Raw genomic sequence first — 57,671 nt, forward strand, 5'->3', positions numbered from 1 at the left:
CCCGTCGCTGAAGCAGAACGTGGCGGTCGAGGACCCCACCTCCAACAGCCTCGGCATGGAGAAGTTCTACAGCTACACCGGCAAGAACACCGGCGCCGGGTCGACGGTCATGAACAACCTGGCCTCCGGCAACAGCGTCTGGCAGTACAACGCCTTCACCAACCCGGGCCGCGGACTGAGCACCTTCGCCCGGTTCGCCTACAACTCGCAGGACACCTCCGACACGGTCGCCGGTCACGGCTGGTCGATGCAGGCCGCGGGCCCGATCCGGCTCGGCGCGCCGCTGGACTTCCACCCCAACCCGAACCCGACGGAGATCCGGCTCCCGGACGGTGACGGCACCACGCACGTCTTCCGCAAGCAGGCGGACAGCACGTGGAAGGCCCCGGCGGGCGTCCACTACAAGGTCACCATGAAGGCGGGCCTGGACTGCAAGCCCACCAAGGACCCGGTCCCCGACGCCTGGACGTTCACGCGCCCGGACGGCACCCGGTTCCTGTTCGGCTGCGACGGTTACATGACCTCGACGGTGGACAAGAACGGCAACACGCAGACGTTCACCTACGAGGAGCGCAAGTCCAACAACAAGCCGACCAAGTTCCTGACCTACATCACGGACCCGGCCGGCCGACAGACGCTCACCGTCGATTACTACAAGAAGGGTGACGCGTCCTACGAGTACATCAACGACCTGGGCGCGAAGGTCACGGGCTCGAATCTGACCAACACCAAGATCTACGACCACGTGAAGTCCATGACGGACATCTCCGGCCGCAAGATCTCCTTCTACTACACCGACAAGGGCCTGCTCGGCCAGATCACCGACGGCATCGGCTCCAGCCAGCCGAAGGACTTCAGGTTCACCTACGACGCCACGCAGGGCAACAAGAACGTCAAGCTGGTCAAGGCGACCGATCCGCGCGGCAACGCCACCCAGCTTGCGTACTACGCGCCGCAGGTGGGCGACGACCCGAGGTACCACTGGTGGACCAAGACGATCACCGACCGTCTCCAGGGCGCCACGAGCTTCACCTACGCGGCGAACGCCACGAACACCAAGTTCACCGACACCAAGGTCACCGACGCCGAGGCGCACACCACTGACTACGTGAGCGACGACTTCGGCCGTCCGGTTCAGACGACCAACGCGAAGTCGCAGACCACGAAGATGTCGTGGGACGCCGACAACAACGTCACGTACCTGGAGGAGGCCAACGGGGCCAAGACCGCGTATTGCTATGACCAGAAGACCGGCTACCCGCTCTGGTCACGCGACGCCGAGAACAACAAGGCCGGCGTGCCCGCGCCCGCCGAATGCGCACCCGGCACCTATCCGGCGAGCTCGCAGCGGTACAGCTACCAGACCCGTCTGGACGGCTACTCCGCTGATCTGTCCACCAAGACCTCGCCCGAGGGCCGTCAGTGGCAGTTCTCCTACGACGCCTACGGCAACCTCAAGACGGTCACCGACCCCAAGGGCGTCGCCACCACATCCGTGGCCGGTGACTACACGACCACGTACGAGTACGACGCGTACGGGCAGCAGACGAAGGCCACGGACGCCAACGGCAACCCGACGACGTTCGGCGGCTTCGGCCCGACCGGATACCCGGCGACGATCACGGACGCCCTGAACAAGTCCACGTCGTTCGTCTACGACGCCCGTGGCCAGGTATCCGAGGTCACCGACGCGCTGGGGAAGAGGACCACGCAGACGTACGACACGTTCGGTCGTCCGCTGGTCCGGTCCGTGCCGAAGGATCAGAGCGCGGGTGTTCTGATCACGACGCCGGCGCCAGCGTATGACGCCAACGACAACGTCGTCACCTCCACCGCGCCCAACGGCGCTGTGTCCACGGCTGTCTACGACGCTGCGGACCAGGTCAAGGAAGCCACCGCGCCCAAGGACTCGGCGACGTCGGAGGAACGGAGGACCGGCTTCGCTTATGACAAGGTCGGCAATCTCGTCGCTTCGACTGAGGCGAAGGGTTCGCTGACCACGGCCGACCCGAACGATTACCGGACCACGAGCTTCTACGACGAGATCTACCAGCTCACGTCGGTGGTCAACTCCGCTGGCGACAGAATCTCCTATCAGTACGACAACGTCGGCAACGTCACCACGGTCGTCGACCCCAAGAAGAACGAGACTTCAGACACCACCGACTACACCTCGAAGACCGCCTACGACCTGAACCACCGGGTCACCACTGTCACCGACGCGGCAGGCAAGACGACCGGCCGGTCCTACGACAAGGACTCGCTGGTCGTCTCCACCACAGACGCTGAGAACAACACCACGGAGGTCACCTACGACGAGCGCGGCAACAAGACGCAGATCAAGGTCCCGTATACGGGCAGCAGCCCCAGCATCACGTACCGGACGACGAAGTACGAGTACGACCAGGTCGGCAACCCCACTAAGGTGATCACCCCGCGTGGTGTGGACACTGTGGCCGCGGACGACTTCACCGCCCGTACCGAATACGACGCACTGAACCGCCCGGTCAAGCAGTTCCAGCCGTTCGACCCGGCGGACACCCGCTACAACAAGGCGGATGTGTACACGGAGACTGCCTACGATGCTGTGGGCCGAGTGGCGAAGACCTCGCTGCCGCCGTCGGAAGGCGAGACGGTCCGCAACGACACGACCTACAGTTACTTCGACAACGGCTGGCCCCGGTCGTCCACGGATCCGTGGGACATCACCACGACCTACGAGTACAACGAACTCGGCAAGCAGACCGTCCGGACACTGACCTCGGCCGGCGGTTCGTCGAACCGGACCATGAGCTGGTCCTACTTCCCCGACGGCAAGCTGAGGTCCAAGTCGGACGACGGCGTGCCTGTGGGCAGCGCGGTCGTGCTGGTCGACAACTCGGACACCCAGAACACTTCCGCTACTGGGACGTGGACCAGTGCCGACCTGACTGGGCAACAGGGCTATGACCACAAGGTTCACGCTGCCGGCACCGGTACGGACACCTTCGACTGGACGCTCAACATCCCTAAGGAAGGCTCTTACACCGCCTATGTCAAGTACCCCAGGGTCGCTGGGGCGACGACGACGGCGAAATACAAGGTGACGCACTCCGGCGGCACCACTGAAAAGACCGTCGACCAAGCCGTCGGCTCCGGTACTTGGGTGAGCCTCGGTTCGTACACCTTCGCTCAGGGCAACAGCGCCCGACTCCGGCTGTCCGAGAACAGTGCGGGGGCGGTCGTCGCCGATGGTGTCAAGCTCGTTCGCGATGTCACAGGAGAGGCTGACAACGAGAAGAAGACCTTCACCTACGCCTACGACGCCAACAGCAACCTGACCTCGATCGACGACACCTCGTCCGGTGCCAAGATTGATGCGTACACCATCAGTTACACCGGACTGAACCAGGTTCAGCGGGTGACTGAGGCACTCGCCGGCCAGGAGAAGAAGTCCACCTCTTACAGCTACGACGCCAACGGTCAGGTGGAGACGGTCACGCATCCTGATCAGTTCTCCGAGTACACCTACGATCTGCGGGAGCTGGTCAAGTCGGTTTCCGTCGGCAAGTCGTCGACCGACGCCAACCCGAAGGTCACCGGATACACCTACACCGATCGCGGTCAGAAGCTGCGGGAGACAAAGGCTAACGGCAACACGGTCGACTACACCTACTACCTCAGCGCGGCCCTCAGGACCCAGACCGAGAAGAAGGCCAACGGCACCCTGGTCTCCACACACACCTACGCCTACGACGCCAACGGCAACAAGACGCAGGACGTGGCGAAGAAGATGAACGCCGACAACCACGCGGCGTACCTCGACTCCACCACCGACTACACCTACGACCCCGCCAACCGCCTCGCCAAGTCGGTCAAGACGGGCAACGGCGCGGGCACGGAGGTCTACATCCACGACGACAATGCCAACGTCATCAGCCAGACGGTCAAGGGGACGTCCACGACGTTCGCCTACGATCGGAACCGGCTGCTGAGCGCGACCACGTCGGGCGTGTCCGCGAGCTACACCTACGATCCGTTCGGCCGCCTGGAGTCCGTAGCCAGCGGTGGGCAGGTCATCGAGCGGACCGTGTACGACGGCTTCGACCATGTCGTCGAGAGCGGCAGGTTCGACGGCAGCTCCATGAAGACCACGAAGTACGCCTTCGACCCGCTCGACCGCACCGTCTCAAAGACGGCCGACGGCAAGACCACCGACTTCACCTACCTCGGTCTGTCCAACGAGGTACTCAACGAAGAGGTTGCCGGCGTCCTGACCAAGTCGTACCAGTACAGCCCGTGGGGTGAGCGGCTTTCCCAGGTCAAGCACAACTCGGACGGCACCACCGAGGACGGCTACTACGGGTACAACAGCCACACCGATGTGGAGACCCTGACCACGAAGGACGGCGACACCAAGGCGACGTACGGCTACACCGCTTACGGCAGCGATGACACGCCTGAGTTCACTGGAATCGACACTCCAGTAGCCGCCGATCCCACCAAGGAGGTCTATAACCCCTATCGCTTCAACTCCAAGCGGTGGGACGCTCAGTCGGGCACCTACGACATGGGTTTCCGCGACTACTCCCCGGGGCTCAATCGCTTCACCACCCGAGACATGTACAACGGGGCTCTGGCCGACATGGACCTCGGTGCGGACCCGTACACCGGTAATCGATACGCTTTCACAGGTGGAAACCCCATCAGTGGCGTAGAGATCGATGGTCACGTCGCCTGTGAAACGGGCATCGGCCCGGGTTGCATGGACCAGACGAGCGACCGGATACGCACGGGTTCGACCGGAGGGGGCCTCGGCTTCGCGTTCCTCCTAGGCAAGGTGCTCGACCTGCTCACCGTGTGGTCCAGCAGCCCTTCGGGGGGTGGCGGAGGCGGTACTACGACGTCGCAGAACGCTTCTTGTCACCAGCAGAACGGTGGAAGGGCAGAGGACTACGGTCAGCTGGATTCGCTGGGCCGCCCTTCTGGAATCAGCATGTGCGTCGACAAGGCATTTCTGGCTTCGCATGTCGGGTCCAAGGCGAACGTGAAGAAGACGAAGGGGTACTTCTGGGCCAAGGGGTTCGCCGATCACTGGGGGTACGATTCCAGCAAGAAGATCAACGCCTGTCACCTGTTTGCCGACATCCTGGGTGGTGATGGAGAGCGGCCGGAGAATCTGTCCGCTTGCTCCAGGTCTGCGAACACCTACACGCGAGGCCGGGACCGTCAGGTGCCCAACATGCGCTACTTCGAACGACAGGTGAAGCAGTACGCCAGTGATGGGTACACGGTTCTCTACAAGGTGACCCCTATGTACAGCGGCACTCGCACTGTCCCGTTCCGGTACGACTTGAGCGCGGAATTGTGGAACCAGGACGGGAAGCCCGCTGGCACTCTCTTCAATGATCTGGTCATGAATGACCTGGACATTTCTGCGGGAGGGGGATTCAATCTGGGGACCCAGTGGGACTTCGGCACCCAGATGCCAGTCCCGACAGGGAGCATGCCATGATGATCGGCGACAAGGAAGGGAGCCCCTCGATGGATGCGCTCAGGCGGCTGATGCCGCCTCATGAAGGCGCGGGTGAAGTGGTTGACTGGCCGCGCGTAGAGCGGGCGTGGGGTCTACGGTTCCCCACGGACTTCAAGGAGTTTGCCGCGGTTTACGGGGCAGGCTCGATGGATAGTCACCTCAGCCTGATGGTGCCGGAAATCTCCGCCGAGGGTCGCCCGTACGGGGAGATGGAAGAGGAAACCCTGCTCGCCCAGGACGAGTGGGACGACGACGCCGTGGCGAAGCCCGAGGGAGTGACAGCAGGCGCGGAATCTCTCCTTACTTGGGGAGTGAGTGCAGGCGCGGATCTGCTGTGCTGGCTTGCCCAGGACGAAAATCCGGATCTGTGGCCGGTGGTGGTACGTATCCACTCAAAGGACGAGTGGGTTCTCTACCCCTGCGGAATGGCCGAATTCCTGCGCAGGCTCATCGTGGATGACTTCGACGACTATCCACTCTCCCTGGAGCTTAATTCCGGCCATGCCTCTCCCAGGTTCCTGACGCATGCGGAACAGCGACGAATCAGGGAGTCCGGCAGGAATCCATGGGAAGGGATTATCGATTAGAAGCCTGCTGAATCGAGCCGCAGGAATTTCTCTCGTATCCTTCATCGGCGACTTCACTGAATTCGGAGTCGCCGACCCTGGACCCTGATCCCATTAACCGGGTGACTGATTGTCAACACAGTGGCGCCCTTCTGACTGACCTCGGTGACCATGCGGTGAGGGACTGGATCCGAAGCGGGCCCGGGTAGGCGAAGACGCTTACCCGGGCCCGTGCTCCGTCAGGAGTCCGTCACCGGCGGTGGCCAGGTCGTCGAACGCTCGGTCTACGACGGCTTCGACCATGTCGTCGAGTCCCAGAAGAGGGACGACGCGGGCTCGCTGAAGTCCACCACGTACACCTTCGACCCGCTCGACCGCACGGCGTCCAAGACGGCCGACGGCAAGACCACCGACTTCACCTACCTCGGCCTGTCGTCCGAGGTGCTCAACGAAGAAGTCGTCGGCGAGCTGACGAAGTCGTACCAGTACAGCCCGTGGGGCGAGCGTCTCTCCCAGGTCAAGCACAACACCGACGGCACCAGCGAGGACGGCTACTACGGCTACAACTCGCACACCGACGTCGAGACGCTGACCGACAAGGACGGCAACTCCAAGGCCACCTACGGCTACACCGCCTACGGGTCCGACGACGCGTCCGAGTTCACCGGTATCGACAAGCCCGACGCCGGCGACCCGGCCAAGGAGGCCTACAACCCCTACCGCTACAACTCGAAGCGGTGGGACTCCCATGCCGGTACCTACGACATGGGCTTCCGGGACTACAACCCCGGTCTCAACCGGTTCACCAGCCGGGACATGTACAACGGTGCCCTCGCGGACATGGAGCTCGGTTCCGATCCGTACACCGGAAACCGTTACGCCTTCACCGGCGGAAACCCCACGAGTTTCGTCGAGCTGGACGGTCACATATTCGGCTGCGACTGGTGCGGTGACGTCCTCGACACGATCGGAGATGTCGCCACCGGCACCGTGAAGAAGGCGGGGGGCGGCTGGAAGACCGTCGCCGACACCTTCCTCACGGGAATCGGCTGGTACAACGAGACGGCCCCCAACGGGTACGAGTCCGAGTACACGGGCAACCCCGGCAAGGGACGGCTCGTCGAGCCCGACGGGCAGTGGGACTGGGTTGGGGGAACCACGCTTTTCCCGTTCCAGCAGGAATACTGCGAAGACGACGAAAGCGTGGTCTTCTATCAGGCTCTCGACAAGTACGACCGGGCACAGGGGGCGCGGGCCTGCCTCAACTCCGGCGACTTCAGCTGGGAGAGTGGAGAGAACAAGGTCGTCAAGGGAAATCCCGACTCCATGATCAAGGGAACTCAGGTCCCGCGGCCCATGCGGAACTTCCCCGAGACCGTGACCCCTGGTTTCAAGTCCGGTCAGGACATGAACCGCGGTCACCTTTTGGGAAACCAGCTGGGTGGTAGCGGTACCGAGATGCGGAACCTCGTCAGCTTGTACGCCACGCCCAATCAGAGGGTGATGGCGCCGTACGAGAACCAGGTTGCCGACATGGTGGCCAAGGGGCAGACGGTCTACTACGAGGTGACCGCCAACTATACGGGGATGAACGCCGTCCCCGACAGCCTGACCATCAGGTGGTTGAACCTGGACACGGGAGAAATGCCGCACGATCCCATCACGATCTGGAACACACCGACGGGGCTCAAGCCGTAGGTCGGTAAGCTGGATCATCGGAGGTGCAGGCGGACATCGATCCTGATGTCCGTCTGCACCCTCCCTCCCGTGAAAGGTCTTTACATGTGGGTGCAGCGTATATTCGAATTCACCGACTGGGAGCCATCGGCGCACTCCGTCGACTGGATGGCGGTCGAAGAGGAGCTTCGTGTTCCTCTGCCGGCAGACTTCAAGCAGCTGTGTGAAGGTTTCGGCGGAGGGACCTTCTGTGACTCCGTAGCTTTTTACGGCAATATGGAAGGGCCTCATTTCGATTTCCTCCTGCCATGGCGAGTGCCCTTTCCCCTTCCTGTGGGAAGCGGTCGGTATCAGGAGTACACGCCGGGCGGAAAGGGGTACATCAAATGGGCCTCGACGGAATGGGGGGCTGAATATTGCTGGCTTGTCGACGCGCAGCAGCCCGGTATCTCTCCCGTCCTTGCGCGGGGCGAAGCCGGCGAGTGGTGCGAGTACGACATGTCGACGTCGGAATTTCTCTACAGGGTCCTGGCAGACAAGGACTTCCAACCGTTCGGAATCGCCCGGTACGGCCTCGACCCGACGTTCCAGCCGGGCCCCGGGGCTCACGGCGGCTGACGGGGGCAAGGAAGGTGTCGGCGCAGCAGCAAAGCACGGGCCGCGGACTGAGAATCGTCGCATGGGTGCTGGTTCCTCTGGGGCTGGTCCTGGTGCTGGGCGCCGTGGGAGGGATCGTGCGCGGCGGTGGCCTGGAAGGCGAGCGGATCACTGTCGGGGGCGACGCGATGCGACCCACGTACAGTCCTGGCGAGCGGCTGACCGTCATGCGGGTCGGTGAAGGGGAGATACGCCGGGGCGACGTCGTCCTCGTCAGCGTGCCCGGTAGGTACGGGAACGCGCCGGCCCTGCAGCGGGTGATCGGCCTGGGCGGGGACCACGTGGAGTCCCGTGACGGTGTGCGGGTCGCGGTGAACGGCAAACGGATCGACGAGCCGTACGTGATGCGCGACCCGCTCGGTTCGACAGGCTCACCGTATGACGTGACCGTGCCGGAGGGGCGCTTGTTCCTGCTGGGCGACAACCGGCCCGTCGCGAACGACTCGCGCTACTTCCTCGACGAGCAGTCGGGCAGCGTCGCGGCCTCCGACGTGCGCGGCCGTATCCGAGCCGAAGGGGCCGTGCCGCTGGCGCTGTGGGCAACAGTGGCCTTCGGAGCCCTGCTCGCACTGGTCGGGATCGGATCGGGAGTCCGGGGGTACGTGACCAGGCAGCGCCCCTGACGCGGCGTGACGACATGGTCCGTGGCTTGCTCCGGATCTTGCGGGAGGGTCCGCCGACGGAGTCGGCGGACTCTTTCGGCTTTCGGGGCAGGCAGTGGGCCGGACGCAAGGATCCTGCGACAGCGTTGTGCGGTCTTCCAGCGTCCTCGGCGGTCTCGCCGTGGAGATCATCGGGCGGGTGAGCGGTGGTGAGCCCCCCGGCGCCGGCCTCCGATCACCGGGGGACCCTGATCCCCAGCCGTTGATGCGCGTTCCGCTGTCGCCCGCCGACTGCGTTCGGTACCGCCTGTGGGCCTGTGTCCCGGTGCTGCACGGCAGGCCTGATCCATGTGGATGTGGCGGTGATCACAGTGCGAAGCCGTGATGATCCCTGTGCCCGTTCCGCTGGATTCCGCGAGGACCACGGAGGACCGGTGACCGTGCCGGTTCGCGTACGAGGGGTGGGGAAACGATGGACCGCGTCAGTCGGACGCTGCGAGCTTCCGAGATGAGTGGGTACGCCGCCGAGTTCGTCTCCCGCGCGACGGCGAGGACGCGCTTGCCGCTGGACTACTCGGTGGCCAGCCTGCGCATCGTGGACCGGGTGGTGGACGGGCTGCGACGGACGACCGACGACCCTTCCGTCGTCTGGCAGTCACTGCAGGGTCTTGGCGCGTACGCCGGTGAGGTGTTCGTTCGCGGATTCGGGGCGCGCTGGGTCGACTTCGACGAGGAGACCTACCGGCTCTTCCAGCAGCCGGTCGGCGTGCGCGGCACGGACGGGCGGGCGTGGAACCCGTTGGGCAAGGTCGTGAACCGCTTCGAGCTGGGCGCCGCGGAGTCCGTGCACGAACTCTCCTTCCTCTTCCCGAGGCGAGTCCGGACCTCCCCGCTCATGGGGTGTGCCGGCGGACGCGTAAGGTAGCGGGCCGGGAAGGGGCCGACGGCGCCATCAGTTGCCGCGTTCCCGGACGACATCACTCAGGAAGACCGACTGGCACCGATGAAGGCTCACGACGTTGCGCTGGGGCGTGCTGTCGAGCGAGCCCAAGCCGGCGAAGAGGCGGCCTTCGCGGAGGCTTATCGGATCGTGCATCCCGGGCTGCTGGGATACTTGCGGGGGATGGTCGGCCAGGACGCCGAGGACGTCGCCTCCGACGCCTGGCTCGAAATAGCAAGGGACCTCGGGCGGTTCCGTGGCGACGGCGCGGGCTTTCGCGGCTGGACCGCGACCATCGCCCGTCACCGGGCGCTCGACCATCTCCGGCGCGTGCGTTCCCGTCCGCGCCACGACCTGTTCGACCAGGACGTGCTGGAACTGCCCGCGCAGCGGGACACGGCGGGCGAGGCCATGGAGACACTCTCCACCGGACGGGTCTTAGGGCTGGTTGCCGGCCTCCCCCGGGAGCAGGCGGAGGCCGTGCTGCTGCGGGTGGTGGTCGGACTGGACGGGCCGACCGCGGCACGGGTACTGGGCAAGCGGCCCGGTGCGGTACGGTCCGCTGCGCATCGCGGACTGAAGCGACTTGCGAACCAGCTACGGGGAGGTGACAGATGAGGCGGGGCCGTGCACGGGACGACGACCACGAAAGCGATGCTGCGGCGGAGGCGTTGCGAGCAGCCCTGCGTCCGAACCAGTCCGTGAGCGAGAACGAGGCTCAACATGCGGTCGCCGCGTTCCGCGCCGCTCGCGACGCGGGCCTGCACGCGGGGTCGGGCGCGCCGCGGACACGTCGCCGTGACGACTGGCGGCCGGCCACCGGCCGACGTATCGGCCTTTGGCCGAAGGCGGCGCTGATCGCGCTGGTCTCCGGCATGACACTGGGCAGCGTGGCGATCGCCACGGGCAAACTGCCGAATCCCCTCCCTGATCTGCCCGAACGCCGTCCCGAGCCGGGTGTCAGCACGCCCGTGTCGACGTCGCCCGAGGACGTTACTGCGTTCCCGTCCTCCGAGGAGGACAACGCGTCTGCGTCGCCCTCGCAGTCGGCTCCGTCCACGGCACCCGTACGGGAGACCTCTGTGCCGGGTCCGACGGAATCGGAGCAGGTGCCTCCCGGGGCCGCGAAGAGTCACGAGGCGTTGTGCCGCGCGTACGAGCAGAGGACTGGGCACGCGGGCGGGGCCTCGGATGCGACCGCTCTGCGACGCCTGGTCGAGGCGGCAGGCGGGAAAGAGGCCGTGCCGGGTTACTGCGAGAAGCTCACAGGCGGGTCCAAGGCTCCCGACAAGACTGTCCCTGAAGCGAGAGCCGGCGGACAGGACCACCGCCGGAACCCTTCCGAGGGCAAGGAAGCCCCCGCCGACCGTCGCTAGGCGTGGGTCTCAGGGACGAGCCCGTGCACGGTTGCCTTGTGAGGTGGGGAGTGCGTCTGGCCGAGGGTAGGTGTGACGTTCGGCGCCCTCATCCTCGTAGACCCGGTCGAGCCGGTACAGACCGCCGATACGCAGCATCCTGGGTGGCCGTCGACCCGTTCGACCGGCAGGAGGTCCTCGGCTCCGGCGCATTCGACGTCATCGAGGGCCCCCTCCCACGCTGGGGTGCGCGGCTCCGCACAGCCTGTCTGCGTCGAGGACCCGGACGGCACCGTCGATCTCCGCTGGTACCCGCAGGGCGCCTGGACTCCTCGCTGACGCGCGTGGCGACCGTATTCTGGGAGGCGACGGGAAGGAGCCGCTGATGAGCGTCGAGGCGATCATGCACACCGAGTTCCCCGAGGGATACACGGTCTTCTTCGGTGCCGACGGGAAGGTGATCATGACCCCGCAGAGCCTGGAGCACTCCAGCACGATCCGCTCCCTGCAGATCGACACGCTCGCTCTGGGACGTCACGCGAAGGTGATCTCCGACGTATACATCGACTTCCCGGCCGACGAGAACTCCGCCCCCGATCTCGCGATCCTGCGCGAGGACGCGGAGAAGCAGGGCAAGCGCTACAGCTTCGAGGACGTCCTGCTGATCGCGGAGGTGGTGTCCGTCTCCTCGGCCCGCAAGGACTACGACGACTGCACCGCCAAGTACGGCCGCTACGGCATCCCCGTCTACCTGGTGGTGGACCCGTACGCGGCGGAGGTCGTCGTCCACACCCAGCCCACCGGAACGGGCTACACCGCGGCGCACACGTACAAGTACGGCACCGGCAAACTCCCCATCGAGCTGGCCGACGGGCGCACCTTCACCCTCGACCTGGACGAGCTGCCCCGGCCCGAACCGGAGAACGGCGCGCGCTGACTACACCTGCGGGTGCACGGACGGCGAGTCGGATTTCTCCACCCTCGCCGACATCCTCGGCCAGGTGGTCGAACGCTTGTCGGTGAGAGCTCCGGGGCTCGCGTTTCCCCTCTCCACCCGTCGAAGCCTTCACCGGCCACGGCGTCCTCTGCTGTCCGGACACCCAGTCTGCTGAATGAACTCACTCCTTGGAGCAAGTCCCAGCATCCGGACCACGCGGGAGTGGGGGTGGGCCGCCGAGCTGCGGGCTCGGGCCGAGGGGCTTGCGAGCGGCACACGCGCCGTCGAGAGCGGATGGCTCGTCGTTCGGAAGGCGGGCGCCGTTCCGGACATGCCAGGGCAGCCGACCGCCCCGGCCCTCGGCCACCGCACCGCCGGACCCGCTGTTGTGGTCGTCGTCACGAGCACGTCGGCAAGGCCGTGGGCGTCTCGCTCATCACGGCCGAACTGTCCACCGGACGCCGCCGCGCGACTCATCGCCCGTGCCCCGAAGGCGGCGGCACAGACACCGAGGCCGGCGGGTGGTGGCCGGCCGCCTGAGCCGCACCTTCGCACCGGGACCGGTGGGCCGGGAGACGGGCAGGAGGTGCGGAGGCACAGTCGGCGCCGGGCCGGTCAGTACGCCGTCAGGTAGACCCGGACACGGTCCCCCGGGACCTCGCCGACGTGGATCTCGATGCCCTGGACGTGGCGCCGCCTGGAGTCGCCCGTACAGGGCGGACACGCACTCGTCGTCCGTACGCTCTTGAGCTCCTGCGGCGGTGTGAGGCCCAGGTGTCTGTACCCGTCCCCGCTCAGCGACGAGGAGGACGGCCCCTCCACGGCCAGGGGGTGGTCGGGGTGCAGGTCCTCGGTGATCGTCTTCGCGGTCCGCTCGCTTGTGACGAAGGACAGCAGGTAGACCTTCTCCTGCGGCTGGACCCGTACGGCTCCCTCCACCTCTGTCGCCCCCTCGGGGATCCGGACTTTCATGAACGCCGCCGCTTCGGGGGCGCCGGCGCCCTTCTCCCAGCTGGAGGAGGGCGTCGTGCGCGGGGTGCGTTCCGAGGGCGCGGACGTGCAGCCGCCGAGTGCCAGCGCTACGGCGAGAGCGGCGGCCGGGACCAGAGGGAGGGCTCGCGCGGTGAGGCGGAGCTTCATCGGTTCTTTTCCTCTCCTCGGGACACGTCGCCCCGGGTGCCTTCGCGTCCCTGGTCCTCCGGGGTGGTGGTCGGGGGGATGGGGCTGCCGAGATCGTGCCGGTGGGTGGAACTGCTGCCCTTCATGTCGAATTCCTGGGCGAACCCCACCTTGTGCAGCCGGCCCATGTCGTCGTCCGAGATGCTGATGAGGCCGTCGGCGAAGGGGGTGGACTTGCCGGGGTCCCAGTTGTAGCGGTCCCAGACGTTGACCTGGTAGTCGAGCGAGACCTGGGGAGCGCCGCCGTGGGCGTCCGGCGTGACGGTGACGAATCCGGAGACGTTCTGCGCGTGGGCCCCCACCGCGCGGAACCACTCGTCGCTCTCCAGGTTCGTGTGCCTCGTCCTGCTCTCGACCGGGACGACCACGGTCCTGTCGCCTCCGGCCTCGTGGAATTCGGCCAGAGCCTGCCGCCGCCAGGCGTCCTGGTTCACGGCGACGTGATTGTTGTCGATCTTCGACCGGAAGTCGGAGTCGTCGGCCAGCATCCGGTCCACGTCGAGGTCGAGGGTGTCGCCTGTACCCCGCAGGTAATGCAGCATGTTGCGGGAGGCTCCGGTCTGGCCGATGACGTCGCCGGTCGTCGCGATGCCCAGGGCTTGGGCGTGGAGCCACAGATCCCGCGGTGTGGGGTCCTCCACGTCGAAGGGGCCCGAGCCGGAGTCCGGAGACTTCCATCGGTACAGCGGGTCCAGGATGCCGGCCGCGCGGAGTTCGTCACCGCGCTCACGGAGCAGGACGCCGCGGGTGACGGGATCCAGGTCACGCCACCACTGAGCGACGGCGCCGCGGTCCTCGGGCATGTTGGCGGCCTTGCCGGCCTCTTCCAGCGACGGGTAGGGGTTTTCCCGGGGATTCCGGTTGAAGCCGTTGAAAGTGCCGTCCGTGGGATCGGAGTCGAGGACGGCGGCATCGAGGGCGAGGCGGGTGCCGTGGTCGGCGTCGGTGAGCGCCTTGAGCGCCTGGACGAGCTTGTCGGCCCACTCGTTCGCCCGGGTGCGCGCGGTTTGCTGGAAGTCGGGGTCGTGGACGTAGGCCGTGCGTTCGTCCTGAGTGAGCCGTCCGGTGTCGAAGGCGACCGCGCCCCGGTCGGAGACGCGCATGCCCGCCTTGACGGCGTCGTCACGGATCGCCTCGAGCCGGTTGCGCAGGTCGATGAGCTGTGCGTGCGCGTCGCGCAGGACGCGTGCGACCGCCTTCGCCTCCTTCTGCGCCCCCCGGAGCTCCTTGAGCGTGACGGTGAACCTGGCGTGGGCGGCGTTCGCGCTCAGGCCGATCCAGGACTCGCCGAGCGAGATGCCGTGGACGCCCTTCTCGTACCGTTCCTCGAGTGTGTTGAACCTGGCCGCCATCTCCTCCCACTTGCCTGCGGCGGCGGTGAGCGTGGACAGGTCGGTGCTCATGGCTTCGTGATAGGTCGGCATGATTCCCTCTGAGACCTGGCCGTCGGCCGGTCAGATGCCGTGGATCCGCGACTGGCGGGCAAGCCGGGTGGCGATGTCGAGATCGTTGTTCCGCAGACCGATGCCGGTCTCGCCGAGGGCCTGCTTCTCCGAGGACAGGCGTCCGAGCAGCATCTTGACCTGCTTCTCCCACGTTTCGTGGGCCCTCTTCAACGCGTCGGCGGTGTCCCAGCCGTAGCCGTCCTTCGCGCCGAACGCCCTGACGGCGGCCTTCGTGGTCTCGGCCGCGTGCTTGCCGTCCCTCGCGACACCCGGCTCCAGGTCGTCTTCGATCGCCTTCGCCGCCGCTTTCTTGGCCGCCGGGCTGGAAGCCATGTCCGGCCTGCCGCCCCCGCCGGGGCGACCTGGTTCAGCCGTGGCGACGTGGACTGCCGGGCTGCCGCGTCCGCCTTGCTCTGTTCCCACTCTTCCCAGGCCATGCATCTCCCCCACTGGTAGTCCCTCAAGTAACTAACGGAACGGGGCCGCGCACATAAAGTCAGATCTGGTCAGTGAACGAGAGAGTGGCTGGATCGTGCCCCGACGGGCGGCGTTCCCTACGGCTTGCGGGCGACGCCCGCGTACATCGCGACGGGCGGGGCCGGGGTCTCCGGGCGCCAGGCGGAGCAGGACACCACGCCGGGGTCGAGCAGGTCCAGGCCGTCGAAGTAGCGGGCGACGGCGGCGGGGGTGCGCTGGGTGAGCTTCGGGGTGCCGTGCTCGTTCCAGAAGGCCACCGCCGCGTCGACGTCCGGCATGTCGGGGTGCGTGACCGTGTGGGACAGGACGAGGTGGCTGCCGGGCGCGAGCGCGTCCATGAGCCGGCGGACGACCGCGTACGACTCCTCGTCGTCCTCGACGAAGATGACCACCCCGAGCAGCATCAGCGCGACCGGCTCCGACAGGTCGAGGGTCTTCGCCGCGGCGGCCAGGATCGCGTCGACGTCCCGCAGATCGGCGTCCAGGTAGTCGGTGCGGCCCTCGGGCGTCCCGACCAGCAGGGCGCGGGCGTGCGCGAGCACGAGCGGGTCGTTGTCCACGTACACGACCCGCGCGTCGGGGGCGACGCGCTGGGCGACCTCGTGCGTGTTGTCGGCGCTCGGCAGCCCCGTTCCGATGTCGAGGAACTGCCGGATGCCCTCCCGTTCGGCCAGGTGCCGCACCGCCCGGCCCAGGAACAGCCGGTCCGCCTTCGCGTAGTCGCCGATCCCGGGGTGCAGCTCCCGGATCCGGTCGCCGGCCTCCCGGTCGACGGGGTAGTTGTCCTTCCCGCCGGTCCAGTAGTTCCAGATCCGGGCGGTGTGCGGGCGGGAGGTGTCGATGCGCGATTCGATGTCGGTCACACCGCCAACGTAGCGCAGGCCTCGACAACTCCCTTTCCGGGCCGTCTCGTTGTCGCTCGCTGTTCATGTGCCGCGGCCCCTCCGCCGGAACCCGGGGTGGGCCCTGAGCGCGGCCCGGGCGGCGTTGGCGCCGGGGGCGCCGTGGACGCCGCCGCCGGGGTGGGCGGTGGCGGAGGCGAGGTAGAGCCCGCGGACCGGGGTGCGGGGGCGGCCCGTGCCGGGCAGCGGGCGGAAGACGAGCTGCTGGTGGAGGTTGGTCGTGCCCTGGTTGACCGCGCCGCCGGTCAGCGCCGGGTTGCGCCGCTCCAGGTCCGGCGGGGCGAGTACCCGCCGGGCGAGGATCGAGGACCGGAAGCCGGGGGCGAGCCGTTCGATGCCCGCCTCGACGCGCTCGGCGACCGCTTCCTTCTCGCCCTCGTCCCAGCGGCCTTCGATGCCGTCGGGTCCCGCGTCGCCCCGGACGCGCTGGGGCACGTGGGTGTATCCCCAGGCGGATTCGGTGCCGGCGGGGGAGCGGCTCGGGTCCGCGGTCGTCATCTGGCCGAGCACGGTGAACGGCACGTCCGGGACCCGGTCCATGGCCAGCTGGCCCGCGAAGCGGGTGAGCGCGTCGACGCCCTCGGCGACGTGGACCGTGCCCGCGCCCCGCGCGCCCTCGCAGGCCCAGGGGACGGGGCGGGCGAGGGCCCAGTCCACCTTGACCGTGGCGTAGTCCCACTGGAACCGGGCCAGGTCCGCCCGGACCCGTTCCGGAAGGTGCTCCTCGCCGACCAGCCGCCGGTAGAGGAGGGGGGCGGGGACGTCGGCGAGGACCGCGTGCCGGGCCGGGACCTCCGTGCCGTCGTCGGTGCGCACGGCGACGGCGCGTCCCGACCGCACCACCACCCGGGTCACGGCGTGGCCGCAGCGCAGTTCGCCGCCGCGCTCGCGCAGCCGGTCGACGAGGGCGCGGGTGAGCATCCCGGCGCCTCCCACCGGCACGGGGAAGCCGTGCGCCTGCCCGAGCATGCTCATCAGCCAGCCGAAGCCGCCGCCCAGGGCGGATTCGGGGCCGAGGTCGGCGTGCAGGGCGTTGCCGGCGATCAGGAGCCTGCCGCCCTGCCCCGCGAAGTGCTCGTCGCCGAGGCGGCGGGCGGGCAGCAGCATGGTCCGGGCCAGGCGCAGCAGGTCGGGGCCCGTGCGGCCGGCGAGCCGCAGCCCGGCCCGTACGGGCGGGAAGGGGGTGAACAGGCAGTCGATCAGGTCGTCGCCGATGTGCTCCCACAGGCGGTGGAGCCGCTCCCAGGCCGCTCCGTCCTCCGGCGCGAACGCCTCCAGCGAGGCGGCGGTCCGCCGCACGTCCCGGTTCAGGACCGCGCAGCGCCCGTCGGCGAGCGGGTGGGCGACGACGTCGGGGGCGTGGCTCCAGCGCAGGCCGTGGCGTTCCAGGCGCAGGGCGCCGAGCACGGGCGAGGCGGCGGCCAGGGGATAGAAGGCGCTGAAGGTGTCGTGGACGAAGTCCGGGTGGACGCCCCGGTCGCTGCGTACGGCTCCGCCCGGCTCGTCCTGGGCCTCCAGGACCACGACGTGCCAGCCCGCGTCGGCGAGGACGTTGGCGGCGACCAGGCCGTTCGGGCCCGCGCCGATCACGACGGCGTCAGGCGGGGGCACGGGACGCGTCCTCCTCGGTGCCGGCCTTCTCGTGGACGGCCTCCTCCAGTCGCGCGAGCATGCGGCGGTGCCGCCACCGGATGAGGGTGTCGAGGGCGGTGTTGTGCAGCGGGGTCGCCGGGCCGGTGAGCGGGTGCTCGTCGACCAGGACCAGGCAGTTCTCGCCCCAGCGCTGGGTCCGGAAGGCGATGCGCGCGCTGCCGAGCCCATTGATCGCTTCGAGTTCCAGGCGGTCCTGCGGTTCGCAGATCCGCGAGATGCTCCTGCCCTCGGTGGTCCAGGGCCCGAGTTTCAGGGTGTAGCCCAGCTCGGCCCCTTCGGCCGGCCAGGTGTCGTCGCGTTCCCAGGTGTCGTGGGTGCCCACCACCCACCGGGCGTAGAGGTCGCCGTCGCCGAGGACGGCCCAGACCTCCGCCGGGGTGGCGTGGATCAGCCGGTGCCATGGAGCCATGGGAGGGGCCTCCTTACGGGAGGGGCGGGTGTGGACCGGGGCGGGTGCCGCCGGGAACGGGACCGGGCCGCGGCCCGGACGGCGAGGGCGGCCGCTCCGAGGGCCGAGGCGGCGCGGGCGGCCGTCCGGGCGCCGCCGGCCCGGCCGCCCCGGACGGCGGCCGAGTCGCCGGACGGGGTGCGCAGCCGCCCTTCGGTGTCCTCGGCGGAGCCGTACGGCCCGAGGTAGCGGTGGTGGGTCCACCGGGCGATCAGGCCGAGCGTGGGCCGCCGCCCGACGGCGTGGGCGGCGGGCAGCAGCCGCGCGCCGGGCCCCACCGTCACCCGGGGGCGGGGGCGGGCGGCCGCGCGCAGGACGGCCCTGGCCACGCGTTCCGGCGTGGCGACGGGGGGCAGGGAGCGCAGTCGGCGGCCGGTGCGGTTGGCCGCGTGGTCGAAGAACGGCGTGTCGACGCCGGTCGGCAGGACGGTGCAGACCGCCACCCCCCGGGCGCCGGCGAGCGACAGTTCCTGGCGCAGGGTCTCGTCGAGGGTGACCAGGGCGGCCTTCGACGCCGCGTAGGGGCCCATGTACGGGGCCTGGACGACGCCTCCGAGCACGGAGGCGACGTCGACGAGCACGCCGTGCCCCTGGGCCCGCATGGCGGGGAGGGCGGCCCGGGCGCCGTGCAGGGCGCCCAGCACGTTGACGTCCCAGACGCGGCGCACGTCCGCCAGGGGCACGTCCGTGAGGCTGCCGAGGACCCCGACGGCCGCCGCGTTGACCCAGACGTCGATGCGGCCGTAGCGGGCGAGCGCCGTACGGGCGACCCGCTCCACGGCCGCGGCGTCGGTGACGTCGGCGGGCACGGCGACCGCCCCGGCCAGCGGATGCGCGGACCGGCACTCCCGCGCCACCCGCTCCAGGGCCTCGCGGCTGCGCGCGCTCACCACCACGCGGGCGCCGCGCCGCGCGAAGGCGAGGGCCGTGGCACGGCCGATGCCGCTGGAGGCACCGGTCACCACGGCCACGAGTCCGGTCGGGACACCGCGTCCGAGCAGGGTCACCCCCGGCGTCTTACCCGTCCGCCGGGTTCCATGCGTCCCGTCCGCCGGGTTCCATGCGTCGAGGCGGCGCCGGGTCGGCACGGGCCGGCCGGCGCCCCACGCCTTTTCCTTGATCATGTCACGAGCCAAACCCGGATGATCAGTGATAGCTTTTTTCGGAACCTTGTTTCCATTACATGTCAACAGCCTGTCGAACCTGGACCGTTGAGGAAGAGGATCGTGAAGCCGTCAGTGGAAAGCGCCTCCGGGCGGACCGAGTTGGTGCACAGGGAGTTCGCCCGCCAGGCGAGCACGTTCGAGGACGCGCGTCTCAACGGTGCCTTCACGATGCACCTGCGGCGTCTCGTCGACTTCGCCGCACCCGACGCGGACGCGGTCTGCCTGGACTCCGCCTGCGGCACGGGGATCGTGGCCCGCGCCCTGGCTCCCCGGGTGCGCCACGTCACCGCCCTCGACACCACGCCGGAGATGCTCGCGCAGGGCAAGGCGCAGGCGGACGCGGAAGGCGTCGCCAACGTCGTGTTCCAGGAGGGCGACGCGGCCCGGCTGCCCTTCCCGGACGACTCCTTCTCCCTGGTCGTGACGCGCTTCTCGCTGCACCACGTCGCCTCCCCCGAGCGGGTCGCCGCCGAACTGGTGCGGGTGTGCCGGCCCGGCGGGCGGGTCGTGGTCGCCGACATGGTGGCCCGCCCCGAGCTGCCCGGTGACGCCGACCGCCTGGAGCGGCTGCGCGACCCCTCGCACGGCACCCTCCTCACCACGGAGCACATCACCGGCCTGCTGACCTCCGCCGGTGCCACCGCGGGGCCCGCCGACGTCTTCGACGTGGAGCGGCCCCTCGCCCCGTGGCTGGAGCAGTCCCTGACCGCCGAGGACACCGCCCGCGCCATCGAGCGGGAGCTGGCCGAGGAGCTCGCCGGCGGGCCCGCGACCGGTCTGCGCCCGCTGCGCAGGGACGGCGCGCTGTGGTTCACCCAGACCTGGGCGCACCTCTCCGTGCGGGCCGGCGCATGACGTTAGGCCGGCTCGCCCCCGCTCCCGACCGCCTCTTCGACGGCATCGCCGGCGCCGACGGCACCTGGCGCCCCTTACGCCCCCTGTTCCTCTCCGCGGACCGCTTCCGCGAGCTGGGCGAGCTCACGCTCCGCGCGAGCCGCCTCGTCCTCGACGCCTGCCGCCGCCGCGCCGCCACCGCGGGCGAGCTGCGCCGCGCCCTCGGCGTCCCGGCGGACCGGTGGCCGCTGCTCGGCGACGGCGAGCCGCTGGGCGACCACCTCCTGGCCGCCGTCCGCCCCGACATCCTCGTGCGGGACGGCACGCCCCTGTTCGTCGAGCTGAACATCGACAGCGCCCTGGGCGGCGCGTCCCACGCCGCGCTCCTCGGTGAGCGCTTCCTCGCGCTCCACGGGGACGCGCCCGGGCTGCGGGTGCCGCCCTCGGCCGTGGACACCCGGTCCCGCGCGGTGCGCGCCGCCCTCGGTCTCGCCGACGGCGCCCGGCTGGTCGTGCCGGCCTTCTCCGCGGGGGCCACGCCCGGCCTGGAGGACCTCGCCGCGTTCACGGCGTGGATGCGTCCGGTCTGCGAGAGCGCCGGACGGCAGGGCCTCGACGCGGTGACGTACCCCCTGGACCGGCTCGCCACCGACGGGCGCGGGCGGCTGCTCGCGGACGGGCGTCCCGTGGACGCCGTGCTCCGGATGTTCGTCAGCCACAGCCAGCCGCCGAGCGCCGGGATGGAAGCCCTGGTCCGGGCGCTGCGGGCGGACACGGTCCGCATGTTCACCTCCGAGGCGGCCATGCTGCTCGCGCACAAGCTGACGCTGGCCTGGCTCTGGCAGGACGCCGACGGACTCCCCGCGTCCGACCGGGAGTTCGTCCACCGGCACATCCCCTGGACCGGTGACGCGGGCGACCGGACCGCCCGGGCCGGGGAGCGCCGCGCGGAGCTCGTGCTGAAGCCGGCCGACGGCTACGGCGGCAGCGGGGTCGTCCTCGGCGCCGCCGTGGACGACGAGGATTGGCGGGCGGCGCTCGACCGCGCCGCCCGGGCCGGCGGGCACATCCTCCAGGAGTACGTCGCCGGGGACCGGGTGCCGATGGGCTTCCGCCACGCGTCCTCCGGCGAGGTCCGCACGGCCGAGGTGCCGTACGTCATCGGCCCGTACGTCTTCGGGGGGCGGCCGTCCTCCGTGCTCGTCCGGCACGGCACGCCGGGCGGCGGCGCCGTGCTGAACGCCCGGCACGGCGCCTTCCTCAACACCGCGCTGCTGACGGAGCCGCATGACGACCTCCGCGACCTCTGACGGCGGCCGGAAGGGCGCCGCGGCGGCCGGGGGCCCCCGGCTCGGCCGCCGGTTCCGGGTCTTCCAGGCGGCGGTGCTCTCCTCCGACCTCGCCGACGGCGTCTACCGGGTCGCCGTCCCGCTCCTCGCCCTGCAGCTGACCCACTCGGCCCTGGCGATCAGCGCGGTGGGCGTGGCGATGCGCATGCCGTGGCTGCTCGTCACCCTGCCGGCCGGCGTGCTGGTCGACCGGTACCACCCGCACCGGGTGCTGCGCGCCGCGTCCTGGCTGCGGATGCCGCTGGTGCTGCTGCTCGCCGCGGCCGCGTTCACCGGACACCTCCCGGTGTGGGCGCTGGCGCTCGGCGCGTTCGCGGTCGGGGCCGCGGGCACCGTGGTCGACATCGCCGCGCAGTCGCTGGTGCCCCGCCTGGTGGACGGCGCCGCGCTGCCGCGCGCCAACGCGAGCCTGCAATCGGTGCAGACGGTGATGGCGCAGTTCCTCGGGCCCGCCCTGGGCGGGGTCGTCGCCGCGCTCGGCGCGGGCGGCGGCATCGGCACCGCGACGGTGCTGTACGTGGTGACCCTGCTGGTCCTCGGCGGCCTGCGGATGCCCGGCGAGCCGGTGGCCGCGCCCCGCGGCGGCTCGCCGAAGTCCGTGCTCGCCGACCTGCGGGAGGGCCTCGGCCACTTCCGGAGCCGCCGCGACCTGCTGCACCTGGCGGGGGTCACGGCCTGCGTGAACCTCGCCTACGCGGCCACGATCACCATCCTGCCGCTGTGGGCCGTCGCCCCGGGCCGCCTGGGACTGCCCCCCTGGGCGTACGGCGTGCTGCTCGCCGCGCCCGCGGTGGGCGGCGTGGCGGCCGGGCGGTACGCGGCGAAGGCGCTGACGCGGTTCGGCGGCGGGAGCGTGCTGCGGGTCTGCGCGCCGCTGGTCGGCCTCTGCTACATGGCGCTCGCGGTCCCGCACGCCGCCGCGGCGGCGGTGGCGCTGACCGTCTCCGGGGCCCTGCTCATGGCGATCAACGTGATGAGCGTGACCTACCGGCAGACCTCCATCCCGCCCGAGCTGTTCGGGCGGGTCAACGCCGCCTACCGGTGGATCATCTGGGGCGTCCTGCCCCTCGGCTCGCTGGTCGCGGGCCTGCTGGCCGACGCCTTCGGCGTGGCCTGGGTGTTCCTGTGCACCGGCGGACTCGCCCTGGCCACCGGGCTGCTGCGGGCCCCGCGGCTCGCCGCCGGCACGGCCGCCGGGACGCCGGCGGACTCGCCCAAGGCTCCCTCAGGATCGTAAGGACGACACCGTGCACATCCTCTTCGTGGACTCGAACGCGGCCTCCCTGGAGGCCTTACGCCGCGCCAAGGAGGCCGGCCACCGGGTGGGCTACGTGCAGTCGCACACCCCCTACTACCCGCTCGGCGAGCGCGAGCGCGAACTGATCGGCCTCGCCGACTGGTTCAGGGACGGCGTGGTCACCACCGACGCCTCGGCGGTCGCGGAGGTCATCGCCGAGTGCCACGCGGAGCACCCGGTCGACTTCGTCTCCACCCACTTCGACCTGACCGTCGAAGCGGTGGCCCTGGCCTGCGAGAAGGTGGGGGTGCCGGGGCCCGCGTCCGGTCCGGCGCTGACGGCGCGCCGCAAGGACCTGTGCCGGCGGGCGCTGGCCGCCGCCGGGCTGCCCTCGGCCCGCTTCGGCACGGCGGACTCCACCACCGGGGCGCTGGCCGCCGCCCGGGAGATCGGCTACCCGGTCGTGATCAAGCCGCCGTCGGGCGCCGACAGCGCGCTGTCGTTCGTCGCGCACACCGAGGAGGAGGCGCGGGCCGCCGCCGAACAGGTGCTGCACCGGCTCGACTCCGTACCGGAGCTGTGGCGCGAGCAGTACGCGCGCGGCGTCCTCGTCGAGGAGCTTCTGGTCGGCCCGCTGGTCTCCGTGGAGATCGGGGTGCGCGGGGAGGAGTTCTTCCCCTTCTCCGTCAGCGGGCGCACCCGCGCCGCCGACGACCAGGTCATCGAGCTCGGCGCGCACATCCCGGAGTCGCTGCCGGCGCGGGAGCGCGAGGAGTGCGTGGCCTACGCGCGGGAGGTGTGCCGCGCGGTCGGCCTGGACCGGGGGATCTTCCACCTGGAGATGATCCGCACGGAGCGCGGACCGGTCCTGGTGGAGGCCAACGCCCGCATCATGGGCGGGGTGATGCCGACGCTGTACCGGCACGCCACGGGCCGGAGCATCTACACGGCCTACCTGGAGCTGCTGAGCGGCGCGCCGGTCACGGTCCCCGACATGACGGGGGTGGCGATGAGCCGCCGGCTGCTGGCCCGCCGCGCGGGCGTGCTGCCCGACCGGCTCGACGTGGCGTGGCTGGGGGAGTACGGGGACGCGCTCGTCCGGTACGACACCTTCGCGCAGTTCGGCCTGGGGCCGGGCAGCGAGGTCGCGGCGGGCGCGTCGCTGGGCCGCGTGATGCTGCTCGGCCGCGACCACGCCGAGGTCTCGGCGGCGGTCCGGGAGATCACCGGGCGCTTCGAGCGCATGCTGGGGCTGCCGCTCGTGCCGGGCGAGAACGACCCGGAGCGATCCGACCACTGAAACACCGACGTCCACGATGTGGGACGACGGTGTTGTGAGATTGTCCGTACCCCCTTGATCGACAAGCTGTTGAATTCTGGCCACCGGGCGATTGAAGTGGCGTTCGGCAGCTCCAACGCCATTGAAAACAAGGAGAGTTCAGCATGTACGGAACCTTCGCCGGCATCACGGCGCTTCCTCCCGTCTACAGCGAGGTCCTGGAGGACGAACGGCCCATACGCTCCTGGCTGCGGGCCGGCCCAGGTGACACGGTCTTCGGCATCGCCTCCGGCGGCGACAACGTCCTCAACCTCGCCCTCGACGGACCGGCCAAGGTCTACGGCCTCGACATCAGCCCCGCCCAGACCGCCTACTGTCGCGCCAAATCGGCCGCGCTCGGCGGACTTCCGCACGACGCCGCGATGAGGCTCCTCGGCGTCCACGACGCTCCCGCCGAGGAGCGCGCGAAGCTGCTCGACGAGGTGCTGGCCGCCGCCGAGACCACCGTCGAGGACCCCGCGGCCCGTGAACTCGCCCTGCGGCAGGGCCTGCTCCAGATCGGCGCCTTCGAGCAGCTGGTCGGCGTGGTCCGGGCCGAGATCCACCAGGCGGTCCCCGACCGGGTGCTGCGCGCCCTGATGACCGAGCCCGACCCCGTCGAGCGGCTCGAGCTCTGGAAGGGCGAGGACATCGCGGCGAAACTGCTGCCCGTCTTCCGGCTCTTCTTCGCCGAGGACTCGCTGAAGGACGTCTTCACCCCGGCGAGCTTCCACGACATCTTCGACTGCTCGCCCTTCCCCGAGTTCCTGCTCTCCGTCATCGAGCGGCGCCTCGTCGAGGACGACCCGACCGGCAACTACTACATGCACCGCTGGTGCTTCGGCGGATACCTGCCGGGCGGCGCCCTGCCGCCGTACCTCCGGGCGGAGGAGAACGACCGGCTCAAGGAGGCCCTCCCGCGCGTCGAATGGGCGACCGGGCACCTCCTCGAATTCCTCGGCGGCCTGACCGACGGCGAGGTCGGCGGCTTCAACCTGAGCAACGTCCTCGACTGGTGCGAGAACGACTACGTCGAGCAGACCTTCGACCAGCTCACCCGCACCGCCGCCCCCGGCGCCCGCGTCTTCGTCCGCTCCTTCCTCAAGGAGCGCCCGTTCACCGCGCACGCCGCGAAGCTCGGCTGGGTCCGCGACGCCGGGGCCGAGGCCGCCGCCAAGGAGGCCGACCGCGTCGGCTACTACCCGCACTACCAGCTCTGGGAGCTGAAGGCGTGAGCCTGCTCGGCCTGACGCCCGCCCTCACCGGCACCGCGCCCTTCGGCAGCTGCTACCAGCAGGCCGCCGCGAACCTCGCCTCCTGGAAGGGGCTCGGACACGCGGCGGAGACCCTCTGCACCACCTGGGGGTTCTCCTGGAACGGTGGTCCGGTCCTGGACGGCAGCGGCCGCTGGAGCGCCGCCGCCGCCGTCGTCCACCGCATGGACCTCGCCGACCGCACCTACGACTCCTGGGAAGCGGCCGAGGACGCCGAGCGCGCGTCCCTCGACGCCGGCCACCCCGTGGCGGCCGCCGTGGACGCCTTCCACCTGCCGTCCCCGTACGAGGGCCGGGAGCACATCGCGCACTGCGTGCTCCTGCTGGCCCACGACGAGGACCGGGTCTGGATCAGCGACCCCATGAACCGGCCCGAGCCCACCGCCCACCCCGCCGAGGCGTGGCGGCGCATGCGCTCCGCCGAGGCGGCCGGCTCCCACCGCACCCTGCTGCTCACCTCGGGGCCACGGCACCGGGCCACGGCCCCGGAGCTGGCCACGGCGGTGCGCGAGGACGCCCGCGCCCACCGGAGCGCCGACCGCGCGGCCTTCGAGGGCTACCTCGCCGCCCGCGAGGCGGAGGCGGCGGAAGGGGCGGAGGTGCTCGACGTCAGCGGGGTGGCGGCCGAACGGCTCTACCTGGGAAAGCTGTTCAGACACCTGGCCGGCCGGGTGCCCTCCGTCGAGGAGGCGGCCGCCGTGGCGGAGGGCTTCACCTCGCTCTCCCGCCGCTGGTACCTGCTGCACACCCTGTCCCGCGAGAGCGGCGGCGGCGCCACGGGCCGCACCCGGCTCCTGCGCATGCTGGCCGACCTCGGCGACAGAGAAGCACGCCTGACGGCGGCGGTGGACGCGCTCGCGTCCGCCCTCACCGCCCAGGCCCGGTGAAGAGGAACTGATGAACGACACCGCACGGCAGTACGACGCCGTCATCCGCGAGGCGCTCGTCACCCATTCCGACCTGGGCGACACCGCCCGGGAGCTGGACCGTGACGCCGACCTGTACGCGATCGGCCTGACCTCGCTCCACTCGGTCCGCGTGCTGCTCTCCGTGGAGGACGCGCTCGGCGTGGAGATACCGGAACAGCACGTGGGGCGGGCCCTGTTCAGCTCGATCGGCCACTTCGCCGACGTCCTCCTGGACATCGCCGGCACCACGACGGGAGCCGCCCGGTGACGGCTCCCGACCGCGTGCTGTCCTTCGCCGAGGCGCGCGAGGCCGCGCTGCGCGCCCGCGCCGTCCTCGTCGAGCACGCGCCCGCCACCGACCGCGACGCGGCGTTCCCCGCCGAGCCGGTCGCCGCCCTCCGCGCGGAGCGGCTGCTGTCCGCCGCCGTCCCGAAGGAGTACGGCGGCCACGGCCTGGCCCCGGACGAACTCGCCGCGCTCGCCGCCGTCCTGGGCGGCGGCTGCGGCTCCACCGCCATGGTCTGGGCCATGCACCAGCTCCAGCTCGCCTGCCTCGCGGGCGCCGCCGCCACCTCGCCGGAGCTCGCCGCCTACCTCCGGGAGGCGTCCGCCGGACAGTTCCTCGTGGCCTCCGTCACCTCCGAGGCCGGCGTCGGCGGCAGCCTGCGCGAGAGCCGCTGCGCGCTGGTGCCGGACGGCGGGGAACTGCTCCTGGAGAAGGAGGCGACCACCGTCTCCTACGGCGCGTACGCCGACGCCTTCCTCGTCACGGCCCGTTCCCGCCCGGACGCCGCGCCCACCGACCAGGTGCTCGTGCTGGTCAGGGCCGGGCAGGCCCGGCTCACCCGCACCGGCGAGTGGGACACCCTGGGCATGCGCGGCACCTGCAGCCCCGCGCACTCCCTCTCCGCCCGGGTCCCCGCCGCCCAGGTGCTGCCCGCGCCGTTCGGCGAGATCGCGACCCGCTGCATGGTGCCGCTGTCGCACCTGCTGTGGGCCGGCGTGTGGACCGGCATCGCGGCCGACGCGGTGCGCCGCGCCGCCTCCTTCGCCCGCGCCCGGGCCCGCGCCCAGCTGCGGTCCGGCGCCGTCGTGGACGACCCGCGCCTCGGCCGGGCGTACGCCTCGCTGCGGGTCCTCCAGGACTCCGTACGGCAGTTCGGCGCGGACTACACCCGGTTCACCGCCGAGCCGGACGCCGACACCACCGCGATCACGGTACGGGCCAACGCCCTGAAGACCTCCGTGTCCACCGGCTGCCTGCGGGTGGTCGAACAGGCCCTGGAGATCTGCGGCATGGCCGGCTACAGCGAGTCCGGCCCCCACTCGGTCGCCCGCCACCTGCGGGACCTCCACTCGGCCCGGCTGATGATCGCCAACTCCCGTCTCGACCAGTCCAATTCCCAACTCCTGCTCCTCGGAGGGAGCGTGATCGACGCATGACCGCGTACGAACGGACCCAGCGAGGCTGGACCGCCCCCACCGGGCTGCCCGGCGCCCTCGGCCTCTCCCCGCGCTTCGAGGAGGTGATCGCCGGATTGCAGAAGGCCCTGAACACCGCGGGCGCGGTGCCCTCGCCGGGCCCCGTCTGGTATCCGCCGGTCGTCCCCCAGGAGCTGCTCGAACGCGCGGAGTACGCCGAGTCCTTCCCGCACCTCCTCGGCACCGTGCACGCCCTCGCCGAGGGAACCGACCGGGCCGCGGGCCCCTCCGCCTCGGGCGTGGCGCTCGCGCCCGCCGCCTGCTACAGCGTCTACCCGTCCTTCGCCGACCGGGAGCTGACCGAGGCGGCGCACCGGGACGTGGCCGGCTACTGCTACCGGCACGAGGCGACCACCGAACCCGGGCGCTTCCGTTCCTTCCGGATGCGCGAGTTCGTCAGGGTCGGCGACGCCGGGACCACCCTCGACTGGCGGGACGAGTGGATCGCCCGCGGCGAGGCGCTGTTCTCCCGGCTCGGCGTGAAGGTCTCCGTGCAGTCGGCGACCGACCCGTTCTTCGGCCCCGGCGGGCGGTTCATGCGCGCCAGCCAGCTGGAGCAGTCCCTGAAGTACGAGTTCGTCGCCCGGGTCGCCGCCGACGACGAGGGCACGGCCATCGCCTCGGCCAACTACCACAAGGACCACCTCGGCGCCCGGTTCGGCATCACCTACGCGGACCGGGGCACCGCCCACAGCGCGTGCACCGCCTTCGGCCTGGAGCGCGTCGTCCTCGCCCTCGTGCACGCCCACGGCGACGACCGGGCGAACTGGCCGTCCCTCACGGAGGAGGCGATATGAACGCGCACCACCTCGTGACCGGCGCGACCGGCTTCGTCGGCGGCGCCCTGGTCCTGGAGCTCTTACGCCGCACCGACGCCGACCTCACCTGCGTCGTCCGGGAACGGCCCGGCCGCTCCGCGCGGCAGCGTCTCGACGCCGCGCTCACCGCGGCGGCCGAGGCGTACGGCGAGCAGGACCTGATCCCGCTCTTCGCCACCCGCTGCCGGGCGGTCGCCGGCGACGTGACCGAGGAGCGCTGCGGTGTGGACACCGCGGACCTTCCGGAGGTCGACGAGGTCTGGCACGCCGCGGCCTCGCTGGACTTCGAGGAGCGCCGCAAGGACGAGATCCTGCGCGACAACCTCGACGGCACCCGGCACGTCGTGGCCCTCGCCGAGGCGCTGAGGGCGCCCCGCTTCAACTACGTGAGCACCGCGTACGTGGCGGGCGAGCGGACCGGCTGGATCCCGGCCCGGCCCGTGCCGGCGGACACCGCCAGCAACAACGCGTACGAGTACAGCAAGATCCAGGCGGAGGCGGTGGTGCTCGCCGGGGGCTTCGAGCGCACCCGGATCCTCCGTCCCAGCATCGTCATCGGACACAGCCGCACCCTCGCCGCGACCGGCTTCACCGGCATGTACGGCTTCGTGAACGGGCTGTCCGCCGCGCGCGCCGAAGTGCGCCGGCACCTCGGCGACATGCTGGTCTTCCGGGCGCTGCGGATCCGCGCCGCCGCCGACGCGCGGATCAACTTCGTCCCCGTGGACCGGGTCGTGGCCGCGGCGGTCGGCGTGAGCCTCGCCGACGGCGACTCGGACGTCTACCACCTGGCCAACTCCCGCCAGCCCACGGTCGGCGAGTCGCTCTCCGTGCTGTGCGAACTCCTCGCCATCCGCAAGCCCGTGTACGTGACGGACGCGGAGGAGTTCACGCTCATCGACGAACGCGTCGACGAGCGCCTGGAGTTCTACCGCTCGTACATCCACGGCTCGAAGGACTTCGACCTGGCGAACGTGAACAAGCTCGTCGGCGAGGACGTCCTCGACCACCCCCTGCCCCCGGAGCGGCTCGCGGACTTCATGGGCTGGTACCTGGACCGCCGCGGGCTGAGAGGAGACTGACCATGCACGTCAAGGGCATCGAGTCGTGGGACCTCGCCTACGACGGCCGGCAGGCACTGCACCGCACCGAGGACGGCAGTGAGCTCTACTACGAGCTGCGCGGCGCCGGGGGACCGGTCGTCACGCTGGTGTCGACCATCTACGTGGTGAGCACCGCCTGGCGGAACTTCACCGGGAACCTCGCCGGCGACCACCGGCTGCTCTCCTACGACCTGCGCAACCAGGGCGCGTCCGACGGCCGTCCGGCGGAGTTCGCGCAGCACACCGAGGACCTGAAGTCGCTCCTCGACGACCTCGGCATCGAGCGCACGTACCTCGTCGGCACCTCCATCTCCACGCTGATCTGCCGGGACTTCGCCAACGCCCACCCCGAGCGGGTGGCGGGCCTGGTCCTGGTCGGTCCGCCGTTCAGCCCCCGCGGCTCCTCGCGCCGCCGGCGCATCGCCAAGTCCTGGCTGGCGGCGCTGGACGCGGGCGGCCCGCGCGCCCTGTTCGACCTGATCTACCCCCTGGTCTTCGGCGACAAGGCGATCGCCGAGGGCGGCTCGGGCGCGTACCTCGCCCTGCGGGAACGATTCCTCGCCATCAACTCGGCGGCCCAGCTGCGCGCCAACCTGCGCGAGGCGCTCGGCGCCGGCGACCAGGTGGAGCGGCTCACCTCGATCGAGGCGCCCACGCTGCTGCTCTCCGGCGACGACGACTTCTCCACGACCGAGTCCACGCTCGACGCCACCGCGGAGATCATGCGGAACGCGGCGGTGGAGATCATCCGGGAGTGCGGCCACCTGCCGTACTTCGAGCAGCCCGAGGCGTTCCAGGACGCCGTCGCCCGCTTCGTCGCCTCCGTGGAGGAGGGGACGTTCCCGGCGCCGTGGACCGCCCCCGCGACCGAAGGGAAGGACCGATGAGCACCCCCGCGACCCCCCTGACGGACGAGGAGCTCGTCCTCGAACGCCTGGTGGCCCTCCTGGAGCACGTCGCCGCCGACGTGCTGGAGGGGCCCGTCACCGACACCGGACCGGGTTCGCTGCGCCGGCTCGGTCTGACCTCCGTCAAGCTGCTCGAATTCCTCGTCGCGATCGAGGACGAGTTCGGCCATGTCTGGGACGACGACGTGGAGGAGTCGGTCATCGGTTCCCTCGACGCGATGGCCGCCCACATCAGCGCCGCCGGCGTCGCCCCGGCCCCCACGAAGCGAGACTGACATGACCTCGACATCCTCCGCGCGCACGCTCCCGAAGTTCCTCACGGACTACGCCCCGACCCGCTTCCGGCAGCGCCTCACGCCCTTCTCCCGGGTGCCCATCACCGGGCGGATCGGCGAGGTGTGGCACCTCGCCGCCCAGCGCAACCCGCGCAACCCGGTGATCGTCGACCGGGCCCCCGACGTGGACCCCCACGGCCCGCGGGAGCGCAGCTACCGCCAGTGGGCGGCCCTCGTCGACGAGCTCGCCGTCAAGCTGGTGGCGCTCGGCGTACGGCCCTGGGACCGGGTGGCCGTCGTCAAGGAGAACCACCTGGACGTGGCGCTGCTCGCCTCCGCCGCCGCCCGGATCGGAGCCGTGCCCGCGCTGATCACCAACAACCACCCGCACGAGACGATCACCGTGATGCTGGGCCGCCTGGAGCGGCCGTACCTGATCACCGACGCGGTGACCGTCGAGCGCATGCGGCTCGACAAGGACACCCTCGCCGAGCTGACCGAGGCCACGGCGTGCCTGGGCGAGGTGCCGCAGGACCGCCCGGACCTCCGGGCGTTCGCGGAGCTCGGCGGCGGCCCGGTGCCCGCACCGGCGCTGCGCGCCCGCCACGAGCCCATGGTCATCACCCACACCTCCGGCACCACCGGCATCCCCAAGCTGGTGCTGCACTCGGCCGAGTCGCTGTACTCGCTGGGCCTGGTCGAGGCCGAGCGCTGGCCCTTCTTCCGGCTCCGGGAGGACGACACGGTCGCGTTCTGCGAGCCGTACTCCCACCAGCGGGTCATCACCGGACTGCTGCCGCTCGCCACGGTCGCGCCCAAGCTGGTCATGATGTCCGACCCGCTCTCGCCGCGGGTGCGCGACCTGCTCGTCGAGCACCGGCCGACCCTGGTCGAGACGCTGCCCAACGCCTTCCTCGCCTGGGAGGAGCTGGCGCGCGACCCCGCACGGCCCTTCCGTGACGTCCGCGTCTACGTGAACTCCTTCGACGCCATCCACACCCGCACCGTGCGGACCTTCCTCGCGGCCACCGACCGCAAGCTCCCCGTCTGGGTGCAGTCGTGGAGCCAGACCGAGGCCGGCGCGGTGGCGATCCGCCCGTACCTGCGCGGCTCGGTGAAGCGGCGCGGCCACCGGCCGCCGCCCACCCAGGTGCTGGGCTGGCCGGTCCCCGGCTTCGGGAGGATCCGCGCCCTCGACCCGGCCACCGGACGGCCGGTGCGCCGCGGCGAGGTCGGCCTGATCCAGTTCTCCGCGCCGGGCCGCTGCCTCGCGTACGTCGGCGCGCAGGAACGCCACGACAACAAGCGGGACGGCCGGTGGTGGAACCTCGGCGACCTGGCGCTGATCAACCGCTGGGGCGCGGTGCGGCTGATCGACCGCGAGATCGACCGGATCCCCGGCGGCAGCGCGCTGGAGATCGAGGACGTCCTCCTCGACCGGCTGCCGGAGACGACCGAGGTGATCGTCCTGGCCGTGGCCGGCTCGAAGCCCCAGCCCGTGTACAGCACGCAGGGCGACGAGCCCGTCTCGGCCGGGGCGTGGGCCCGGGCCACGGCGGACCTGCCGGCGATGGCAAAGCCGATCCACATCCGCTGGGACGAGTTCCCGCGCACGGCGACCTGGAAGGTGCGCCGGGTGATGCTCCGGGAGCAGCTCTTCGCGGGCTCCTCGGCCATCGGCCTCGGCAACTGGACCTGACGGCCGGAACGGACCGGGCCGTCCTCGGTGAACCCCTCGCCGGGGACGGCCCGCCCCCGCCCCCGCCGCACGACCGACCGGAGGACCCCATGGACGTCACGCTGCCGACCCGCGACGGCGAACGACTCGACGCCGGCCACCTGCGGGGGCCGGCCGGCGCGGACCTCTGCGTCGTCATGGCGCACAGCTTCGCGGGAAGCCGCCACAAGGACGCCCACCGCCGGCTGGCGGCGGAGCTCCACCGCACGGCGGCGGTGGTGACCTTCGACTTCCGGGGCCACGGCCGCTCGTCGGGGTTCTCCACGGGCGGTGAGCGGGAGGTCCACGACCTCGCGGCCGCGGTGGAGTTCGCCCGCGCGCGGTACCCCGGGGTCGCGGCGGTGGGCTTCTCGATGGGCGCGGCCTGCGTCGTCCGCCTGGCCGCGGCCGACCCCGGTCTGCTGCGGGCCGCGGCGGCCGTCAGCACGCCGGCCCGCTGGCAGTACCGGGGAACCCCGCGGATGCGCCTGGTGCAGGGCCTGACCTCGACGGGCCCCGGCCGCGCCGCCCTGCGCCTGGCCACCGGCACCCGCCTGTCCCCGCGGCCGTGGGACCCGGCGACGGAATCCCCCCTCGACGCCGTCCCGAAGGTCGCCCCCACCCCGCTGCTCCTGGTCCACGGCGCCCGGGACCCCTACTACCCGCTCGCGACGGCCCGCGCCCTCAAGGAGGCGGCGGGCCCGTCCGCGGACCTGTGGGTGGAGGCGGCCGCGGGCCACGCGGAAGCGGGCACCTCCACCGCCCTGATGCGCCGGATCGCCGGCTGGCTCACCGACTCCGCCGCGCGGCGCCCGTGAGCCAGCGGGCCAGCCGGTCCGGGGGAGTGGCGCGCAGCTCGCGGTGGAGGGCGCGCAGCAGTTCGGGGCGGTGGAGCAGGGGGCGGGTCGCGGGGGCGGTGGTGGCGAGGGCGAGGACGAGCCCGGTCCACGCCTCGGGGGACTCCGGGTCCTCGGCGAGCAGCCGGGTGTAGGCGGGCACGGCGGCCGGATCGCCGGAGAGCAGCGCCAGGTCGGCGGGACAGGGCGGTTCGGCAGCCGGCGACGGGTCCGGGGCCAGGAGCCGCCGGATCAGCCGGGTGCGGGGGTGCGACCAGGGCGTGTCCGGGTCGGGGGCGAGGGTGGCGGCGGCCACCTCGTGCGGGGCGAGACCCGCCAGGTGCGACCTGGCCAGGGCGCGTACGTCGGCGGGGGAGGGGGCCAGGTGGCGGAGCCGCCACTCGGTGCGGTGGTCGGTGGCGGCCAGCGCGGCCCACGCCTCGACGCCCGGCCGGACCCGGACGTCGCCCTCCCAGCGGTCCAGGCGGGCGGCCATGCCCGCCACGAAGCGACGGCCGTGGGCGGTGAGCGCGGGATCGGCGGCGAGGGTGCGGACCGCCTCCCGCGCCTGGCGGCGGCTCAGCGCGAACTCGAACTCGGCGGCGGCCCGCCCGGCCCGCTCCACCCGGTCCAGATGGCGGGAGCGGAACTCGGTGATGCCGAGGAAGGCGTACGCGCCCTGCAGCAGCCCGCTCAGCGGGCGGGGGTCGTTGCGCCAGGGCGCGTGGTGCCGGGCCCGGCCGTCGTCCCGCTCCAGCGTCAGCAGATGGACCAGCGCGCCCAGTTTGTTGTGCTGGAACTCGTGGACCAGGGCCACCGCGAAGGCCACCGGGTCGGGCGGCAGCGACAGCAGCAGCCCCCCGAAGGCGTCGTCGGAGGAGATGCTGCGGACCGCCCCGCCCGGCGGCCCGGCCACCTCCGTCAGACTCCGCAGCCCCTCCACGAGCGCGCCCGCCGCCTCCGGATCGCACTCCTCCAGGACCTCCAGGGCCTGCCCGAACCCCTCCTCCCAGCGCGCCGCCCGCTCCGGCGCCAGCCGCTCCGGCGGCAGCGTCCGGCTCAGGTCCCGGTAGGGGTCCAGGTCGTCGAGCCACACCCGCGCCGCCCGCCCCGCCACCGTCGTCCGCAGCCGGCGCAGCGCCAGCCACCCCGGCGCGTCGCCGCCCGGCCGGCCCCGGGGCGGGCCCACGGCCTCGCGGTGCGGCTCCACGGTCAGCCGGCCCGCCTCCACCGCCACCTCCGCCGTCGCCCACCGGGGGCGGCCCGGCAGCCGGGCGAGCCCCAGGGCGGGGAACGCCACGGCGCCGTCGCGCAGCGGCACGGTGGTGCGCAGCGGCAGCCCGGCCCGGACCGAGGCGGCGGCGCAGAGCGCGAAGAGCTGCCCGAGGTCGGTCCAGAGCGGCCCGTCGCCCCAGGCCGTGTGGTGCAGCCGGCGCAGCCCGTACGCCAGCCAGGCGCCGACCTGGGGGTGCAGCAGCAGCTCCCGGAACTCCTCCGGTGCCCGCTCCTGGGCCGCCGCCAGCGCGTCCCAGGCGCTGTCCGGGGACGGCAGCGGCCCCAGCGCCCCGGGCGTCCGGGCCGCCCCGTCGAGCAGCGCCCGCAGCAGCAGGAGCCGGCGGCTGTACTCGGTGGTGGACAGGAAGCGGACGGCCCCAGCGTCGCCCCGGCCCGCGGCGAGGGCGTCGAAGTGCTCCGTGGGGACGAGGTGGTGCGCGGCGCGGGCGGGCCCCTGGCCTCCGGCGTACTGCACCCTCAGCTCCGGGACCGTCAGCGGTTCGAGTCGCCCGGCCCCTCGCCGCCTCCTCCGCCGAAGTTGATCCGGGGCCGCTCGATCTGACGCAGCAGCCGGTCGAGGGAGGGGGCGTGCAGGAGGGGATCCTGGGTGCGGAGGGCGGACAGGGGGACCTCGCTCAGATCGACCAGTTCGGATCCCATGTGCTCCGTGGGCGTGTGCATCGGTTCCCCCTCACCACGCTGAACCCCGTCACCTTTCATGATGGCCCAGGCCCGGTGGTTCGGGAAGGGCGTGATCAGGGCGGTCAACCCCTCGGATCCGGCCATAACCAGCGTCCCGCCCACCGGGTGACCGCCTCCTCCTCCGGGGTGCCCGCCCCGATCAGCGCGACCGCCTCGACGAGGGCGGCCAGGCCGCCGGGGTGGCGGCGGCAGGCCCGGACGATGGAGACGATGTCGGGGCGGGACGCCCCGAACCGGGGGATGGAACCGGCCAGTTCGACCGGGAGCATGGTCACCACGAGCTGCCGCTGCTGCTGGTCCGCCATGCTCGGCGCGGCGGACAGCACCCCGATGAGCTCCGGCAGGGCCTCGTCCGGCACCCCCCGCTCGGCGCTCCGGGGCACGGGGACGGTGAGCAGCCGCTCGTCGCCCGCCGCGGAGACGTACCGGATGGTGGTGGGCCGCTGGCCCGCCCCGGCGACGGCCCCCGGCCCGGTGAACCGTGCCGCCACCGTCTCCGCGAGCGCGTCCGGGTCCGGCGGCCACGGCTCCCCGTCGGCCGCGTCCAGGGCGGCGAGCGCCACCTCCGAGAACGCCCCGGTCTGCCGGACGGGGTCGTTGGCCGCCCGCCGGCCCGGACCGGCCGCGAGCAGCACGGACTGCCGGCGGCCCGGCAGCCGCTCGCCGCCCGGCGGGAGCTCGGCGGGCAGCGCCCGGGCGAAGCCCAGGTCCTCCACGAAGGTCTGGCAGGAGTCCACCAGCCAGATCTGGCGCGGGAAGCCGGGGAACAGGTCGGTGGTGAAGGCGGTCAGCCAGGCGTCCAGGTCGAGGTTGCGCCGGTCGTCCCCGGTGGCGTCGGCGTAGAAGAGCCGGCGGTGGCCCTGCGGGTCGGTGACGCCGTGTCCGCCCCAGAACACCCACAGCAGATCGCCCTCCAGGGCGGGCAGCCGGCGGGTCAGCACCTCCTGCACCGCCTCCCGCCCCGCCGGCCCCTCGGCGACGTCGGTGGCCGGCCCGCCCGCCCCCGGCAGCGGGGCGAGGAGCAGCGAGATCCGCTCCGCCGGCACCCCGCGCCGCCGCAGCCAGGCGGTGAACCGGCGGGCGTCCGCCGCCGGCCCCGGCAGGTCCCACGCCGGTCCCGCCGCGTACCGCTCCACCCCGACGACCAGGGCGTGCGTCCGCTCCGGCCGGGCCGGCGTCACGGCAGCTCCGCCGCGAGCAGCCGGTACAGCTCCGGATTGCCCCAGTAGGCGCTGTGTGCCAGCGGGAAGGGCTGCCGCCCGTCGACCTCGACGTCCCGCACCCGGCCGGGGAAGATCCCGGCGCCCAGGTAGCTCAGCAGGTCGCGGCGGTCGTACACGTTGATCCAGGGCGGCACGTGCGCGGGCAGCGGGGCGCCGGGCTCCAGGCTCGGCAGCGCCCCCAGCTCGTACAGGAACGGCGCCTGCGAGCCGACCGTGACGAGGAGCGCCACCTCCGGCAGGGCCCGCAGCACCAGCAGGTCGAGGGAGGCGATGCCGCCGAGGCTGTGCGCCAGGACCACCACCGGCGGCTCCGCGGCGGCGACGGCCGTGGCGACGGCCTCCCGGATCGCCCCGCCGCGGGCCAGGTAGAGCAGCACGTCACCGGCGGCCGGGTGGGCGGCGTCGGTCAGCGCCGACCGCCGCTTCACCGCCTGCGCCGAGGCGAGGCCGAGCACGAGCCGCCCGGCCAGCTTCCCCACCCGCCGGGTCACCGGCCCCCGGTGGGCGCCGGCGCCGTCCCCCGGGAGCAGGGCGGTGATCCGCTCCACGACGGCGTCCCGGGCGGCGCCGTCGAAGGCCTGCGGGGCGGCCGCGCGCCCGGCCGTCCGGCGCACCGCCTCGGCGGTGAACGCCCGCGCGAGCGCGTCCGGTTCGGTGGCGGCCACGGGGGACCGCAGGAAGTCCCGGCCGTCCGGGGAGGTCAGCACGGCGGCCACGGCGGCGGCGAACTCCCCGCCGATCCCCGCCGCGTCGAGCGGCCCGCGCAGGGCGTCGTCCCCGGCGAGCGCCAGGGCCGCCGCCGCGAGCGCCTCGCCCGGGGGCACCGCGCCGGGCGGCAGTTCGGCCCGCCCGCCGGGCTCCGCGGCGAGCAGCCGCAGTTCGAGCAGCGGGTCCAGATAGAGCAGGCCCCAGAACTCGACGTCCCCGCCGTCCTCCTCCGCTCCCGGCGCGGCCCGCCCGGAGCCGTACCCGGGGACCGACAGGCCGCCCGCCCGCAGGCCGGAGCCCGCGCTCCCGCCCCAGTAGCAGGGGGCGACGGCCACCTCGGGGCGGACCGCCGCGATCCCCTCCCTGACCCGCTCCAGCGAGGCGGTGTACCCCGGCTCGCGCACCCCCGTGCCGTGTACGAACAGCACCGTCGTCACGTGCGACCCCCCGTCCACGGCCGTCTGGGCCGAACGGCTTCCACGATAGGTCACCTGCCCGCCGGGCGGCTACACTCCGTAGGGGCCGTGCCCCCGTGGGGAGGCGGGCCGGAAGGGGTTCGCCGGTGAGTTCGGATTCCGTCATCACGCACGTCGTCGCGGCTCTCGCGGTGGTCGTCGCCGCCTCCTACGCGCTCGGCGCGCTCGCTCGAAGATTCGGCCAACCCCCCGTCGTGGGACAGCTGTTCGCGGGCATCGCCCTCGGTCCCAGCCTGCTCGGACTGCTCCCCGGCGGCGTCCACGAGGCGCTCTTCCCGTCCGAGATCCAGCCGATCCTGAACGCCCTCGCCCAAGTGGCGCTCATCTTCTTCCTGTTCGCCGTGGGTTACGAACTGGACCTCGGGATGCTCCGGGGGCAACGCTCCGTGACCACCGTCTCGGTGAGCGGCTTCGTCCTCCCGATGCTCCTCGGCGCCGCGATCGTGCTCCTCCTGCCCGGCCCCTTCGCCGCCGCCAACGGCGACCGGCCGACCGACCTCACCTTCCTCCTCTACATGGCGATCGCCCTGTCGGTCACCGCCGTCCCCGTCCTCGCCAGCATCATCAAGGACCAGGGCCTCGCCGGGACCAGGCCCGGCACCGTCGCCATGGCATCGGCCGGCGTCATCGACGCGCTGAGCTGGCCCGTCCTCGCCGTCGTCCTCGTCGGCGGGGTGCACGGCTCGGCCCGCGCGTGGGCCGTCAAGGCCGTCCTCCTCGTCGTCTACGTGCTGCTGATGCTCTTCGCGGTGCGCCCCCTGATGGCACGCTGGATCGGCCGCCCCGGCACCCCCGTCTCCCGCCAGGTCCCGGTCGCCGTCACCGTCGCCCTCGCCTCCGCCTGGGCCACCAACGCCCTCGGCCTGCACGTCATCTTCGGCGCCCTGCTCGCCGGCGTGATCATGCCCCGCAGGCCCGACGGCACCCCGGACGGACGGCTCCTGCGCCCCCTCCAGGACACCGGCGGCCTGCTGCTGCCGATGTTCTTCGCCGTCTCCGGCACGGCCGTCGTCCTCGACGGGCTGCGCTCCTCCGACCTGCTGCTCCTGACGGTGATAATCGCCGCCGCCGTGGTCGGCAAGGTGGCCGCCGGCGCGTTCGCCGCCCGGGCCGGACGGCTGCCCTGGCGCGAGTCGCTGCTGATCGGGGTGCTGCTCAACACCCGGGGCCTCACCGAGCTGATCGTGCTCAACGTCGGCCTCCAGGCCGGGGTGATCGGCCCCCGGCTGTACGCCCTCCTGGTCGTGATGGCCCTGGTCACCACCGCCGCGGCCGGGCCGCTGATCCGGCTCCTGCGCCACCCCGCCGACCCGCTGCCCGCCCCCAGGGAGGGCCATCGCCCCGGCGGCGGCACCCCGGAGATCTGGTCCGTCCCCGAGGCGCTCCCCGGCCCCGCACCGGCGGGGCCCGTACCGGACCCGTCCGCCGGCGGCGAACCCGCGCCCCGCGCCTGACCGGGCGCCGGAGACGGCGGAGGGCCGCCGGACCCCGACGGGTCCGGCGGCCCTTTCCGCACCCCCTAGAACGGTACGGGCGCGATGTCCACGTCCGCGCGCCGGCCGCTCGCGGACGCCACCGTCGCCGGGTGCTCCTCGCCGAGCCGCTCCCGGAAGCGCGCCAGCGTCTCGGTGTGCAGCGGCGTCGCCTCCGCGTCCCGGCCGAGCGCCCGCAGGTCGAGCACCACGTTGGTGGCGCAGGCCAGGGTGGTCGGGTGCGTCTCGCCGAAGACGCCCCGCAGCAGCTCCAGGGTCCGCAGGTCGAGCGCGAGCGCCTCCTCGTGCCGGCCCTCGTCGGCGAGCAGACTGCCCATGCCGACGGCCGCCGTGAGGGTGAGGACGTGCTCCTCGCCCAGCGAGTCGCGCAGCCCCGGCAGCGCCGCGTCCAGGTGCTCCCGGGCGGCCGCGAGCTCGTCCGCCTGCCGCAGGGTGATGGCGAGGTTGACCCGCGCCGACAGGGTGTACGGGTGGTGGCCGCCGAGCTTCGCCGTGTACCGGTCGATGGTGGCCTCGGCGAGCTCCCGCGACCGCCGCAACTGGCCGTCCTGGCGCAGGTCCACCACCAGGTTGGCGGCGCAGGCGACCGCGTCCGGGTGGTCGGGTCCGTACCGGTCCACGAACTTCGACCACACCGACTCGGCCAGCGCGAGCGCCCCCTCGTGGTCGCCGGCCCGGCGGCGGCACACCGACAGGACGCGCGCGGCACCCAGGGCGGAGGGCGCGTCCTCGCCGAAGGCGGCGCTCTGCCGGGCGTAGACGTTCTCCTGGTGGGCGGCGGCCTCCAGGTAGTCACCGGTCTCGCGGATGTCGATGGACAGGCCGGTGAGGGTGTTCAGGGTGGTGGCGTGGTCCTCGCCCATGTGGAGCGCCCGCAGCCGGGCGGTCTCCGTGTCGACCGTCCGCGCCTCCTCGTACAGGCCCATCAGCCGCAGCCCGATCCCGAGGTTGTGGGCGGCCCTGAGGGTGGCCGGGTCCTCCTCGCCGAAGGCCCGCAGCGAGCGCTCGTACACCGAGCGGTCGATCTCCAGGCCGCGCGCCATCTCGGCCCGCAGCCGCAGCCCGCTGGTGAGCTGGATCAGCGCGTCGAGGGTGCCCTCGTGGTCCTCGCCCATGGTCCGGATGTACGTGTCGGCCGTCTGCTCCATCATCGCGGCGGCCTCCTGGTACTCGCCGAGCGCGCGCAGCACGAAGGCCAGCCACTTCGCCATCTGGAGCGTCTGCTGGTCCTCGGCGCCGAACTTCTCGGTCCAGATCCGCAGGGCCTCGCGGGCCATCGCGGCGGCGCCCGCGTGGTCGCCCCAGGTGTGGAGGAACTCCACCATGCCGCGGATCAGCCGGCGCACCCACGGGTCCTCGCACTCCACCGCCCGCGAGCGCGTCACGTGCGGCAGCAGCTGCTGGTAGCGCGGCCAGAGCGCCCGCGAGGTCGGGTTGTTCGGGTTGGCGTCGGCGAGCAGGAGGTGGGCCCCGTGCCGCATGTCGGCCTGTTGCTGCGGGGACATGCGGTTGACGAGCACGGCCTGGACCAGCCGGTGCAGCTGAATGGTGTTGTGCCGGTGCTCGATGCGGGCCAGGGCGTAGATGTTGATCTCGCGGATGGCGCGGTTGAGCCGGATCGGGTCGCGCAGCGCCTCGTTCAGCTCGGGGGCGATGGTGGTGGTCCGCGCGTTGTTGAAGAACGAGCGGGAGATCGGCTCGGGGGCGAAGAAGGAGCAGACCTGGAGGAACTGGAGCGCCGCCGGGTTGCGCTGTTCGAGCTGGCGCAGCGAGACGTCCCAGGCGGCCGCGACCGACATGGGGTAGTCCGGCGACGGCACCAGTTCGAGCATCAGCTCGGCGATCTTGTCCTTGATCAGCCGCAGGTACTCGGGGACCGCCATGCCGGTGACGGCCTGCCAGGCGGCGGCCTGCTCGATGGCGAGGGGGAGGTCGCCCAGGGCCTCGGCGAGCAGGTCGGCGTCGGTGTCGCTGAGGTCGCGGGCGCGCCGGCGCAGGAGGGCCTTGCTCTCCTCGCGGGTGAAGATGTCGACGGAGAGCGTCCGGGCCACCCGGTCCCACTCCTGGTTCCGCGAGGTGATGAGGATCTTGCCGGTGCCGCCGGTGGGGAAGTAGGGGCGGACCGCCTCCACGTTCTCGGCGTTGTCGAAGACCAGCAGCCACCGGTCGTACGGGGCGCCGCGGCGCAGTGCCTCGCGGACGGCGGGGACGGCCTGGTTGGCCTCGTTGCTGACGTTCAGGCCCATCCGCTGGGCGAGTTCGGTGAGCGCGGTCAGGATCATCGTCGGCTGCTCGGAGGGGATCCACCAGACGATGTCGTAGTCGTGCGCGTAGCGGTAGACGTACTCGATGGCGATCTGCGACTTGCCGACGCCGCCCATGCCGTGCAGGGCGTGCGGCAGCACCGCCGAGGTGTCGCCGGTGAGCAGCTGCTCGCGGACCTGTTCCAGGAGGTCCTCGCGGCCGACGAAGTTCGGGTTGTGCGGGGGGACGTTGCCCCAGATGGCGGGGACGGCCTGGCGCTGCCGCGGGCCCGGCCGGGCCGGGACGGGAGCGGTCACGGTGAGCGGCGGGTCCGGGCGGCGGCTGTCGCCCTCCGGCATCGCGTCGGGACTCGGCGCCGGGATCGAGGCACCCGGGGAGCCGTTGACGGTCGGGGTGTTCTCGGTCGGCTGCTGAGGAGCGGTGATGTCGGTCATGGGGCCGTCCATGTCGGGATCTACGGGGTTGGTGGGGACATCGTGGACCAAAGCGGAGGGGTCCTCCATGACGGACACTCCCGGGGAACCGCCCTCCAGGGCCGCGCTGATCCGGTTCGCCCGGCGGAGGTAGGGGCCGGACAGGGCGCGCAGGATCGCCAGTTCGACGCGGAGGAAGGGGAGGCTCTCCGGCGTCGGCGGGGCGACCGGTGTCTCCTCGGGGGTGAGGAGGGCGCCGCGCAGCCCCCGTGCCGCCTCGGAGCGGTCGCCGAAGAAGTCGGCGACCGAGCGGGCCACGCGTGCCGTGTCCGCGCGCATGGCGCCGGCCAGGAGCGCCTCGCGCGCCCCGGCGACGAAGTCGAGCGGCGTGGTGACGGCGGGCCCCGCGGCGGCGGGCTCCTCCACCAGCCCGCTGAGGAACAGCTCGGCCACGTGCACCGGTTGGGCCTCCGGCACGAGGCGCCGCCGCACGTCCCGGACGAGCAGCGGATCGAGGACGGCGGCGGCCAGGTGGGTCGCGAGCCGGAAGGCGGTGGGGGTGGCGTGGCTGCGGAAGCGGCGCAGCCGCTCCTGCACGCTGGGCGGGGAGGGGGCGGGCGGCGGTTCGTCGGGGGCGGGTGCGGTCCGTTCGGCCGCGCCGAGCAGCAGGACGGCGGCGGGCGTCCAGCCGGACACCTCGCCGGCCACCAGGGAGGCCCACCGGCCCAGCCAGTCGGCGTCCAGTTCGAGGACGGGGACCGGGATCCGCCAGGCGGTGGGCGGCGGGGCGAAGGGATCGCGCTCCTCGGGCGGGAAGCGTACGGCGAGTTCGTCGTTGCGGGCGGCGGGGCGCGGGCTGCGGAGCCGTACCCGCCAGGGGACGAGGGCGGTGCGGTGCCAGTCCCGCTGGGAGAGCAGATGGACCACCGCCGTCGGCCCGGCCGCCGCCCACCGCTCCAGGGCGGCCTGGCCGGCGCCGCCGCGCCACAGCGGGCCGAGGGCGTCGGTGAGGACGAGGACGATCCGGCGGCCGGTGCGGTCCACCAGTTCGGCGGGGTCGCCGCCGGCGCCGTCGTCCCCGCCCTGGCGGCGCAGGACGGCCCGGGGCCCGTCCGGGGTCTCGCGCAGGCCGAGGCGGTGGACCCGGACGTCCCGGAAGGCGCCGAGCTGTTCGGTGACGGCGGTGAGTTCGGCGACCGTCTGCTCCCAGATGGCCATGGTGGCGTGGTCGTCCACGACGAGGACCAGGTCGAAGCGGCGTTCGCCGACGGGCCGGGTGTACGGCAGCCACAGGCCGTCCTCGGCGGCCCGTTCGACGGTGGCCTCCTCGTCGAGCTCGACCTCGGTCCCGGAGGGTGCCAGCTGCCTCAGCGGCCGCAGTCGGCGGCCGATGTCCGGGGCGTCCCGCAGGTCGGGCAGCGCCTCGGCCCCGACGGGGACGGGCTGCCGGGCGTCCGCGGGGGCCGTCGTCCGGGGCGGCGGTCCGCCGGGCGGTCCGCCCGGCGGGGGAGGCGGGCCCGGCGGGCCGGGGCGGTGGTCGGGCGCCGGGTCCGCTTCCGACCGGGCGGGCCGCTCCTCGGGGAACGTACGGGAGTCGGGGGGCGGGGGGATCAGCTCGGGCGGGGTCTTGGGGCGGGGCTGCGGCGGCTCGGTGGACTCGGGGAGCGCGGCCGCGAGCTTCTGGTAGGCGTGCAGCCAGAGGATCTCCGCCACCTCGAAGGGTTCGGGCAGGGAGCGGGCGGCGTCGTCCATCAGGGTGCCCCCGACAGCCGGCGCCAGAGCGCGTCGAGCAGTTCGTCCCAGGCCTTGTCGTCGCCGCGGACGCCGGCCGTGCGCAGGTAGACGGCGTTGAGCAGCTGGTCGGCGGCGAGTCCGCCGTGGTCCCTGCTGCGCTCCACGAACTCCCGGACCAGCCGGTCGTGGCGGCCTTCGTGGTCCTGGAAGTGGGCGGTGACCATGGCGGCGAGCTGGTCCTCGCGGGGCGGCGAGACGTCGAGGCGGACGCAGCGGCGGAGGAAGGCGGGCGGGAACTGCCGCTCGCCGTTGCTGGTGATGACGATGAAGGGGAAGGCCCGGCAGCGGACCAGGCCGTCGACCACGGGGACGGTGCCGTCGGGGTCGTCGGTGTGGACGTGGGAGACCGGCTCCCGGCGGCGGGCGCGGACCAGTTCGGGGATGGTGTACGTGCCGTTGTCCAGCACGTGCAGGAGGTCGTTGGGCAGGTCGATGTCGCTCTTGTCCAGCTCGTCGATGAGCAGGACGCGCGGCAGTTCGTACGGCAGCAGGGCGGTGCCGAGCGGCCCGAGACGGATGAAGTCGCCGATCCTGGCGCCGGGTTCGGCCCCCGGTTCCGGGTCCGCCCCGGGCGCGGGGTCCGGGGCGGCGGCGGGCCTGAGGTGGCCGAGGGAGGCCTGGGCGCGGCCGATGGCGTCGTACTCGTACAGGCCGGAGCGCAGGGTGCTGCGCGAGGTGATGCCCCAGTGCAGGACGCGCCCGAGGCCCAGTTCGCGGGCGACCAGATAGGCGAGGGTGGACTTGCCGATGCCGGGGCGGCCGGTCACCAGGAGCGGCCGGCGCAGCAGCAGCGCGGTGTTGACCAGGTCGATGTCGTGGGCGTCCTGCCGCGGGGTGGCACGGCCGGCGGGGCCGAGCCTGCGGTCGGTCTCGGCGCTGTCCGCCGGCACCGGGGGCAGCACGGGGCCGCCGTCGAAGCTCCGCCAGCCGGGTGGCTTCGGCAGCACGTCGCCGAGCCGGATGTCGGCCAGCGGCTGCCCGGTGCCCCGGTAGATCCACCAGCTGCGGCTGGTCACGGGGCCTGTGGTCCGGCCGTCCCCGGCCGGGTGGTGGACACCGCTCATGTCTCCCCCTCCTCGTGGTGTCCGCCGCGGACGCCGTCGAGGTCCGCCCCGGGGGAACCGGACCAGTCCACGAGGCGGTTGGGGTCGTCGAAGAGGACGGCGAGGTGCCGCCCCACGTGGACGTCCCGCTGACCGGCGGCGGCGGTGGCCGCGTCCTTGCGCAACTGGTGGACGCGTTGCGGCAGTTCGATCGCTTTCCCTCTCAGGAGCCGTTTGGCCCGTTTGCGGAAGTCGGCGGGGGCCGCCGGGCGCCGGTCCCAGACGGCCATCGGCACGCCCGCGTAGAGGGCCTCGACCAGGGAGGCGTGGCTGCCGTCCCGGTCCCGCTCGGTGGGCAGCGGCGGGGCGCTGAGGACGACGGAGACGTACCGCTCCTCGGCGGTGAGCTTGCTGTTCCAGCGCTCGCGGTCGTGGTTGCGGTCGCCGACGGTGTCCCAGTGGCAGGCGGTGTCGGGGCTGTCCAGCGCCCGCTGCCAGCGGTTGTGCCAGCGCCGGTGGAACTCCTTGGCCCGCATGCGCTCCAGGCTGCGCAGCACGACGGGATAGGTGAGGCAGAGGGCGGCGGAGGCGTGCGGCCGGAAGGCGACCTGGGTCCATTCCAGGGGTTCGTTCAGCAGCTCGACCGGGAGGACGAACTCCAGGACCGGCCGTCCCGGCTGCCGCGCCCAGTCGTGCTCGGCCCGCTGGAGCAGCCGCTCCACGGCGGCGGGCACCTCGTCGAGGGAGACCAGCCGGTCCTCGCCGCGCTCCGGCCGCCAGGGGCCCGGGCGCATCTGCCGCCAGTGGGACAGCAGGTACCGGTCCGGGTCCATGGCGCTTCTGCACAACTGGACAACGACACAGGCGGGGGCGGGTTGTGCCGTGCGCCGTTCGGCGAGACCGGTCCGCACGGCCACCAGGGCGGCGCGCCGTTCGAGCCTCTTGGCCTGGATGTCGTTCCACTCGCGCAGCCCGGCGGCGGTCCGCGCGTCGGCCGGGCCGCCGTCGTCGAGCCCGGCGGCCACGTGCTCGACCAGGACCATGGTGGGGAGCAGGCCGTCGGGGCGGGTGTTGGCGCGGCTGAGGTAGTCGAAGGCCTCGGCGAGGGTGGTGACGGGCCGGCCGGGGAGCGGGAGGCCGTCGGCGGCGGCGTAGAGCAGGCCGTGCGCGTCGAGGTGGCGGACGCGGGCGAGGAGGCCGGTGACCGCGAGGGCCTCGGCGTCGGGGAGGGCGGGGAGGACCGCCGCCGTCGGGGTGGCGGCGATCAGCTCGCGGACCCGGAGGGCGGGGGAGGAGCCGCCGTCGTACAGGGCGAGGGCGGCCGCCAGTTCGTGCAGTCCGCCGGGCTCGCGGCGGCAGTACCGGACGATCTCCAGGATCCCGGACCGGGGGCGGTTGTGGCGGGGGATGTCGGCGGCCGCGGGTAAGCGGTCCGCCAGGGTGTCGATGAGGAGGCCGCGGCCCTCGGTGGTCTCCAGACCCGGTACCGCGCTCAGCTGGTCGACGAGCTCACGCGTGAGATCCGACGCGTGGGCGCCGTGGCCCTCGTCGTACAAAAGCCCCCCCGTCACGGCTCCGGTGTTTCTCCGACTCCCGATCGCGCCTGGGTAGTTCGGGCGCCGTCGCCCTGTCGTCCAGGGTATGGCGAGGCCCGGAGACGTCGCCACCCTGTTCGACGGGTTCCTCCCCCGGAATCGCCGGGACTACTCGACGACGAGGTCCACGGTGATGTTGCCGCGGGTGGCCTTGGAGTAGGGGCAGAAGGCGTGCGTCTTCTCCAGGAGGGCACGGCCGGCCTCGCCCTGGAGGTGGTCGGGGAACTCGGCGCGCATGACGACGGCGAGGCCGAAGCCGCCGTCGGCGGCGTCCTTGCCGAGGGAGACCTCGGCGGTGACGGAGGCCTCGGAGACGTCGATCTTCTCCTGGCGGGCGACGACGCCCATGGCGCTGGCGAAGCAGGCCGCGTAGCCGGCGGCGAAGAGCTGCTCGGGGTTGGTGCCCCGGCCGTTGCCGCCGAGGGCCTGCGGGTGGGCGAGGGGGAGGTCGATGTGGCCGTCGGAGCTGACGGCGCGGCCCTCGCGGCCGTTGGCGGTGGCGACGGCGGTGTAGATGGCGTCCATGAGGTCTTCCGTTCCTGTTCCTCGGGAAGGGCTGGTCCCTTATTTGTAGCGCACGATTTAGTTGTGCACAACTGAATCGTGCGCGGAAGGTACCTCGCGTACCCTGGGGGCATGGAGACGCTCGACACGGTCCCGGACGAGGACTTCCTTCGGCTCGACCACCAGATCTGCTTCTCGCTGCACGCGGCGACCCGCGCCTTCAACGGCGTCTACCGCGAGGCGCTCAAGGAGCTCGGGCTCACCTACCCCCAGTACCTCGTCATGCTCGTCCTCTGGGAGCACGGCGAACTGCCCGTGAAGGGCATCGGCGAGCGGCTGCGGCTCGACTCCGGCACCCTGTCGCCGCTGCTCAAGCGCCTGGAGGCGGCCGGATACGTCGAGCGCCGGCGCAGCGCGGAGGACGAGCGCTCCGTCACCGTCCGCGCCACCGGCGCCGGCGCGGAGCTCCGTGAGCGGGCCCTCGGCGTGCCCCGGCGGATCGCCGCCGCCACCGGCCTCGACCTCGCCGAGATCGCCGAGCTGCGCGACCGGCTCGGCGCCCTCGCCGCCCGCCTCGACGGCATCGACCCCGACGCGCTGCGCCCCTCCTGCGGCTGACCGCCCCGGCCCACCCGGGGCGACAGGAAATGTAAGGGCCGAATCTCGGAGGCGTTCCTATACTCACCCCATGTCCGAGATCACCATCCGCCGCGCCACCGCGGCCGACTCCAAGCGGCTGACCCGGCTCGTCCGGGGCTCCGCCGCCTACCGGGGGCCGTACGCCGTCATGGTCGACGGCTACCGGGTCGGCGGGGCCTACATCGAGCACCACCCGGTCCACGTCGCCGTGGACGCGGACGACCGCGTCCTCGGCTTCTACGCGCTCCTGCTCGACGAGGCCGAACTCGACCTCGCCTTCGTCGCCGACTCCGCCCAGGGCCTCGGCATCGGCCGTCTGCTCATGGCCCACATGAACCGCGCCGCCCGCGCCGCCGGCCTCACCGCCGTCCGGGTCGTCGCCCACCCGCCCGCCGAGGAGTTCTACCTGCGCACCGGCGCCCGCCGCACCGGCACCGTCGCCGCCTCCGGACGCATCCACTGGGACCGGCCCGAGCTCACCTACGACCTCACCGGCCCCGCGGACCCCGCCGATCCCGCCGGTCCCGTCGCGGACGCCTCGTGACCGGCGTCGAGGCGCCGCAGGAGGAGAAGCGGCGGATCTTCGCCGACCTCACCCCGCTGCGCACCTCCGCCGACTACCGCCGCCTCTGGTTCGGGAACACCGTCTCCTGGGTCGGCCAGGGCATGACCACCCTGGCGATCTCCCTCCAGGTGTACGACATCACCGGCTCGGCCTTCTCCGTCGGCCTCGTCGGCCTCTTCTCCCTCGTCCCGCTCGTCGTCTTCGGCCTCTACGGCGGCGCGATCGCCGACACCGTCGACCGGCGCACCCTCGGACTCGTCGGCGCCACCGGCGCCGCCGCCCTCTCCGCCGCGCTCGCCGCCGCCGCCTTCGCCGGCTTCCACCGCGTCTGGTTCCTCTACGCGATCGTCGCCCTCCAGGCCGTCTGCGGCGCCCTCAACGCACCCGCCCGCAGCGCCATGATCCCCCGCCTGCTCCCGCCCGAGCAGCTGCGCGCCGCCAACGCGCTCAACTCCATGGTCATGACCTTCGGCACCCTCGTCGGACCCAGCCTCGGCGGGGTCGTCGTCGGCTTCGCCGGCTACCAGACCGCCTACACGATCGACGCCCTCGCCTTCTTCGCGAGCCTGTACGCGATGTGGCGGCTGCCCTCCATGCCACCGGAGCACACCGGGGCGAAGAGGGCCTCCGTCCTGGACGGGCTGCGCTTCCTCGGCACCCGCCCCAACCTGCGGGCGACCTTCGTCTCCGACCTCTTCGCGATGATCCTCGCCCAGCCGAAGGCGCTCTTCCCCGCCGTCGCCGTCCTCTGGTTCGGCGGCGACGCCAAGACCACCGGCCTCCTCGTCGCCGCACCCGCGTTCGGCGCGCTCCTCGGCGGGGTGATCTCCGGCTGGCAGAACCGGATCCGCCGCCACGGGCAGGCCATCCTCGTCTCCGTCGCCGCCTGGGGCCTCGCGATCGCCGCCTTCGGCCTCAGCCGGAACCTCTGGATCGGACTGCTCTGCCTCGCCGTCGCCGGATACGCCGACACCTCGTCGATGATCTTCCGCAACACGATGATGCAGGTCGCCGCCCCCGACGAGATGCGCGGCCGGCTCCAGGGCGTCTTCATCGTGGTCGTCGCCGGCGGGCCCCGGCTCGGCGACTTCGTGGCCGGCTCCGTCGCCGACCTCACCTCGCCCACGCTCGCCGTCACCGGCGGCGGACTCGCCTGCGTCCTCGGCATCGGCGTGTTCTCCCTGTACGCGCGCGGTTTCCGGCGGTACGACGCACTCGACCCCCAGCCCTGAACCCCCCTCGACCGCCTGGCGGTTGGCCGCCACGGCACATAGCCGCCAGCCGGGACGGGGGTCAACTCCCGTCCCCAGCGGCCAGACTCCTCGCGGATCCGGAACCTCCACCCCCGAACCCCCGGGTCCGCGAGGAGTCGTTCGATGACCGCACCGCTGACCAGAGGGAGGGCCGGGCTGATCGCCGCGGGCGTCTCCCTCGTGCTGCTCACGGCCGGGCAGACCGCCGCCGCGCCGGGCGCCACGGCCGCCGCCGTGCCCGGCACCTTCACCGGCCCGGCCACCGCCACCACCGCCACCACCGTCACCCTCGTCACCGGCGACCGGGTCACCCTCACCGCGCTCGGCGACGGCCGGCGGACCGTCACCGTCGACCGGGCGAAGGGCGCCACCGGGGCCGTCCGCACCCAGGTCACCGACGGCCGGGTCAGCGTCGTCCCCGACGAGGCCCGGGCCCTCCTCGCCGCCGGCGTCCTCGACCCGCGCCTCTTCGACGTCACCGGCCTCGCCGAGCAGGGCGTCACCGGTGCGCTCCCGCTGATCGTCACGTACGGCAAGGGGACCCGCGCCGCCGGCGCCCCCCGCGGCACCGAGACCGTCCGCGCGCTGCCCAGCGTCGGCGGCGCCGCCGTCACCGCCACCGACCCGGCCGCCTTCTGGCGCTCCCTCACCTCCCGGCAGGCCCGCGCCGCCGCCCCCGCCAAGGTCTGGCTCGACGCCCGGGTACGGGCGGCCATGGCCGACTCCAACGCCCAGATCGGCACCCCGAAGGCCTGGGAGGCCGGGCTCACCGGCAAGGGCGTCAAGGTCGCCGTCCTCGACACCGGCGTCGACGCCTCCCACCCCGACCTCGCCGGCCGGGTCGCCGAGTCGAAGTCCTTCATCGCCGGCGAGGAGGTCGCCGACCGCAACGGCCACGGCACCCACGTCGCCTCCACCGTCGGCGGCAGCGGCGCCGGCTCCGACGGCGCGGAGAAGGGCGTCGCCCCCGGCGCCACCCTCGCCGTCGGCAAGGTGCTCAGCGACGAGGGCTCGGGCACCGAGTCGCAGATCATCGCCGGCATGGAGTGGGCCGCCAAGGACATCGACGCGAAGATCGTCTCGATGAGCCTCGGCTCCCGCGAGGGCAGCGACGGCACCGATCCGATGGCCCGGGCCGTCGACACCCTCTCCGCCGAGACCGGCGCCCTCTTCGTCGTCGCCGCCGGCAACTCCGGTGCCCCCGGCACCATCGGCTCGCCCGGCGCCGCCGACTCCGCCCTCACCGTCGGCGCCGTCGACTCCGCCGACGAGGCCGCGTACTTCACCAGCCAGGGCCCCCGCCACCGCGACCAGGCCCTCAAGCCGGACCTCTCCGCGCCCGGCGTCGGCATCCTCGCCGCCCGCTCCGGGCTCACCGAGGGCACCGGCCTCTACACCTCGATGAACGGCACCTCCATGGCGACCCCGCACGTCGCCGGAGTCGCCGCCCTGCTCGCCGAGCAGCACCCCGACTGGACCGGCGCCCAGCTCAAGAACGCCCTCATGTCGAGCTCCAAGCCCCTCGACGCCTCCGCGTACGCCCTCGGCGCCGGCCGCGTCGACGTCGCCGCCGCCATCGCCGCGGACGTCACCGCCACCGGCTCCGCCGACCTCGGCTTCCTCGCCTGGCCCTACGAGGAGAACAAGCCGGTCACGAAGACCGTCACCTACACCAACTCCTCCGACGCGCCCGTCGAGCTGACCCTCGCCGTTGAGGGCATGCCCGCCGGCACCGCCACCCTCGCCGACACCACCCTCACCGTCCCGGCCCGCGGCACCGCCTCCACCACCGTCACCGGCGACGGCACCGGCGCCCCGGTCGGCACCAGCTCCGGCCGGATCACCGCCACCGCCGGCGGCGCCCCGGTCGCCCACACCGCCCTCGGCCTGGTCAAGGAGGAGGAGCGCTACACCCTCACCGTCCACGTCAAGGACCGCGACGGCGCCCCCGCCGCCGCCGGCCTCGGCCTGCGGAACCTCACCACCGGCACCGACCCCTTCCCCGCCTCCGTCGGCGACTCCGGCACCGTCGAACTGCGCCTGAAGCCCGGCACGTACACCGTCGACACCTTCCTCGACGTGCGCGGGGCGAAGGGCGCCGACTCCCTCGGCCTCGGCTTCCTGGCCGCCCCCGAGGTCGTCCTCGACCGCGACCGCGAGATCACCCTCGACGGCCGGCGCCTGCGCGAGATACGCGCCGACGTCGAGAAGCGCACCGAGACCCGCCAGCTGGTCATGGAGTACGACCGCGAGGCGAACGGCGTCTCCTACACCGACATCGTGCAGGTGCCCCCGCTCTACGACTCGCTCTTCGCCGCGCCCACCGCGCCCGTCACGAGCGGCACCTTCGAGTACCGCACCGTCTGGCGGCTCGGCAAGCCCCTCCTGGAGGCGAACGTCGGCGGCGACCGCCTCGCCGACCTGCGCCCGCAGGCCGGCGCCGGCCTGCTCGAAGGCCGCCACCGCCTCCGCCTCGCCGACGCGGGCACCGGCACCCCCGCCGAGTACGCGGACCGGGACGTCACCGGTAGGGCCGTCCTCGTCCGCCTCGCCCCCGGCGCCGATCCCGCCGAGGCCGCCCAGACCGCCCAGGACGCCGGCGCCGGGGCCCTGATCGTCACCGACGACGCCGCGGGCCGGCTCATGAAGTGGTTCGGCACCGCCGACCACCAGGAACGCCCGCTGCCCGTCGCCACCGTGAACCGCGCCGACGCCGCCCGGATCGCCGCCGGCGCCGCCCGCGGCGAGCGGATCGACCTCACCGGCACCCGCTTCACCCCGTACGTCTACGACCTCTCCGAGGGCCACCCCGGCCGCATCGGCACCGACCTGGTCTTCCGGCCCGGCGACCGGGACCTCGCCACCGTCCGCTCCACCTTCCGCGCCCCCACCGGCCGCGAGGAGGACGGCGGCGAGTTCCGCTACTCCCTCACCGACTCCTTCCCGGTCGGCGTCGGCTTCAAGGAGCGGATCGGCTTCCCGGCCGAGCGCACCGAGTACGTCTCCACCGGCACCGGCCAGCAGTGGCACGAGTCCGTCGACCTCGGCACCTCCCTGGAGCAGCGCGGCGGCCGCTCCGTCTACCGCGGCGGCTCCACCGTCCGCCTCGACTGGTTCGGCCCCGCCTGGCACCCCTGGCTCGGCACCGGCCTCGGCTGGGGCCAGCAGCGCGCCGGCAACGACCTGCGCTTCAACACCCCCGGCTGGGGCGACTCCGGCACCGACCACACGGGCTTCGGCGACGTGTGGGGCGACGACACCATGACCCAGTACACCGAGGTGTTCGTGGACGGCGTCTCGAAGGGCCGCAGGACGGGCTCCGGCTACAACCTCTGGGACGCGCCCGCCCAGGAGGCCACGTACAAGGTCGTCACCGAGACCGCCCTCGACCCCGCCCGCTGGCGGCTCGGCGCCGAGGGCCGCGCCGAGTGGACCGTCCGCTCCGCCGAGACCCCGGCCGACCGGTACACCTTCCTGCCGATGCTCAACCTCGGCTTCGACCTCGACACCGACCTGTACGGGAACGTCCGGGCCGGATCCCGGCTCCCCGTCGGCGTCTTCGCCGAGTACGTGAAGGGCGCCGCCGGCACCGGTACGGTCACCGGCGCCCGCCTGGAGGTCTCGTACGACGACGGCGCCACCTGGAGCGGGGTGCCCCTCCGGAAGGGCCGCGGCGCCTCCTGGACCGGCGAGCTCCGCGTCCCGTCCGGTGCGGCGGCCGTCTCCCTGCGGGCCGGTGCCACCGACGACCGGGGCGGCTCCGTCACCCAGGAGCTGATCCACGCCGTCGGCGTGAGGTAGCCCGACGGAGGGAGGAGGGCCGGACCCCCGGGGTCCGGCCCTTCGCCGTCACCCCCGCGGCAGCCGCTTCTTCAGGATCTTCCCCAGGTCGTTGCGGGGGAGCGCGTCGAGGAACCGGACCTCCCGGGGCCGCTTGTGCGGGGCGAGCAGCCGGGCCACATGGTCGGCCAGCTCCTCCGCACCCGGCGGGCGCGCCGGATCCGCCGGGACGATCCAGGCCACGATCCGCTCGCCCAGGTCCGGGTCGGGCTCGCCGGTGACGGCCGCCTCCCGGACCCCCGGGTGGTCGAGCAGGGCGTTCTCGATCTCGCCCGCCCCGATCTTGTAGCCGCCGCTCTTGATCAGGTCGGTGGCCTTCCGGCCCACCAGCCGGATCGTCCCGTCGGCCTCCCGCACCGCCATGTCGCCGGTACGGAACCAGCCTTCCCGGAACGCCTCCGCCGTCGCCTCCGGCCGGTTCAGATAGCCGGAGAAGAGGTTCGGGCCGCGCACCTCCACCTCGCCGACCGTCTCCCCGTCGGACGCGGCGAGCACCGAGCCGTCCTCCTCCACCAGGCGCACCTCCACGCCCGGCAGCGGCGTCCCCACCGTGCCGGGGCGCGGCGGGCCGCCGGGCCGGACGCTGGTGTTCATCAGCGTCTCGCTCATCCCGTACCGCTCCACCACCGTCCGGCCCGTCGCCGCCGCGATCCGCTCGTGGTCGTGCACCGGTAGCGCCGCCGACCCCGACACCAGCAGCCGCGCCCCCGACAGCGCCTCCACCAGGGCCGGGTCGCCGGGCAGGGCGTCCGCGAGCCGGTGGTACATGGTGGGGACGCCGAAGAGCATCGTGCCGCCGTCCGCCAGCTCCCGGGCGACCCCCTCGGCGGAGAAGGAGCCCAGGTACCGGACCTCGCCGCCGCGCCGCAGCGGGCCCAGGACGCCGAGGACCAGGCCGTGCACGTGGAAGAGCGGCAGCGCGTGCACCAGGACGTCGTCCGCCGTCCAGGACCAGACCTCGGCGAGCGCGTCGAGGGAGGCGGCGACCGCCCGGCGGGAGAGCAGCACGCCCTTCGGCGGTCCCGTGGTGCCGGAGGTGTAGACGATCAGCGCGGTCGCCTCCGGGTCCACGTCCGCCGGCGCGGGGGCGGGGGACGGCCCGTCGAACCCGACGGCGATCCGGGGGAGGCCGTCGAGCGCGGCCGGCAGCTCGTCCTCCGGGCCCGCGAGCACCGCGTCCGGCGCGCTGTCCCCGAGGATGTGCGCCAGCTCCCGCTCGCCGGAGCGCGGATTGAGCGGCACGGCGGGGACGCCGGCGAGCAGCGCCGCCACGGTGGCCACCGCCGTCCGGGCGGTCGGCACGGCCCACACGGCGACCCGCCGGACGTCTCCGAGCCGGGCCGCGAGCCCCCCGGCGGCCCGGGCCAGCTCCTCGTACGAGAGCGAGACCGGGCCGTGGCGCAGGGCGGGGCGGTCGGTCGGGGCCTCCAGGGCCGGGAAGAGGGCACTCACCGGTCGTACTCCTCGGGTCGCAACGGAAAACGCGGCTGCCTAGGTCCTGTTGTCGAGCCTCTGCCCGCTTTACAGGCTGGAGTTCGACGACGGGGCCCAGGGGCATTCTGCCGCCCCGTCAGGTCCTCCCGGCCGTGACCTTCGTCGCCCCGGGCGCCGGCTCGCCGCCGCCCGGCCGGATCCCGCGCATCCGCCCGTACGCGTACACGCAGCCCGCGAGTGCCAGGTCGGAGAGGAGCATGAAGCCGATCGAGTACGAGTCCTTGGCGCTGTAGATCGCGCCCATCACCAGCGGCGGGACGAAGCCGCCGAGGCCGCCCATCGCGCCGACGATGCCGGTGACCGAGCCCACCTGGGCCTGCGGGGTCACCTGCGAGACCAGCGCGAAGACCGAACCGCTCGCGGTACCCAGACCGGCCGCCATGACCAGCAGGGCGATCGTGCCGCCCGGGTCCAGCTTCGGGTCGAAGGCCTGGACGATCGCGAGGAGGGCGACGACGCCGAGCGCCCAGGAGGTGACGACCGCCGGGTGGACCCGGTCCGACAGCCAGCCGCCGATCGGCCGGAAGACGACGGTGACCAGGGCGAATCCGGCCGCCTTGGTGCCCGCGTCGGTCGGGTCGAGGTCGTACCAGGTCTTCAGGTACGTCGGCAGGTAGACGCCGAAGGCCACGATGCCGCCGAAGCCGATCGCGTACAGCGCCGACAGCTCCCAGGTCACCCGCAGCCGGCCCGCCGAGCCCAGCCGGGACGTCAGCGAGGCGGCCGGCACCGGCCGGTCGGGACGGTCGGTGATGAGGACGGCGGCGAGCACCGCGTAGGCGGCGAGCGCGATCGCCACCACGACGAACGGCAGGTTCTCGCCGTGCTTCGCGATCCGGGGCGTGAAGTAGCCGGAGAGCGCCACACCGCCCATGCCCATGCCGAACACGCCGAGCGCCAGGCCCCGCTTCTCCGGCGGGAACCACGAGTTGACCAGCGGGATGCCGATCGCGAAGGTCGTGCCGCCGAGGCCGAGGAGGAAGCCGACCACGAGCATCAGGCCGTAGGAGTCCTTCACCACGATCAGCAGCAGCACGGGGACGATCGTCAGCGCGGACACGAGCGGGAACATCAGCTTCGCGCCGTACTTGTCGGTCAGCGCTCCGGCCGGGATCCGGCCCACCGAGCCGACCAGGACCGGCACGGCGACGAGGAAGGACTGCTGGAACGAGCTGAGGCCCAGCCGCTCGCCGTACCAGCTGCCGAGCGGTGCGATCAGGTCCCAGGCCCAGAAGGTGAGCGTGAAGCCGATGGTGGCCATCACCAGGTTGCGGTAGGCCGCGGCGGTCGGGGGCTTGGCGTCGGGGTTCACCCCCTCAGTCAAGATCCGGCGCCACGGCCCGGCGCGCCGGACTGCTCCGTCCGGGGGCCCGGCGTGATCCGGAAGGGACGGCCTAAGGCCAGGTCACCGTCGTCGGCGGGGTGCCGTCGTCCTCGACGCGCAGCCAGGCGCCCCCGTCGCCGACGCCTACGTCCACCGTGATCCGCCCGATCCCGGGCCGCCGGTGGGCCGCCGCCAGCGCCCCGCGCAGCGCGCCGAGGAGCCCCCGCGCCTCCGGCTCCGCCACCAGCGTGTCCACCGCCCCGGTGAACCGCACCGACGGCTGGAAGCCGAGCAGCACCCCCGCCCCGCCGGTCTCGCGCAGCACCCGCCCCCGGAAGGTCGCCGGCGCCTCGGCCGGCGGCTGCTGGAGGGCGAAGATCGTCGTCCGCACCTCCTGGATCGTGGAGTCCAGCTCGTCCACCGCCCTGCCCAGGAGCTCGGCCTCCTCGGCGGAGCCGCCGGCCCGGCGGCGGGTCGACTCCAGCATCATCTCGGTGGCGAACAGCCGCTGGACGACGAGGTCGTGGAGGTCCCGGGCGATCCGGTCGCGGTCCTCGAAGACGGCGAGCCGCTCCCGGTCGTGCCGGGCGTCCGCCAGGACGAGCGCGAGCGCCGCCTGCGAGGCGAACTGCGAGGCCAGCAGCCGGTCCACCGCCGAGTACGGTTCGGCGTCCCGGTCGCGGGGGAGCGCCAGGGTGCCGATCAGCCGCCCGCCGCTGCGCAGCGGCAGCATCATCGAGGGGCCGAAGCGGGAGCGGACCGGGGTGGTCATCCGGGGGTCGGTGGCGGAGTCCTCGACGAAGACCGGCTCCCCGCCGAGCAGGTGGACGAGGACGGCGGAGCCGGGCCGGATGGTGGTGCCGACCAGCTCGCCGGGGTCCCCGGTGGTGGAGGCCGTGACGATCTCCATGCCGCCCTCGGGGGTGGGCTGGAGGATCACGCCGGCGGCCGCGCCGGCGAGGATCCTCGCCTGCTCGGCGACGGTCATCAGGGCGTCCTCGGGGGACTCGCCGGTGAGCAGCGCCGTGGTGACGGCCGCCGCGCCCTCGATCCACCGCTCGCGCTGCCGGGCGGTCTCGTAGAGCCGGGCGTTGCCGATGGCGATGCCGGCCTGGGCGGCGAGGACCCGCAGCAGCGCCAGGTCCTCCTCGGTGAAGCCGCCCTCCTTCCCGGTGAGGTGGAGGTTGCCGAAGACCTGGGTGTGGACGCGGATCGGGACGCCGATGCCCTCGGCGCCGTCGTCGGGCAGCGGGCCGACGCGGGCCCGCTCCTCCTCGGTCATCCCGGTGGTGAAGAGCCCGGTGAGCCGGGGGCGCTCGGGGTCGACGACCCGGAGCGCCCCGTGGCGGGCGCCGACCAGTTCGGTGGCGGAGTCCACGAGGTGCTGGAGGGTGGCGCGGAGTTCGAGGTCCGTGCCGACGCCGAGGACGGCTTCGAGCAGCAGGGGCAGGCGGGCCTGCTCCCGCTCCGCGTCCCCGGTCACGTCC

Annotated in this window: 46 protein-coding genes (2 of these 46 only partly in view); 28 read left to right on the forward strand and 18 right to left on the reverse strand. The window is 72.7% G+C overall.

The window, feature by feature from the left end; genetic code table 11:
- The 9 genes from IE245_RS12180 to IE245_RS12220 all read left to right on the forward strand — a co-directional run.
- Positions 1-5,494: the 3' portion of a golvesin C-terminal-like domain-containing protein gene (locus IE245_RS12180; protein WP_229851245.1), read on the forward strand. It extends 2,207 nt beyond the left edge of the window; the window shows 5,494 of its 7,701 coding nt (coding positions 2,208-7,701); its start codon lies off the left edge, out of view; its stop codon occupies positions 5,492-5,494.
- Positions 5,491-6,102: an SMI1/KNR4 family protein gene (locus tag IE245_RS12185; protein ID WP_189946823.1), complete on the forward strand. Its 612-nt coding sequence runs from the start codon at positions 5,491-5,493 to the stop codon at positions 6,100-6,102. The genes IE245_RS12180 and IE245_RS12185 overlap by 4 nt, the downstream gene beginning before the upstream one ends.
- A gap of 210 nt (positions 6,103-6,312) precedes the next feature.
- Complete coding sequence (locus tag IE245_RS12190) at positions 6,313-7,779, forward strand: DNA/RNA non-specific endonuclease (RefSeq protein ID WP_189946824.1); 1,467 nt, start codon at positions 6,313-6,315, stop codon at positions 7,777-7,779.
- A gap of 69 nt (positions 7,780-7,848) precedes the next feature.
- Positions 7,849-8,376 carry an SMI1/KNR4 family protein gene (locus tag IE245_RS12195; RefSeq protein WP_189946907.1) on the forward strand — a complete coding sequence of 176 codons (528 nt, stop codon included), beginning with the start codon at positions 7,849-7,851 and terminating at the stop codon, positions 8,374-8,376.
- 14 nt (positions 8,377-8,390) lie between these two features.
- Positions 8,391-9,038: a signal peptidase I gene (gene lepB, locus IE245_RS12200; RefSeq protein WP_229851233.1), complete on the forward strand. Its 648-nt coding sequence runs from the start codon at positions 8,391-8,393 to the stop codon at positions 9,036-9,038.
- A 487-nt stretch (positions 9,039-9,525) separates the two neighbouring features.
- Positions 9,526-9,942 (forward strand): hypothetical protein, encoded by a 417-nt coding sequence (locus IE245_RS12205; RefSeq protein WP_189946825.1) that lies wholly within the window; start codon positions 9,526-9,528, stop codon positions 9,940-9,942.
- Positions 9,943-10,020: 78 nt separating this feature from the next.
- Positions 10,021-10,575 carry an RNA polymerase sigma factor gene (locus tag IE245_RS12210; protein ID WP_189946826.1) on the forward strand — a complete coding sequence of 185 codons (555 nt, stop codon included), beginning with the start codon at positions 10,021-10,023 and terminating at the stop codon, positions 10,573-10,575.
- Positions 10,576-10,658: 83 nt separating this feature from the next.
- Positions 10,659-11,333 carry a hypothetical protein gene (locus IE245_RS12215; RefSeq protein ID WP_189946827.1) on the forward strand — a complete coding sequence of 225 codons (675 nt, stop codon included), beginning with the start codon at positions 10,659-10,661 and terminating at the stop codon, positions 11,331-11,333.
- Between the two features lie 364 nt (positions 11,334-11,697).
- The gene (locus tag IE245_RS12220) at positions 11,698-12,249 is read left to right on the forward strand and encodes a Uma2 family endonuclease (RefSeq protein ID WP_189946828.1); all 552 of its coding nucleotides are present in this window, start codon (positions 11,698-11,700) and stop codon (positions 12,247-12,249) included.
- Positions 12,250-12,864: 615 nt separating this feature from the next.
- Here the strand turns inward: IE245_RS12220 and IE245_RS12225 are convergent.
- The 7 genes from IE245_RS12225 to IE245_RS12255 all read right to left on the reverse strand — a co-directional run bounded on the left by IE245_RS12225 (position 12,865) and on the right by IE245_RS12255 (position 19,477).
- On the reverse strand, positions 12,865-13,389 hold the full coding sequence (locus IE245_RS12225; RefSeq protein WP_189946829.1) for a hypothetical protein: 525 nt from the start codon (positions 13,387-13,389) through the stop codon (positions 12,865-12,867).
- Positions 13,386-14,831: a hypothetical protein gene (locus IE245_RS12230; RefSeq protein WP_229851234.1), complete on the reverse strand. Its 1,446-nt coding sequence runs from the start codon at positions 14,829-14,831 to the stop codon at positions 13,386-13,388. The genes IE245_RS12225 and IE245_RS12230 overlap by 4 nt, the downstream gene beginning before the upstream one ends.
- A gap of 51 nt (positions 14,832-14,882) precedes the next feature.
- Complete coding sequence (locus IE245_RS12235; RefSeq protein WP_308436605.1) at positions 14,883-15,206, reverse strand: hypothetical protein; 324 nt, start codon at positions 15,204-15,206, stop codon at positions 14,883-14,885.
- Between the two features lie 221 nt (positions 15,207-15,427).
- Complete coding sequence (locus IE245_RS12240) at positions 15,428-16,213, reverse strand: SAM-dependent methyltransferase (protein ID WP_189946831.1); 786 nt, start codon at positions 16,211-16,213, stop codon at positions 15,428-15,430.
- Between the two features lie 63 nt (positions 16,214-16,276).
- The gene (locus IE245_RS12245) at positions 16,277-17,863 is read right to left on the reverse strand and encodes a phytoene desaturase family protein (RefSeq protein WP_189946832.1); all 1,587 of its coding nucleotides are present in this window, start codon (positions 17,861-17,863) and stop codon (positions 16,277-16,279) included.
- The gene (locus IE245_RS12250; protein ID WP_189946833.1) at positions 17,850-18,314 is read right to left on the reverse strand and encodes an SRPBCC family protein; all 465 of its coding nucleotides are present in this window, start codon (positions 18,312-18,314) and stop codon (positions 17,850-17,852) included. Before IE245_RS12250 ends, IE245_RS12245 begins: the two co-directional genes overlap by 14 nt.
- Positions 18,293-19,477: an SDR family NAD(P)-dependent oxidoreductase gene (locus IE245_RS12255; RefSeq protein ID WP_189946834.1), complete on the reverse strand. Its 1,185-nt coding sequence runs from the start codon at positions 19,475-19,477 to the stop codon at positions 18,293-18,295. Before IE245_RS12255 ends, IE245_RS12250 begins: the two co-directional genes overlap by 22 nt.
- A gap of 102 nt (positions 19,478-19,579) precedes the next feature.
- On the opposite strand from IE245_RS12255, the gene IE245_RS12260 reads away from it, so the two are divergent.
- The 14 genes from IE245_RS12260 to IE245_RS12325 all read left to right on the forward strand — a co-directional run bounded on the left by IE245_RS12260 (position 19,580) and on the right by IE245_RS12325 (position 33,560).
- On the forward strand, positions 19,580-20,374 hold the full coding sequence (locus IE245_RS12260; protein WP_229851235.1) for a class I SAM-dependent methyltransferase: 795 nt from the start codon (positions 19,580-19,582) through the stop codon (positions 20,372-20,374).
- Positions 20,371-21,663, forward strand: a complete 1,293-nt coding sequence (locus tag IE245_RS12265) for a hypothetical protein (protein WP_189946836.1) — start codon at positions 20,371-20,373, stop codon at positions 21,661-21,663. Before IE245_RS12260 ends, IE245_RS12265 begins: the two co-directional genes overlap by 4 nt.
- A complete protein-coding gene (locus tag IE245_RS12270) occupies positions 21,641-22,939 on the forward strand; it encodes an MFS transporter (protein WP_189946837.1) in 1,299 nt (432 codons plus the stop codon). The genes IE245_RS12265 and IE245_RS12270 overlap by 23 nt, the downstream gene beginning before the upstream one ends.
- Positions 22,940-22,949: 10 nt before the next feature.
- The gene (locus IE245_RS12275; protein WP_189946838.1) at positions 22,950-24,239 is read left to right on the forward strand and encodes an ATP-grasp domain-containing protein; all 1,290 of its coding nucleotides are present in this window, start codon (positions 22,950-22,952) and stop codon (positions 24,237-24,239) included.
- Positions 24,240-24,382: 143 nt separating this feature from the next.
- Positions 24,383-25,492 carry a DUF3419 family protein gene (locus IE245_RS12280; protein ID WP_189946839.1) on the forward strand — a complete coding sequence of 370 codons (1,110 nt, stop codon included), beginning with the start codon at positions 24,383-24,385 and terminating at the stop codon, positions 25,490-25,492.
- A complete protein-coding gene (locus IE245_RS12285) occupies positions 25,489-26,418 on the forward strand; it encodes a BtrH N-terminal domain-containing protein (protein WP_189946840.1) in 930 nt (309 codons plus the stop codon). Before IE245_RS12280 ends, IE245_RS12285 begins: the two co-directional genes overlap by 4 nt.
- Positions 26,419-26,428: 10 nt before the next feature.
- Positions 26,429-26,707 carry a phosphopantetheine-binding protein gene (locus IE245_RS12290; protein WP_189946841.1) on the forward strand — a complete coding sequence of 93 codons (279 nt, stop codon included), beginning with the start codon at positions 26,429-26,431 and terminating at the stop codon, positions 26,705-26,707.
- On the forward strand, positions 26,704-27,882 hold the full coding sequence (locus tag IE245_RS12295; protein ID WP_189946842.1) for an acyl-CoA dehydrogenase family protein: 1,179 nt from the start codon (positions 26,704-26,706) through the stop codon (positions 27,880-27,882). Before IE245_RS12290 ends, IE245_RS12295 begins: the two co-directional genes overlap by 4 nt.
- Positions 27,879-28,718, forward strand: coding sequence for an aminoacyl--tRNA ligase-related protein (locus IE245_RS12300; protein ID WP_189946843.1), 840 nt, complete (start codon positions 27,879-27,881; stop codon positions 28,716-28,718). The genes IE245_RS12295 and IE245_RS12300 overlap by 4 nt, the downstream gene beginning before the upstream one ends.
- Positions 28,715-29,821 (forward strand): SDR family oxidoreductase, encoded by a 1,107-nt coding sequence (locus IE245_RS12305; RefSeq protein WP_189946844.1) that lies wholly within the window; start codon positions 28,715-28,717, stop codon positions 29,819-29,821. Before IE245_RS12300 ends, IE245_RS12305 begins: the two co-directional genes overlap by 4 nt.
- A gap of 2 nt (positions 29,822-29,823) precedes the next feature.
- Entirely contained in the window at positions 29,824-30,729 is a 906-nt protein-coding gene (locus tag IE245_RS12310) for an alpha/beta fold hydrolase (protein WP_189946845.1), read from the forward strand.
- Positions 30,726-31,025: a phosphopantetheine-binding protein gene (locus tag IE245_RS12315; RefSeq protein WP_189946846.1), complete on the forward strand. Its 300-nt coding sequence runs from the start codon at positions 30,726-30,728 to the stop codon at positions 31,023-31,025. Before IE245_RS12310 ends, IE245_RS12315 begins: the two co-directional genes overlap by 4 nt.
- Position 31,026: 1 nt before the next feature.
- Positions 31,027-32,724 (forward strand): class I adenylate-forming enzyme family protein, encoded by a 1,698-nt coding sequence (locus IE245_RS12320; protein WP_189946847.1) that lies wholly within the window; start codon positions 31,027-31,029, stop codon positions 32,722-32,724.
- Positions 32,725-32,813: 89 nt separating this feature from the next.
- Positions 32,814-33,560 (forward strand): alpha/beta hydrolase, encoded by a 747-nt coding sequence (locus IE245_RS12325; RefSeq protein WP_189946848.1) that lies wholly within the window; start codon positions 32,814-32,816, stop codon positions 33,558-33,560.
- Here the strand turns inward: IE245_RS12325 and IE245_RS12330 are convergent.
- The 4 genes from IE245_RS12330 to IE245_RS12345 all read right to left on the reverse strand — a co-directional run bounded on the left by IE245_RS12330 (position 33,532) and on the right by IE245_RS12345 (position 37,923).
- Complete coding sequence (locus IE245_RS12330; RefSeq protein WP_189946849.1) at positions 33,532-35,328, reverse strand: HEXXH motif domain-containing protein; 1,797 nt, start codon at positions 35,326-35,328, stop codon at positions 33,532-33,534. The genes IE245_RS12325 and IE245_RS12330 overlap by 29 nt on opposite strands.
- Before the next feature lie 17 nt (positions 35,329-35,345).
- Positions 35,346-35,534, reverse strand: a complete 189-nt coding sequence (locus IE245_RS12335; protein WP_189946850.1) for a hypothetical protein — start codon at positions 35,532-35,534, stop codon at positions 35,346-35,348.
- A gap of 83 nt (positions 35,535-35,617) precedes the next feature.
- A complete protein-coding gene (locus IE245_RS12340; RefSeq protein WP_189946851.1) occupies positions 35,618-36,736 on the reverse strand; it encodes an effector-associated domain 2-containing protein in 1,119 nt (372 codons plus the stop codon).
- Complete coding sequence (locus IE245_RS12345) at positions 36,733-37,923, reverse strand: hypothetical protein (RefSeq protein ID WP_189946852.1); 1,191 nt, start codon at positions 37,921-37,923, stop codon at positions 36,733-36,735. The genes IE245_RS12340 and IE245_RS12345 overlap by 4 nt, the downstream gene beginning before the upstream one ends.
- 125 nt (positions 37,924-38,048) lie before the next feature.
- Here IE245_RS12345 and IE245_RS12350 point away from each other — a divergent pair, with 125 nt between their 5' ends.
- Positions 38,049-39,416, forward strand: coding sequence for a cation:proton antiporter (locus IE245_RS12350; RefSeq protein ID WP_189946853.1), 1,368 nt, complete (start codon positions 38,049-38,051; stop codon positions 39,414-39,416).
- A 65-nt stretch (positions 39,417-39,481) separates the two neighbouring features.
- Here IE245_RS12350 and fxsT read toward each other — a convergent pair whose 3' ends face one another.
- The 4 genes from fxsT to IE245_RS12370 form a co-directional block, all read right to left on the reverse strand.
- Positions 39,482-43,885, reverse strand: a complete 4,404-nt coding sequence (gene fxsT / locus IE245_RS37690; RefSeq protein ID WP_189946854.1) for an FxSxx-COOH system tetratricopeptide repeat protein — start codon at positions 43,883-43,885, stop codon at positions 39,482-39,484.
- Positions 43,885-44,991: an AAA family ATPase gene (locus tag IE245_RS12360; RefSeq protein WP_189946855.1), complete on the reverse strand. Its 1,107-nt coding sequence runs from the start codon at positions 44,989-44,991 to the stop codon at positions 43,885-43,887. The genes fxsT and IE245_RS12360 overlap by 1 nt, the downstream gene beginning before the upstream one ends.
- Positions 44,988-46,541, reverse strand: a complete 1,554-nt coding sequence (locus tag IE245_RS12365) for a VMAP-C domain-containing protein (protein ID WP_189946856.1) — start codon at positions 46,539-46,541, stop codon at positions 44,988-44,990. The genes IE245_RS12360 and IE245_RS12365 overlap by 4 nt, the downstream gene beginning before the upstream one ends.
- A 132-nt stretch (positions 46,542-46,673) precedes the next feature.
- Complete coding sequence (locus tag IE245_RS12370) at positions 46,674-47,090, reverse strand: organic hydroperoxide resistance protein (protein ID WP_189946857.1); 417 nt, start codon at positions 47,088-47,090, stop codon at positions 46,674-46,676.
- 111 nt (positions 47,091-47,201) lie between these two features.
- On the opposite strand from IE245_RS12370, the gene IE245_RS12375 reads away from it, so the two are divergent.
- The 4 genes from IE245_RS12375 (at position 47,202) to IE245_RS12390 (ending at position 53,327) form a co-directional block, all read left to right on the forward strand.
- Complete coding sequence (locus IE245_RS12375) at positions 47,202-47,687, forward strand: MarR family winged helix-turn-helix transcriptional regulator (RefSeq protein WP_189946858.1); 486 nt, start codon at positions 47,202-47,204, stop codon at positions 47,685-47,687.
- Between the two features lie 70 nt (positions 47,688-47,757).
- The gene (locus IE245_RS12380; protein WP_189946859.1) at positions 47,758-48,252 is read left to right on the forward strand and encodes a GNAT family N-acetyltransferase; all 495 of its coding nucleotides are present in this window, start codon (positions 47,758-47,760) and stop codon (positions 48,250-48,252) included.
- Positions 48,249-49,505, forward strand: a complete 1,257-nt coding sequence (locus IE245_RS12385) for an MFS transporter (RefSeq protein ID WP_189946860.1) — start codon at positions 48,249-48,251, stop codon at positions 49,503-49,505. The genes IE245_RS12380 and IE245_RS12385 overlap by 4 nt, the downstream gene beginning before the upstream one ends.
- A 144-nt stretch (positions 49,506-49,649) precedes the next feature.
- On the forward strand, positions 49,650-53,327 hold the full coding sequence (locus IE245_RS12390; protein ID WP_189946861.1) for a S8 family serine peptidase: 3,678 nt from the start codon (positions 49,650-49,652) through the stop codon (positions 53,325-53,327).
- A 48-nt stretch (positions 53,328-53,375) separates the two neighbouring features.
- Here IE245_RS12390 and IE245_RS12395 read toward each other — a convergent pair whose 3' ends face one another.
- From IE245_RS12395 to IE245_RS12405, 3 genes are all read right to left on the reverse strand, one after another.
- A complete protein-coding gene (locus tag IE245_RS12395; RefSeq protein ID WP_189946862.1) occupies positions 53,376-54,818 on the reverse strand; it encodes an acyl-CoA synthetase in 1,443 nt (480 codons plus the stop codon).
- A 118-nt stretch (positions 54,819-54,936) separates the two neighbouring features.
- Positions 54,937-56,121: an MFS transporter gene (locus IE245_RS12400; protein WP_229851247.1), complete on the reverse strand. Its 1,185-nt coding sequence runs from the start codon at positions 56,119-56,121 to the stop codon at positions 54,937-54,939.
- A gap of 133 nt (positions 56,122-56,254) precedes the next feature.
- Positions 56,255-57,671 carry the 3' portion of a sensor histidine kinase gene (locus IE245_RS12405; RefSeq protein ID WP_189946864.1) on the reverse strand. Its footprint extends 17 nt past the window's final position, so only the last 1,417 of its 1,434 coding nucleotides appear in the window; its start codon lies off the right edge, out of view — the gene reads right to left on this strand; its stop codon occupies positions 56,255-56,257.

It is taken from the genome of Streptomyces roseolus, assembly GCF_014649855.1.
GTDB classification, from domain to species: domain Bacteria; phylum Actinomycetota; class Actinomycetes; order Streptomycetales; family Streptomycetaceae; genus Streptomyces; species Streptomyces roseolus.

Coding starts and splice junctions, on each gene's coding strand:
- IE245_RS12325 (WP_189946848.1), top strand. CDS start 32,814: ATGGACGTCACGCTGCCGACCCGCGACGGCGAACGACTCGACGCCGGC.
- IE245_RS12225 (WP_189946829.1), bottom strand. CDS start 13,389: ATGAAGCTCCGCCTCACCGCGCGAGCCCTCCCTCTGGTCCCGGCCGCC.
- IE245_RS12310 (WP_189946845.1), top strand. CDS start 29,824: ATGCACGTCAAGGGCATCGAGTCGTGGGACCTCGCCTACGACGGCCGG.
- IE245_RS12300 (WP_189946843.1), top strand. CDS start 27,879: ATGACCGCGTACGAACGGACCCAGCGAGGCTGGACCGCCCCCACCGGG.
- fxsT (WP_189946854.1), bottom strand. CDS start 43,885: ATGGACGACGCCGCCCGCTCCCTGCCCGAACCCTTCGAGGTGGCGGAG.
- IE245_RS12280 (WP_189946839.1), top strand. CDS start 24,383: ATGTACGGAACCTTCGCCGGCATCACGGCGCTTCCTCCCGTCTACAGC.
- IE245_RS12255 (WP_189946834.1), bottom strand. CDS start 19,477: ATGATCAAGGAAAAGGCGTGGGGCGCCGGCCGGCCCGTGCCGACCCGG.
- IE245_RS12335 (WP_189946850.1), bottom strand. CDS start 35,534: ATGCACACGCCCACGGAGCACATGGGATCCGAACTGGTCGATCTGAGC.
- IE245_RS12270 (WP_189946837.1), top strand. CDS start 21,641: ATGACGACCTCCGCGACCTCTGACGGCGGCCGGAAGGGCGCCGCGGCG.
- IE245_RS12205 (WP_189946825.1), top strand. CDS start 9,526: ATGAGTGGGTACGCCGCCGAGTTCGTCTCCCGCGCGACGGCGAGGACG.
- IE245_RS12235 (WP_308436605.1), bottom strand. CDS start 15,206: ATGGCTTCCAGCCCGGCGGCCAAGAAAGCGGCGGCGAAGGCGATCGAA.
- IE245_RS12265 (WP_189946836.1), top strand. CDS start 20,371: ATGACGTTAGGCCGGCTCGCCCCCGCTCCCGACCGCCTCTTCGACGGC.
- IE245_RS12380 (WP_189946859.1), top strand. CDS start 47,758: ATGTCCGAGATCACCATCCGCCGCGCCACCGCGGCCGACTCCAAGCGG.
- IE245_RS12370 (WP_189946857.1), bottom strand. CDS start 47,090: ATGGACGCCATCTACACCGCCGTCGCCACCGCCAACGGCCGCGAGGGC.
- IE245_RS12250 (WP_189946833.1), bottom strand. CDS start 18,314: ATGGCTCCATGGCACCGGCTGATCCACGCCACCCCGGCGGAGGTCTGG.
- IE245_RS12320 (WP_189946847.1), top strand. CDS start 31,027: ATGACCTCGACATCCTCCGCGCGCACGCTCCCGAAGTTCCTCACGGAC.
- IE245_RS12360 (WP_189946855.1), bottom strand. CDS start 44,991: ATGAGCGGTGTCCACCACCCGGCCGGGGACGGCCGGACCACAGGCCCC.
- IE245_RS12290 (WP_189946841.1), top strand. CDS start 26,429: ATGAACGACACCGCACGGCAGTACGACGCCGTCATCCGCGAGGCGCTC.
- IE245_RS12305 (WP_189946844.1), top strand. CDS start 28,715: ATGAACGCGCACCACCTCGTGACCGGCGCGACCGGCTTCGTCGGCGGC.
- IE245_RS12230 (WP_229851234.1), bottom strand. CDS start 14,831: ATGAGCACCGACCTGTCCACGCTCACCGCCGCCGCAGGCAAGTGGGAG.
- IE245_RS12315 (WP_189946846.1), top strand. CDS start 30,726: ATGAGCACCCCCGCGACCCCCCTGACGGACGAGGAGCTCGTCCTCGAA.
- IE245_RS12390 (WP_189946861.1), top strand. CDS start 49,650: ATGACCGCACCGCTGACCAGAGGGAGGGCCGGGCTGATCGCCGCGGGC.
- IE245_RS12400 (WP_229851247.1), bottom strand. CDS start 56,121: ATGGCCACCATCGGCTTCACGCTCACCTTCTGGGCCTGGGACCTGATC.
- IE245_RS12220 (WP_189946828.1), top strand. CDS start 11,698: ATGAGCGTCGAGGCGATCATGCACACCGAGTTCCCCGAGGGATACACG.
- IE245_RS12210 (WP_189946826.1), top strand. CDS start 10,021: ATGAAGGCTCACGACGTTGCGCTGGGGCGTGCTGTCGAGCGAGCCCAA.
- IE245_RS12375 (WP_189946858.1), top strand. CDS start 47,202: ATGGAGACGCTCGACACGGTCCCGGACGAGGACTTCCTTCGGCTCGAC.
- IE245_RS12185 (WP_189946823.1), top strand. CDS start 5,491: ATGATGATCGGCGACAAGGAAGGGAGCCCCTCGATGGATGCGCTCAGG.